Origin of the sequence: Bradyrhizobium manausense (assembly GCF_018131105.1) — a bacterium.
GTDB classification, from domain to species: domain Bacteria; phylum Pseudomonadota; class Alphaproteobacteria; order Rhizobiales; family Xanthobacteraceae; genus Bradyrhizobium; species Bradyrhizobium manausense_B.
On sequence record NZ_JAFCJI010000001.1, the window covers coordinates 2,880,323 to 2,937,269 of the forward strand.

General features: G+C 64.1%; 54 protein-coding genes and 1 tRNA gene (2 of these 55 cut by a window edge). 21 read left to right on the forward strand and 34 right to left on the reverse strand.

Features of this window, described 5'->3' with window-relative positions; all coding sequences use genetic code 11:
• From JQ631_RS13725 to JQ631_RS13735, 3 genes are all read right to left on the reverse strand, one after another.
• On the reverse strand, positions 1-1,097 hold the 5' portion of the coding sequence (locus tag JQ631_RS13725; RefSeq protein ID WP_212326877.1) for an epoxide hydrolase family protein. It extends 40 nt beyond the left edge of the window; the window shows 1,097 of its 1,137 coding nt (coding positions 1-1,097); the start codon lies at positions 1,095-1,097; its stop codon lies beyond the left edge, outside the window.
• Positions 1,098-1,255: 158 nt separating this feature from the next.
• Complete coding sequence (locus JQ631_RS13730; RefSeq protein WP_212326878.1) at positions 1,256-1,711, reverse strand: GatB/YqeY domain-containing protein; 456 nt, start codon at positions 1,709-1,711, stop codon at positions 1,256-1,258.
• A 32-nt stretch (positions 1,712-1,743) separates the two neighbouring features.
• Positions 1,744-2,472, reverse strand: a complete 729-nt coding sequence (locus JQ631_RS13735; RefSeq protein WP_212326879.1) for an alpha/beta fold hydrolase — start codon at positions 2,470-2,472, stop codon at positions 1,744-1,746.
• Between the two features lie 146 nt (positions 2,473-2,618).
• Between JQ631_RS13735 and carA the strand changes: the two genes are divergently transcribed.
• The gene (gene carA / locus JQ631_RS13740) at positions 2,619-3,809 is read left to right on the forward strand and encodes a glutamine-hydrolyzing carbamoyl-phosphate synthase small subunit (RefSeq protein WP_212326880.1); all 1,191 of its coding nucleotides are present in this window, start codon (positions 2,619-2,621) and stop codon (positions 3,807-3,809) included.
• Positions 3,810-3,933: 124 nt separating this feature from the next.
• Positions 3,934-4,455, forward strand: coding sequence for a cupin domain-containing protein (locus tag JQ631_RS13745; protein ID WP_212326881.1), 522 nt, complete (start codon positions 3,934-3,936; stop codon positions 4,453-4,455).
• Between the two features lie 65 nt (positions 4,456-4,520).
• On the opposite strand, the gene JQ631_RS13750 is transcribed toward JQ631_RS13745, so the two are convergent.
• Positions 4,521-5,045 carry a Dps family protein gene (locus JQ631_RS13750; RefSeq protein WP_212326882.1) on the reverse strand — a complete coding sequence of 175 codons (525 nt, stop codon included), beginning with the start codon at positions 5,043-5,045 and terminating at the stop codon, positions 4,521-4,523.
• A gap of 104 nt (positions 5,046-5,149) precedes the next feature.
• Between JQ631_RS13750 and JQ631_RS13755 the strand changes: the two genes are divergently transcribed.
• The gene (locus JQ631_RS13755; RefSeq protein ID WP_212326884.1) at positions 5,150-5,851 is read left to right on the forward strand and encodes a class I SAM-dependent methyltransferase; all 702 of its coding nucleotides are present in this window, start codon (positions 5,150-5,152) and stop codon (positions 5,849-5,851) included.
• Positions 5,852-6,015: 164 nt separating this feature from the next.
• On the opposite strand, the gene JQ631_RS13760 is transcribed toward JQ631_RS13755, so the two are convergent.
• Complete coding sequence (locus JQ631_RS13760; protein ID WP_212326886.1) at positions 6,016-6,387, reverse strand: ArsR/SmtB family transcription factor; 372 nt, start codon at positions 6,385-6,387, stop codon at positions 6,016-6,018.
• Between the two features lie 114 nt (positions 6,388-6,501).
• Between JQ631_RS13760 and JQ631_RS13765 the strand changes: the two genes are divergently transcribed.
• The 4 genes from JQ631_RS13765 (at position 6,502) to JQ631_RS13780 (ending at position 12,508) form a co-directional block, all read left to right on the forward strand.
• Complete coding sequence (locus JQ631_RS13765) at positions 6,502-7,671, forward strand: MFS transporter (RefSeq protein WP_212326888.1); 1,170 nt, start codon at positions 6,502-6,504, stop codon at positions 7,669-7,671.
• A gap of 142 nt (positions 7,672-7,813) precedes the next feature.
• On the forward strand, positions 7,814-11,278 hold the full coding sequence (gene carB, locus JQ631_RS13770) for a carbamoyl-phosphate synthase large subunit (RefSeq protein ID WP_212326890.1): 3,465 nt from the start codon (positions 7,814-7,816) through the stop codon (positions 11,276-11,278).
• 225 nt (positions 11,279-11,503) lie between these two features.
• Complete coding sequence (gene greA, locus JQ631_RS13775) at positions 11,504-11,977, forward strand: transcription elongation factor GreA (protein ID WP_212236205.1); 474 nt, start codon at positions 11,504-11,506, stop codon at positions 11,975-11,977.
• Positions 11,978-12,112: 135 nt separating this feature from the next.
• On the forward strand, positions 12,113-12,508 hold the full coding sequence (locus JQ631_RS13780) for a DoxX family protein (RefSeq protein WP_212326892.1): 396 nt from the start codon (positions 12,113-12,115) through the stop codon (positions 12,506-12,508).
• A gap of 10 nt (positions 12,509-12,518) precedes the next feature.
• On the opposite strand, the gene JQ631_RS13785 is transcribed toward JQ631_RS13780, so the two are convergent.
• Positions 12,519-12,998, reverse strand: coding sequence for an Lrp/AsnC family transcriptional regulator (locus JQ631_RS13785; RefSeq protein ID WP_027534298.1), 480 nt, complete (start codon positions 12,996-12,998; stop codon positions 12,519-12,521).
• 266 nt (positions 12,999-13,264) lie between these two features.
• Here JQ631_RS13785 and trxB point away from each other — a divergent pair, with 266 nt between their 5' ends.
• From trxB to JQ631_RS13810, 5 genes are all read left to right on the forward strand, one after another.
• Positions 13,265-14,230 carry a thioredoxin-disulfide reductase gene (gene trxB, locus JQ631_RS13790; RefSeq protein WP_212326895.1) on the forward strand — a complete coding sequence of 322 codons (966 nt, stop codon included), beginning with the start codon at positions 13,265-13,267 and terminating at the stop codon, positions 14,228-14,230.
• Positions 14,231-14,235: 5 nt separating this feature from the next.
• On the forward strand, positions 14,236-15,159 hold the full coding sequence (locus tag JQ631_RS13795; RefSeq protein ID WP_187436649.1) for a LysR family transcriptional regulator: 924 nt from the start codon (positions 14,236-14,238) through the stop codon (positions 15,157-15,159).
• Between the two features lie 446 nt (positions 15,160-15,605).
• Positions 15,606-16,514: a 4-hydroxy-tetrahydrodipicolinate synthase family protein gene (locus JQ631_RS13800; RefSeq protein WP_212326896.1), complete on the forward strand. Its 909-nt coding sequence runs from the start codon at positions 15,606-15,608 to the stop codon at positions 16,512-16,514.
• Between the two features lie 170 nt (positions 16,515-16,684).
• Positions 16,685-16,831 carry a hypothetical protein gene (locus JQ631_RS13805; protein ID WP_212326898.1) on the forward strand — a complete coding sequence of 49 codons (147 nt, stop codon included), beginning with the start codon at positions 16,685-16,687 and terminating at the stop codon, positions 16,829-16,831.
• Between the two features lie 132 nt (positions 16,832-16,963).
• A complete protein-coding gene (locus JQ631_RS13810; protein WP_212328665.1) occupies positions 16,964-17,131 on the forward strand; it encodes a hypothetical protein in 168 nt (55 codons plus the stop codon).
• 79 nt (positions 17,132-17,210) lie between these two features.
• Here JQ631_RS13810 and JQ631_RS13815 read toward each other — a convergent pair whose 3' ends face one another.
• Both JQ631_RS13815 and JQ631_RS13820 read right to left on the reverse strand, forming a co-directional pair.
• The gene (locus JQ631_RS13815; protein ID WP_038948136.1) at positions 17,211-17,888 is read right to left on the reverse strand and encodes a ParA family protein; all 678 of its coding nucleotides are present in this window, start codon (positions 17,886-17,888) and stop codon (positions 17,211-17,213) included.
• Between the two features lie 398 nt (positions 17,889-18,286).
• Entirely contained in the window at positions 18,287-18,643 is a 357-nt protein-coding gene (locus JQ631_RS13820; protein ID WP_212326900.1) for a hypothetical protein, read from the reverse strand.
• Positions 18,644-19,012: 369 nt separating this feature from the next.
• Here JQ631_RS13820 and JQ631_RS13825 point away from each other — a divergent pair, with 369 nt between their 5' ends.
• The 3 genes from JQ631_RS13825 to JQ631_RS13835 are packed head-to-tail and all read left to right on the forward strand — an operon-like array spanning position 19,013 to position 22,055.
• Positions 19,013-20,179: a CaiB/BaiF CoA transferase family protein gene (locus JQ631_RS13825; RefSeq protein WP_212326902.1), complete on the forward strand. Its 1,167-nt coding sequence runs from the start codon at positions 19,013-19,015 to the stop codon at positions 20,177-20,179.
• A 2-nt stretch (positions 20,180-20,181) separates the two neighbouring features.
• Positions 20,182-21,105: an HpcH/HpaI aldolase/citrate lyase family protein gene (locus JQ631_RS13830; protein ID WP_212326904.1), complete on the forward strand. Its 924-nt coding sequence runs from the start codon at positions 20,182-20,184 to the stop codon at positions 21,103-21,105.
• Positions 21,106-21,110: 5 nt separating this feature from the next.
• On the forward strand, positions 21,111-22,055 hold the full coding sequence (locus tag JQ631_RS13835; RefSeq protein ID WP_212326906.1) for an AEC family transporter: 945 nt from the start codon (positions 21,111-21,113) through the stop codon (positions 22,053-22,055).
• A 24-nt stretch (positions 22,056-22,079) separates the two neighbouring features.
• On the opposite strand, the gene tenA is transcribed toward JQ631_RS13835, so the two are convergent.
• The 5 genes from tenA to JQ631_RS13860 all read right to left on the reverse strand — a co-directional run bounded on the left by tenA (position 22,080) and on the right by JQ631_RS13860 (position 26,397).
• On the reverse strand, positions 22,080-22,754 hold the full coding sequence (gene tenA, locus JQ631_RS13840; protein ID WP_212326908.1) for a thiaminase II: 675 nt from the start codon (positions 22,752-22,754) through the stop codon (positions 22,080-22,082).
• Between the two features lie 209 nt (positions 22,755-22,963).
• Positions 22,964-23,995, reverse strand: a complete 1,032-nt coding sequence (locus JQ631_RS13845) for an ABC transporter substrate-binding protein (protein WP_212326910.1) — start codon at positions 23,993-23,995, stop codon at positions 22,964-22,966.
• Positions 23,996-24,792: 797 nt separating this feature from the next.
• The gene (locus tag JQ631_RS13850) at positions 24,793-25,263 is read right to left on the reverse strand and encodes a CC0125/CC1285 family lipoprotein (protein ID WP_212326912.1); all 471 of its coding nucleotides are present in this window, start codon (positions 25,261-25,263) and stop codon (positions 24,793-24,795) included.
• 308 nt (positions 25,264-25,571) lie between these two features.
• A tRNA-His gene (locus JQ631_RS13855) sits at positions 25,572-25,648 on the reverse strand.
• A 314-nt stretch (positions 25,649-25,962) separates the two neighbouring features.
• A complete protein-coding gene (locus JQ631_RS13860) occupies positions 25,963-26,397 on the reverse strand; it encodes a phasin (RefSeq protein ID WP_212326914.1) in 435 nt (144 codons plus the stop codon).
• Between the two features lie 534 nt (positions 26,398-26,931).
• Between JQ631_RS13860 and JQ631_RS13865 the strand changes: the two genes are divergently transcribed.
• Positions 26,932-30,372 carry a PAS domain-containing sensor histidine kinase gene (locus JQ631_RS13865; protein ID WP_212326916.1) on the forward strand — a complete coding sequence of 1,147 codons (3,441 nt, stop codon included), beginning with the start codon at positions 26,932-26,934 and terminating at the stop codon, positions 30,370-30,372.
• Between the two features lie 16 nt (positions 30,373-30,388).
• Here JQ631_RS13865 and JQ631_RS13870 read toward each other — a convergent pair whose 3' ends face one another.
• The 13 genes from JQ631_RS13870 to JQ631_RS13930 form a co-directional block, all read right to left on the reverse strand.
• Entirely contained in the window at positions 30,389-30,622 is a 234-nt protein-coding gene (locus JQ631_RS13870) for a DUF1127 domain-containing protein (RefSeq protein ID WP_212326918.1), read from the reverse strand.
• A 124-nt stretch (positions 30,623-30,746) separates the two neighbouring features.
• Positions 30,747-32,306: an FAD-dependent oxidoreductase gene (locus JQ631_RS13875; RefSeq protein ID WP_212326919.1), complete on the reverse strand. Its 1,560-nt coding sequence runs from the start codon at positions 32,304-32,306 to the stop codon at positions 30,747-30,749.
• 293 nt (positions 32,307-32,599) lie between these two features.
• Positions 32,600-33,772: a thiolase family protein gene (locus tag JQ631_RS13880; RefSeq protein WP_212326920.1), complete on the reverse strand. Its 1,173-nt coding sequence runs from the start codon at positions 33,770-33,772 to the stop codon at positions 32,600-32,602.
• Between the two features lie 297 nt (positions 33,773-34,069).
• Positions 34,070-35,659, reverse strand: a complete 1,590-nt coding sequence (gene serA / locus JQ631_RS13885) for a phosphoglycerate dehydrogenase (RefSeq protein WP_212326921.1) — start codon at positions 35,657-35,659, stop codon at positions 34,070-34,072.
• A gap of 117 nt (positions 35,660-35,776) precedes the next feature.
• The gene (locus JQ631_RS13890) at positions 35,777-36,949 is read right to left on the reverse strand and encodes a phosphoserine transaminase (protein ID WP_212326922.1); all 1,173 of its coding nucleotides are present in this window, start codon (positions 36,947-36,949) and stop codon (positions 35,777-35,779) included.
• Between the two features lie 79 nt (positions 36,950-37,028).
• A complete protein-coding gene (locus tag JQ631_RS13895) occupies positions 37,029-37,235 on the reverse strand; it encodes a hypothetical protein (protein WP_212326923.1) in 207 nt (68 codons plus the stop codon).
• A gap of 256 nt (positions 37,236-37,491) precedes the next feature.
• Complete coding sequence (locus JQ631_RS13900; RefSeq protein WP_212326924.1) at positions 37,492-37,956, reverse strand: GNAT family N-acetyltransferase; 465 nt, start codon at positions 37,954-37,956, stop codon at positions 37,492-37,494.
• 30 nt (positions 37,957-37,986) lie between these two features.
• Positions 37,987-38,577 carry a glutathione S-transferase family protein gene (locus tag JQ631_RS13905; protein WP_212326926.1) on the reverse strand — a complete coding sequence of 197 codons (591 nt, stop codon included), beginning with the start codon at positions 38,575-38,577 and terminating at the stop codon, positions 37,987-37,989.
• 74 nt (positions 38,578-38,651) lie between these two features.
• The gene (locus JQ631_RS13910; RefSeq protein ID WP_212326928.1) at positions 38,652-39,539 is read right to left on the reverse strand and encodes an outer membrane protein; all 888 of its coding nucleotides are present in this window, start codon (positions 39,537-39,539) and stop codon (positions 38,652-38,654) included.
• Positions 39,540-39,707: 168 nt separating this feature from the next.
• On the reverse strand, positions 39,708-40,544 hold the full coding sequence (locus tag JQ631_RS13915) for an outer membrane protein (RefSeq protein ID WP_212326930.1): 837 nt from the start codon (positions 40,542-40,544) through the stop codon (positions 39,708-39,710).
• Between the two features lie 227 nt (positions 40,545-40,771).
• Positions 40,772-42,022: an MFS transporter gene (locus JQ631_RS13920; protein WP_212326932.1), complete on the reverse strand. Its 1,251-nt coding sequence runs from the start codon at positions 42,020-42,022 to the stop codon at positions 40,772-40,774.
• Positions 42,023-42,284: 262 nt separating this feature from the next.
• Positions 42,285-43,628, reverse strand: coding sequence for a phosphoglucosamine mutase (glmM, locus tag JQ631_RS13925; RefSeq protein ID WP_212326934.1), 1,344 nt, complete (start codon positions 43,626-43,628; stop codon positions 42,285-42,287).
• Between the two features lie 219 nt (positions 43,629-43,847).
• Entirely contained in the window at positions 43,848-44,015 is a 168-nt protein-coding gene (locus JQ631_RS13930) for a hypothetical protein (RefSeq protein WP_212326936.1), read from the reverse strand.
• 99 nt (positions 44,016-44,114) lie between these two features.
• On the opposite strand from JQ631_RS13930, the gene JQ631_RS13935 reads away from it, so the two are divergent.
• Complete coding sequence (locus tag JQ631_RS13935; protein WP_212326938.1) at positions 44,115-45,257, forward strand: alpha-hydroxy acid oxidase; 1,143 nt, start codon at positions 44,115-44,117, stop codon at positions 45,255-45,257.
• 123 nt (positions 45,258-45,380) lie between these two features.
• Here JQ631_RS13935 and JQ631_RS13940 read toward each other — a convergent pair whose 3' ends face one another.
• The 8 genes from JQ631_RS13940 to JQ631_RS13975 form a co-directional block, all read right to left on the reverse strand.
• Entirely contained in the window at positions 45,381-45,986 is a 606-nt protein-coding gene (locus tag JQ631_RS13940) for a single stranded DNA-binding domain-containing protein (protein ID WP_212328602.1), read from the reverse strand.
• Between the two features lie 95 nt (positions 45,987-46,081).
• Positions 46,082-46,708, reverse strand: a complete 627-nt coding sequence (locus JQ631_RS13945) for a hypothetical protein (protein WP_212326940.1) — start codon at positions 46,706-46,708, stop codon at positions 46,082-46,084.
• 56 nt (positions 46,709-46,764) lie between these two features.
• Positions 46,765-47,598: a shikimate dehydrogenase gene (locus tag JQ631_RS13950; protein WP_212326942.1), complete on the reverse strand. Its 834-nt coding sequence runs from the start codon at positions 47,596-47,598 to the stop codon at positions 46,765-46,767.
• 69 nt (positions 47,599-47,667) lie between these two features.
• Complete coding sequence (locus JQ631_RS13955) at positions 47,668-49,425, reverse strand: SulP family inorganic anion transporter (protein WP_212326944.1); 1,758 nt, start codon at positions 49,423-49,425, stop codon at positions 47,668-47,670.
• Between the two features lie 94 nt (positions 49,426-49,519).
• Positions 49,520-49,792, reverse strand: coding sequence for a helix-turn-helix domain-containing protein (locus JQ631_RS13960; protein WP_026201995.1), 273 nt, complete (start codon positions 49,790-49,792; stop codon positions 49,520-49,522).
• A gap of 293 nt (positions 49,793-50,085) precedes the next feature.
• Entirely contained in the window at positions 50,086-52,134 is a 2,049-nt protein-coding gene (locus JQ631_RS13965; RefSeq protein WP_212326946.1) for an elongation factor G, read from the reverse strand.
• A 186-nt stretch (positions 52,135-52,320) separates the two neighbouring features.
• Complete coding sequence (locus JQ631_RS13970; protein WP_212326948.1) at positions 52,321-52,800, reverse strand: DUF992 domain-containing protein; 480 nt, start codon at positions 52,798-52,800, stop codon at positions 52,321-52,323.
• Positions 52,801-52,961: 161 nt separating this feature from the next.
• Entirely contained in the window at positions 52,962-54,164 is a 1,203-nt protein-coding gene (locus tag JQ631_RS13975; protein WP_212326950.1) for a pyridoxal phosphate-dependent aminotransferase, read from the reverse strand.
• 648 nt (positions 54,165-54,812) lie between these two features.
• Between JQ631_RS13975 and JQ631_RS13980 the strand changes: the two genes are divergently transcribed.
• From JQ631_RS13980 to JQ631_RS13995, 4 genes are all read left to right on the forward strand, one after another.
• The gene (locus JQ631_RS13980; RefSeq protein WP_212326951.1) at positions 54,813-55,463 is read left to right on the forward strand and encodes a glutathione S-transferase family protein; all 651 of its coding nucleotides are present in this window, start codon (positions 54,813-54,815) and stop codon (positions 55,461-55,463) included.
• A gap of 155 nt (positions 55,464-55,618) precedes the next feature.
• On the forward strand, positions 55,619-55,795 hold the full coding sequence (locus JQ631_RS13985) for a hypothetical protein (RefSeq protein ID WP_212326952.1): 177 nt from the start codon (positions 55,619-55,621) through the stop codon (positions 55,793-55,795).
• Between the two features lie 73 nt (positions 55,796-55,868).
• Positions 55,869-56,027, forward strand: coding sequence for a hypothetical protein (locus JQ631_RS13990; RefSeq protein WP_212326953.1), 159 nt, complete (start codon positions 55,869-55,871; stop codon positions 56,025-56,027).
• A gap of 127 nt (positions 56,028-56,154) precedes the next feature.
• A protein-coding gene (locus JQ631_RS13995) for a PAS-domain containing protein (protein ID WP_212326954.1) crosses the window boundary here: on the forward strand, positions 56,155-56,947 show its 5' portion. 20 nt of this gene lie beyond the right edge of the window; the window shows 793 of its 813 coding nt (coding positions 1-793); the start codon lies at positions 56,155-56,157; its stop codon lies off the right edge, out of view.

A 56,947-nucleotide genomic window follows, 5' to 3' on the forward strand; every position in this document is an offset into this window, starting at 1 on the left:
AACAGCTCGGGCTGCTCGAAGGCCGCAAAGTGCCCGCCCTTTTCCATCTCGCTCCAATGGGTCATGTTGGAAAAATTCGGCTCCATCCAGCGCCGCACCGGCGTGATGATCTCCTTGGGAAACGCGGCGACGCCAGTCGGCACCGTAACTTTGGGTGTCGTGCGGCGCTTGCCAAAACTCTCCCAATAGAGGCGCGCCGAGGAGGTCGCCGTCTCTGTCGTCCAGTAAAGCATGACGTTGTCGAGCAGCTCATCTCTGTCAAAGATGTTCTCGGGGTGGCCGTTGCAATCGGTCCAGGCCCAGAACTTTTCCAGGATCCAGGCGGCCTGCCCGCTCGGCGAGTCCGTCAGGCCGTAGCCGAGTGTCTGCGGCCGCGTCGATTGCTGCTTCGAGTAGCCGGAGTCGAGATCGACATAATGCTTGAGGCCGGCGAGCGCGCGCTTCTCTTCCGGCGTCGGGTCGCCTTCGACCTTTGGCGCGGCGTTGAATGCGAGCGTGATGTGGATGCCTGCGCAATGCTCCACATCCTGCGCGCCAAGCGAGGTCGTCACCGCCGAACCCCAGTCGCCACCCTGCGCGCCGTAGCGCGCGTAGCCCAGCCGATCCATCAGCCTGGCCCAGGTCGCGGCGATGCGGTCGACGCCCCAGCCGGTGGTCTTCGGTTTTGCGGAGAAGCCAAAGCCCGGCAGCGACGGGCAGATCACGTGGAAGGCATCAGCAGGATTGCCGCCATGGGCGGCGGGATCGACCAGCGGCGCGATCACTTTCTGGAATTCCACGATCGAGCCGGGCCAGCCATGAGTGACGATCAGCGGCAGCGCGTTGGGTTGTTTCGAGCGGACGTGCAGGAAATGGATATCGAGCCCGTCGATCTCGGTGGTGAACTGGTCGAAGCGGTTGAGCTTGGCCTCACGCGCGCGCCAGTCGTAGCCGTCGGCCCAATAGGCGCAGATCTCCTGGATCCATTTCAGCGGCGCGCCCTGGCTCCAGTCCTCGACAAGCTCCGCCTCCGGCCAGCGCGTGCGGGCGAGGCGCGATTTGAGGTCGGTGAGGACGTCATCGCTAATGGCGATGCGGAACGGTTTGATGTTGCTCATGGAAGAGGCCCTGCTCGTCGGAGGTTCTCGTCATGGCCGGGCTCGTGCCGGCCATCCACGTTCTTCTCACCACTTTGAAGAACGTGGATGCCCGGCACAAGGCCGGGCATGACGAGACGATAGACCGTTAATTCGCGACAGGCCTGCAGCGCGACTGCCTAACCCGACAGCGCGGCCTTCACGAGACCGGATGCCTTGCCGAAATCCATCTGTCCCGCATACTTCGCGCGCAACACCGCGATCACCTTGCCCATGTCCTTCATGCCGGCTGCACCGGTTTCGGCGATGGCGCCCGCGATCGCCTTCTTCACCTCGTCGTCCGACATCTGCTTCGGCAAGTACGCCGAGATCACCGCGATCTCCTCGCGCTCCTGCGCGGCGAGCTCGGCGCGGCCGCCCTTGTCATAAAGCTCGACCGACTCCTGCCGCTGCTTGATCATCTTCTGAAAGACACCGAGCAGGTCGGCGTCCGAGAGCGGCGGCTTGCCCTGGCCGCGGGCATCGATGTCGGCGTTCTTGATCGTCGCATTGACCATGCGCAGCGTGGAGAGCTTGCGCTCGTCCTTGGCCTTCATGGCCTCCTTGACCGCATTGTTGATGTCGTCGCGCAGCATGGCCTTATCCCTTCAAATATCCGACGCCTGATCTAGGCCGTTCGTGCCCCTGAGACAACCGGGCTCCCGATCCATTCGACCAGCGCTTGCGCGGTCGCCTGCGGCTGTTCCGGCTGCGGCAGGTGTCCACAGTTCTCCAGGACGACCAGCTTCGCGCCGGCAATCGCGTCCGCCATCTCCTTCGAGAAGGCATTGGGAATGGTGTTGTCCTGATCGCCCGTCAGCACCAGCGTCGGGCATGTGATCGTGGACAGCGTCGGCCGCGAGTCGACCCGCGCGATGATCGCGGTCTGCTGTCGCAGGTAACCTTCGACGCCGACGTCCTCGCCCTGCTCGTGCACGAGCTGGCGAATGGCATAATCGTCCCGGCGCGAGGGATGCACCAATTCCGGAAACATCTCCTCGCGGGCCGCACGCAGCTCGCCGCGCTTTGCCCGCTCCATCAGGCCGCGGCGGCGCGCGGTCGCCTCCGCCGTATCGGGCCGGGCCTGGGTGTTGATCAACGCGAGCTTCATCACGCGCTCGGGAGCCTGGCGCATGATCTCGAGCGCAATGTAACCGCCCATGGAATGACCGGCGAGCGCGAAGCGCGGCGGGGCCTCGCTCAGCACCCGGGCCGCAATCGCGGCCATGCTGTCGTCGCGAATATGGTTGGCAACCATCACGGGACCGAACCGCCAGAGCGCCGGGATGATTGGGGCATAGATCCGGGCCGACGAGGCAAGTCCCGGAACCAGCACAACAGGGGTCGTCCGGTCCATTATTGCCTCGCAAGCCCCTGGAATTGGCGGAAATTATTCAGCCAAGCTTAAGTGCCTGAGGCGACCTGTCAAATATGCAAAAACGCATGTGAATCCGCCGTTTCCTGCTTTGACGCGCGCGCGCGGGGGCCTTATGAAACGGGCTCATGACACAACATGAAAACGATAACGCCTGGCCGGACCATAAACCGACCGCGCTCCTCGTGCTTGCCGATGGCACGGTGCTCGAAGGCTTTGGTCTCGGCGCCGAGGGCCACGCCGTTGGTGAAGTCTGCTTCAACACCGCGATGACCGGCTATGAAGAGATCCTCACCGATCCCTCCTATGCCGGCCAGCTCATCACCTTCACCTTCCCGCATATCGGCAACGTCGGCACCAACGACGAAGATGTCGAGACGGTGAACATGGCCGCGACGCCTGGCGCGCGCGGCGTGATCCTGCGCACCGCGATCACCGATCCCTCGAACTACCGCGCGACCAAGCACCTCGACCAGTGGCTGAAGGCGCGCGGCATCATCGGCCTCTCCGGCATCGACACCCGCGCACTGACCGCGCTGATCCGCAGCAAGGGCATGCCCAACGCCGTGATCGCGCACGCCAAGGACGGCGAGTTCGACTTGCATGGCCTGAAGGAAGAAGCGCGGGAATGGCCCGGCCTCGAAGGCATGGACCTCGTGCCGATGGTCACTTCCGGCCAGCGCTTCAACTGGGACGAGACGCCCTGGCTGTGGGACAAGGGTTTTGGCCGGCAGGACAAGGCCGAGTTCAACGTCGTCGCGATCGACTACGGCATCAAGCGCAACATCCTGCGCCTGCTCGCCGGCGTCGGCTGCAAGGTGACGGTGGTGCCGGCAACGACGTCGTCTGAAGACATTCTGGCGATGAAGCCGGACGGCGTATTCCTGTCGAACGGTCCGGGCGACCCGGCCGCGACCGGCAAGTACGCGGTGCCTGTCATCCAGGACGTCATCAAGTCCGGCACGCCGACCTTCGGAATTTGTCTCGGCCACCAGATGCTCGGCCTCGCGGTCGGCGCGAAGACCAAGAAGATGCATCAGGGCCATCACGGCGCCAATCATCCCGTGAAGGACGAGACCACCGGCAAGGTCGAGATCACCTCGATGAACCACGGCTTTGCGGTCGACGAGACCACGCTGCCTGCTGGCGCGACGCAGACCCACATCTCGCTGTTCGACGGATCCAATTGCGGCATCCAGCTCGACGGCAAGCCGGTGTTCTCCGTGCAGTATCACCCCGAGGCGTCACCCGGCCCGCGCGACTCGCACTATCTCTTCCAGCGCTTCGCCGATCTGATGCGGCAGAAGAAGAGCGCGTAAGACGCGTTTTTGATATAACTGACTTGACGACATCAAGCCCGGGCCATGTCCCGGGCTTCTTGTTATGGGAACGTCGTCTCATGCCCCTCGTTAGTTCCTGTGACTCGCGCGCAGGAGCCCAGCCATGTCCGTCGTCCGCGACTTTGCCGAACCGCTCGCCATCGTCTTCGAGGATGACGGGCTCGTGCCGAACAACATCCTCCCCTTCCTGGTCTACCAGGGCGCGGTGACGCTCGATTCGAAGCAGCCGGAACAGACCATCGAAAACCTGTTCGAAACGAACAATTGGGGCGGCACGTGGCGCAACGGCGTCTACGACTATCTGCATTACCACGCGACCGTGCATGAGGTGCTCGGCGTCGCGCGCGGGAGTGCCCGCGTGCGCTTCGGCGGCGACCATGGCCAGGAGCTGGACATCAAGGCCGGTGACGTCGCGATCCTGCCCGCAGGCACGGGGCATCAGTGCATCAAGGCGAGCGATGATTTCTGCGTGATCGGCGCCTATCCGCCGGGATCGAAGATGGAGGTCACGCGGCCCACGGCGGAGAACCACGCCAAGGCGTTGCAGACGATCCCGAACGTCGCACGGCCACCGGCCGATCCGGTGACGGGAAAGCACGGCGCGCTGATGCGGCTGTGGCGGTAGCGACAAGAGCGGTGCCGTAGAGTGGGTTACGCCCTCGGCTGACCCACCCTACAAAAGCTTCCGCCCTACGCCTCGTTGCCGCCCTCTTGGCGCGTGGCTTCGAACAAGAACCACGTCCGGCGCTCGGTCTCGTCGATGAAGACTTCGAGGATGCTGGCGCTGGCGACGTCGCCGGCGTCGTCGCAGACCTCGTGCGCCTTGCGCATCGCCGCCGCGACGTGCTTGTTGTCCTGCATCAGCTCGCGCAGCATCTCGCGCGGCGGGACGTAGTCCTCGTTATTGTCCTTGATGGTCTGGAGCTTCGCGACCTGGCTGATCGACTTCAGCGTGGTACCGCCGATCTTGCGGACGCGTTCGGCGAGCTGGTCCGTGGTGGCGAAGATCTGGTCCGACTGCTCGTCGAGCAGGAGGTGATAGTCGCGGAAATGCCGGCCGCTGATGTGCCAATGGAAATTCTTGGTCTTGAGGTACAGCGCGAACGCGTCGGCCAGAAGCACGTTGAGCGCCTCCGAAACCTTGTTGACCGCCTGGGGGGACAGATCGGTGGGGGTGTCGAGGTCGGGGGAGACCTTGCTGGGGGCTTTGCTCACGGGAAACCTTCCTGTTAGGACGCAGACATTGACGGCGCGCCGTCGCACCCCTAACGCAAGGCGGGCAGCGCGGTTCCTAGATAGGAACCGCTGGGCGGGATACCATGGACGATTGGATCGACTATTACGACTCGACGCATACGATCTATGTCAGCAAGCTGCATCGGGATTTGCACTTCCAGATCATCGCGCGCGACATCATCGGCTACATCTCTTCGCCCGAGGCGATCGTGCTGGATTATGCCTGCGGAGAGGCGCTGTCGGCGAGCCAGGTGGCGGCCGCCTGCGGCCAGCTGATTCTGGCCGAACCCGCGCCGGGCGTGCGCGGCCGGCTGATCTCGCGATTTGCGCCCAACACCAGGATCCGCGTCCGTTCGCTCGACGACGTCCGCAAGATGCAGGACCAGTCCATCGACCTCGTCGTCATGAACTCGGTCGCGCAATACATGACGGCGGAGGAGCTCGATGCCGCACTCGTCAATGTCAGGCGCATCCTGAAGCCATCAGGCAAGCTGGTGCTCGGCGACATCCTCCAGCCGCATGTCGGCATGGTCAGGGATGTGACGGCGCTGCTCTCCTTCGGCCTGCGTCACGGCTTCCTGAAGGACGCGCTGGTCGGGCTCGTCAGCACGGCACTGTCGGATTACCGTGATCTGCGCTCGCGCGTCGGACTCCAGCGCTACAGCGAGGACGAGATCACGGCCAAGCTGAAGGCGGCGGGCTTCGCCAGCCAGCGCGCCGACATCAACATCGGCCACAACCGCTGGCGCATGACCTTCATCGCGCGGCCGCCTTTGGTGCGTTAAGCATAACGACCACCTGAGGTGGCTTGTCACACCTCGATGGGCAATGATCGCCGCGGCCCGGTGGCGGAATCGTCTACGCGGGAGCGGTGCATCGCTCTTCATCCTGGTTCAAATCCAGGCCGGGTCTCCACGCTTCTCCCCTGCGGGGCTACGCGTGGCGCAGATCACTCCGCCTCGACCACATCACACTCCGCGATCAGCTTTAGCCGCTCCGCATCCTTGGCCGCGGAACCAAGCACGGCATCGAGCAAGCCCGGAAAGCGCACGTCGAGATCCTCGCGGCGCAGCCGCATGAAGCGGTTCGTGCCTGCCACACGCGTCTGCATCAGCCCGCAATCGCGCAGCTTTGCGAAATGATAGGTGAGGTTCGACTTGCCCGCGAGCCCGCTGAAGTCGCCGCAGCAAAGCTCGCTGCTGACACGTTCCTGCTGGGCCAACTGATACACGATCGCCAACCGGATCGGATCGCTCAGACAATCCAGAACCAGGGGCAGCTCGATCTGCTCGCGGGTGGGGTGGGGTGGCGTGCGGCTCATGACGTTCGAATCATAGCGATGCCGCCGCGATGTTCAATAGTTCTTGAACCAATTGACTCCGGATTGGTCTTCTTCGATAGTTCAATAAACATTGAACATAGGGGATTTCGTACAATGAGCGTGTTCTGGCTGGCCCTGGGGGCCTTTGCGATCGGGACCGAAGGCTTTGTCATTGCTGGCCTTTTGCCGGCGATCGCCAGCGACCTGTCGATTTCGGTCTCGGCCGCCGGCCAATTGGTCACCGCCTACGCGCTCACCTATGCCGTGGGCTCTCCGATCCTGGCGGTGGCGCTGAACAACATCGACCGCCGTACCGTGCTGGCGCTCGCCCTTTTGACCTTCGTCGCCGGAAACCTCGCGGCAATGGTCGCCTCCAACTACGCCCTGCTGCTTGCTTCGCGGATGCTGATGGCGTTGGGTTCCGGACTGTGCATGCCGACGGCGCTGGCGGTGTCCGTGGCGGTCGCCTCACCGGAACGGCGCGGCCGCGCGGTGGCGCTGGTCACTTCGGGCCTCACGATTGCGACCGTTATCGGCGTGCCTCTCGGCAATCTCGTCGGCAGCTGGCTGGGCTGGCGCGCGACCTTCGCCATGGTGGCAATGATCGGTACCGTCGCGCTCGCCGGTCTCCTGCTCGGCCTGCCGAAGGGCTTGCCCCGCAATACGGCCTCACTCAGCGAACGGCTGGCGGTGGCGCGCCACGGCAACGTGGTGATCGCGCTTGTGATCACGATTTTATGGGCGCTCGGCGGCTTCACCGTCTTCACCTATTTCGCGGTCCCGCTGCGCGGCCTCGGCTTCGACGCCTCGCAAATCAGCCTCGCGCTGCTGGTGTTTGGCGGCGCGGCTGCGATCGGGAACATGCTCGGCGGCATCCTGGCGGACCGGCTCGGCACGCGCGCGACCGCGGCCTTCGGCCTCGCCGGCATGGCGAGCGCCCTGATCCTGCATTCGCTGGTCCTGAAACTGACGCCGGGACAGGCCCATTACGCGGTGCTCGGCGCGATCTTCCTTTGGGGCCTCTCGGGCTGGGCATTCTATCCGGCCCAGATCGCCAGCATTGTCCGCATCGAGCCGCAGGCCTCCATGATCGCACTCTCGCTCAATGCCTCCGCGATGTATCTCGGCTTCGCCATCGGCGGTGCCTTGGGGGGAGCGGTGCTGGCCACTCTCTCGGCAAACGACCTCGGCTGGATCGGCGGATCGAGCGTTGCGGCCTCGCTTCTGGTGCACCTCGCCCGCGGCTGGCAGGCGCGACCAAAACCCGTCAAAATTGCCGGTTGATGGGCGTTTTTCGGGGTTTCGCCGCCCCGAAAACTGGTCTAAGACCCACCCGCGCGCGAGGGAGACCACCGCGCTCTCGGCCAAAGGGACGCGCAGCAGCGCGCCCTTTTTTTGTGCCCAAATCCGACTTCGGCGAGAGTTGATGCCCAAACGTACAGACATCACCACCATCCTGATCATCGGCGCCGGTCCCATCGTGATCGGCCAGGCCTGCGAGTTCGACTATTCGGGCACGCAAGCGGTGAAGACGCTGAAGGAAGAGGGCTATCGCATCGTCCTCGTCAATTCCAATCCGGCGACGATCATGACCGATCCGGAATTGGCCGATGCGACCTATATCGAGCCGATCACGCCGGAGATCGTCGCGAAAATCATCGAGAAGGAACGCCACGTCGTTCCCGGCGGCTTCGCGCTGCTGCCGACCATGGGCGGACAGACCGCACTGAATTGCGCGCTGTCGCTGCGCCGGCAGGGCACGCTGGAAAAGTTCGACGTCGAGATGATCGGCGCCACCGCCGACGCCATCGACAAGGCCGAGGATCGCCAGCTGTTCCGCGAGGCCATGACCAAGATCGGGCTCGAGACGCCGAGGTCGCGTCTCGCCAATGCCTCCGAGCTGAAGAAGTCCTTCCGCGACAAGTACCACGCCGAACGCGAGAAGCTGTCGGGCGCAGCGCTCGAAGAGCTCGATCGGCAATGGACGCTCGGCGAGAGCGACCGCCGCAAGCGCTACCAGGAATACGCGTTCGGCCAGGCCATGATGGCGCTGTCCGAGATCGGCCTGCCCGCGATCATCCGTCCCTCCTTCACGATGGGCGGTACCGGCGGCGGCATCGCCTACAACAAGGAAGAGTTCCTCGACATCATCGAGCGCGGCCTCGACGCGTCCCCCACCAACGAAGTCCTGATCGAGGAATCCGTCCTCGGCTGGAAAGAGTTCGAGATGGAGGTGGTGCGCGACAAGAAGGACAATTGCATCATCGTCTGCTCGATCGAGAACTTCGATCCGATGGGCGTGCACACCGGCGACTCCATCACCGTCGCGCCGGCGCTGACGCTGACGGACAAGGAATACCAGATCATGCGCGACGCCTCGCTGGCGGTGCTGCGCGAGATCGGTGTCGAGACCGGCGGCTCCAACGTGCAGTTCGGCGTCAATCCCGAAGACGGCCGCATGGTCGTGATCGAGATGAATCCGCGCGTATCGCGTTCGTCTGCGCTTGCCTCCAAGGCCACCGGCTTCCCGATCGCCAAGGTCGCGGCCAAGCTCGCCATCGGCTACACGCTCGACGAAATCGCCAACGACATCACCGGTGGCGCAACGCCGGCCTCGTTCGAGCCGACGATCGATTACGTGGTCACCAAGATTCCGCGTTTCGCCTTCGAGAAATTCCCAGGCGCCTCCTCCACGCTGACGACTTCGATGAAGTCGGTCGGCGAAGTCATGGCGATCGGCCGCACCTTCCAGGAAAGCCTGCAGAAGGCGCTGCGCGGGCTCGAGACCGGCCTCACCGGGCTCGACGAGATCGAGATCGAGGGCCTGGGTCGCGACGACGACAAGAACGCGATCCGCGCCGCGCTCGGTACGCCGACGCCGAACCGCATTCTCCAGGTCGCGCAAGCCATGCGGCTCGGCTGGTCGAACGAAGACATCTTCAACTCCTGCAAGATCGATCCGTGGTTTCTTGGCGAGATGCGCGGCATCGTCGACATGGAGGAAAAGGTCAGGAAGCACGGCCTGCCGGGCAATGCTTTCGGCATGCGCACGCTCAAGGCCCTGGGTTTCTCGGACGCGCGGCTTGCGGTGCTGGCCGAGACGACGGAAGCCGAGGTGACGGCGAAGCGCCACGCGCTCGGCGTCCGTCCGGTCTACAAGCGCATCGACACTTGCGCGGCCGAGTTCGCTTCACCCACCGCCTACATGTACTCGACCTACGAATCCCCGTTTGCCGGCAGTGTTGCCGACGAGAGCACGCCGTCGGACAAGAAGAAGGTCATCATCCTCGGCGGCGGCCCGAACCGTATCGGCCAGGGCATCGAGTTCGACTATTGCTGCTGTCACGCCTGCTTCGCGCTGCATGACGCCGGCTACGAATCCATCATGGTCAACTGCAACCCGGAAACGGTGTCGACCGACTATGACACCGCCGACCGGCTCTATTTCGAGCCGCTCACGGCCGAGGACGTGTTGGAGATCATCGCCAAGGAGCGCACCAACGGCACCTTGCATGGCGTGATCGTGCAGTTCGGCGGCCAGACCCCGCTGAAACTCGCACGCGCACTGGAAGCCGCGGAAGTGCCGATCCTCGGCACTTCGCCCGATGCCATCGATCTCGCCGAAGACCGCGACCGTTTCAAGCGCGTGCTCGACAAGCTGCGGCTGAAGCAGCCGAAGAACGGCATCGCCTATTCAGTCGAGCAGGCCCGCCTGGTCGCGACCGATCTCGGCCTGCCACTGGTGGTGCGCCCGTCCTACGTGCTCGGCGGCCGCGCGATGCAGATCATCCGCGAGGAGAACCAGCTCAGCGACTACCTGCTGGGCACCTTGCCGGAGCTGGTGCCGGCCGACGTCAAGGCGCGCTACCCGAACGACAAGACCGGGCAGATCAACACCGTGCTCGGCAAGAATCCGCTGCTGTTCGACCGCTATCTGTCCGACGCCACCGAGATCGACGTCGACTGCCTCTGCGACGGCAAGGACACCTTCATCGTCGGCATCATGGAGCACATCGAGGAAGCCGGCATTCACTCCGGCGACTCCGCCTGCTCGCTGCCGCCGCACTCGCTCGACGCCAAGATGATCGAGGAGCTGGAGCGGCAGACGCGTGAGCTCGCGCTCGGCCTCGACGTCGTCGGCCTGATGAACGTGCAATACGCGATCAAGGACGGCGAGATCTATGTGCTCGAAGTCAATCCGCGCGCCTCGCGCACGGTGCCGTTCGTCGCCAAGGTGATCGGCACGCCAGTCGCAAAGATCGCCGCGCGCATCATGGCCGGCGAAAAGCTCGCCGACTTCAATTTGAAGAAGGCCGACTTCAAGCATGTCGGCGTGAAGGAATCGGTGTTTCCGTTCGCCCGCTTCCCCGGCGTCGACACGGTGCTCGGTCCGGAGATGCGCTCGACCGGCGAGGTCATGGGCATCGACCGCTCCTTCGCCGTCGCTTTCGCCAAGAGCCAGCTCGGCGGCGGCACACGGGTGCCGCGCAAGGGCACCGTGTTCGTATCGGTGCGCGAGAGCGACAAGACGCGCATTGCGGAGGCGGTTCGCGAATTGCATTCGCTCGGCTTCAAGGTGCTGGCGACCTCGGGCACGGCGCGCTTCCTGACCGACGAGGGCATCCCGACCGAGAAGGTGAACAAGGTGCTGGAAGGACGGCCGCATATCGTCGACGCCATCACCAATGGCGACGTCCAGCTGGTCTTCAACACCACCGAAGGCCCGCAGGCGCTTGCCGACAGCCGATCGCTGCGGCGCGCGGCCCTCTTGCATAAAGTGCCGTATTACACCACTCTTTCCGGGGCCGTGGCGGCCGCGCAGGGCATCCGCGCCTACCTTGGCGGAGACCTTGAGGTTCGTACCCTGCAGAGCTACTTTTCGGAAACCTGATCGCGCGCGAAAGGCAAGTCCCCGAGGGGTAAGCCTTGCGCTAAGTGATTGACAATCAAGCCACAATGGCCGGAGGAACTGTCCGGCCATGTGGTTGTTCTGTTCCGGCGCCAGCCTCACTAAACGTTCCGGTGGGCGTGTATTCGGCTCCCCGGAAATACTGACGAATCAAGGTTGCCGCACCCTCCGTTTTGGCGGGCGCGCAGCCGAAGGACGAGAGAAGAGATGGAAAAGGTTCCGATGACTGCGAGCGGCTTTGCCGCACTCGGGGAAGAATTGAAGAAGCGCCAGTCCGAGGACCGTCCGCGCATCATCGAGCACATCGCGGAGGCGCGTTCGCACGGCGATCTGTCGGAGAACGCGGAATACCATGCCGCGAAGGAAGAGCAGTCTCACAATGAAGGCCGCATCGCCGAGCTCGAGGACAAGCTCGCGCGCGCCGACATCATCGACATTTCCAAGCTCTCCGGCGACACCATCAAGTTCGGCGCCACCGTGACGCTGGTCGACGAGGACACCGAGAAGAAAGCGGTATGGCAGATCGTCGGCGAGGTCGAGGCCGACGCCAAGAAGGGCCGTATCTCCATCACCTCGCCGCTGGCGCGCGCTTTGATCGGCAAGAAAAAGGGCTCGACCGTCGAGGTCAACGCCCCCGGCGGCGCCAAGGCGTATGAGATCACCAAGGTGGAGTGGCGGTAGTCCACTCCGCAAAGACTGCCTGGAAAGCCGCGCTCTGCGCGGCTTTCTCTGTTTCGAGACTTGTCGAGCGCCCGATTGTGAACCGCGCCGTCCTCAGTCATGCTCGGCGCCGCCGTCCGCGCAAGGGAGGACTCGATGGACATCGATCGTATCGCCGCGCAGAGCCAGCCTTATCTGCTCAGCCTCTTCCGCTTCATCACCGGGCTACTGTTCTTCCACTATGGCGTAGCCAAGCTGTTCAAGTTTCCACCGGTGGAAATGTTTTCCGAGGTCACGCCGTTGTCGCTCTGGGGCGTTGCCGGCATGTTCGAACTCGTGCTCGGCGGCCTGCTGATGATCGGCCTCTTCACGCGACTGGCCGCTTTCATCCTTTCCGGTGAGATGGCCTTCGCCTATTTCATCGAGCACCTGCCGCACAGTTTTTTTCCCGTCGTCAACGACGGCGCACTGGCGATCGTGCTGTGCTTTGCGTGCCTGTTCCTCGCTGCCGCCGGCGGCGGCCCGATCAGCGTGGATGCGACGCGGCGGTGACGAGTCGTTTCTAGCGCCGTCCCTTGACGTCGAGCGGCACGGCCGCCTCATATTTCGAATTGTGCAGCACCAGCGATGTGCGCACGTTGCGCACATGGGGCGCGGCGGTCAGGTGTGTCACAAAATCCTGGAAGGTCGCCATGTCAGGCGCGACGCATTTCAGGATGAAGTCGACCTCGCCGGACAGCATCCAGCATTCCCGCACCAGGGGCTCGGCGCGGACGAACTCCTCGAACGCGCGCAAATCCGCTTCCGCCTGGCTGGAGAGGTGCACGGCGGCAAACACCGTGACGTCGAAACCGAGCTTTCGCGCATCCAGGAGCCCGCGGTAGCCGTGAATGTAGCCCTCCTCCTCCAGCGCCCGGACCCGGCGCAGGCAGGGCGGAGGCGAGATACCGACGCGTTTGGCGAGTTCAACATTGGTGATTCGACCGTCGGCCTGGATCTCGGCGAGAATTTTGAGGTCGATCTCGTCTAGGTTCCGCGACACGTGATTGGAACTCCTGGCCTTCATGGCGGTATCGGGTGGATTCGTCGCAATCCTCATACCCAGTCTATGCCAAATGAGCAATTTTATTGCGCGTGCACCGCAATCGACTTTTGTTCCTTGTTGGAAAAATCCGCCGAGAGGGAATGCAATTCTTGCATAGCTCACCAGAAGGCTTAGATTAGCTCTGATATTTCAGCGCCTCCGCGAGGCCTCCCGGCACGTTCCGCGCCCGCGCTGCAAATCCCCCGTGAAAGGCGTCCGCAAATATGTCCGCTCCTGTTCATGCAAAGGTCGTCATTATTGGCTCCGGCCCGGCCGGCTACACCGCCGCGATCTATGCCGCGCGCGCGATGCTCGAGCCGATCCTGATCCAGGGCATGCAGGCCGGCGGTCAGCTCACCATCACCACCGACGTCGAGAACTATCCGGGCTTCGCCGACGTGATCCAGGGCCCCTGGCTGATGGAACAGATGGAGAAGCAGGCAGTCCATGTCGGGACCAAGATCGTCACCGACCTGGTGATCAAGCTCGACACCTCGCAGCGGCCGTTTCGCCTCACCTGCGACTCGGGTGACGTCTATCTCGCCGAAGCCGTGATCCTCGCCACCGGCGCGCAGGCGCGCTGGCTCGGCCTGCCCTCTGAGGCGAAATTTCAGGGCGGCGGTGTGTCGGCCTGCGCCACCTGCGACGGCTTCTTCTACCGCAACAAGGAAGTCGTGGTGGTCGGCGGCGGCAACACCGCGGTCGAGGAAGCCCTGTACCTGACCAATCATGCCTCGCAGGTCACCATCGTGCATCGGCGCGACCACTTCCGCGCCGAGCGCATCCTGCAAGAACGCCTGTTCAAGCACCCGAAGATCAAGGTGGTCTGGGACTCCGCGGTCGACGAGATCTGCGGCACCGAGAACCCGAACAAGGTCACGCATGTGCGGCTGAAGAACGTCAAGACCGGCGCGCTGACGGACGTGAAGACCGACGGCGTCTTCGTCGCCATCGGCCATGCGCCGGCGACTGAGCTCGTGAAAGACCAGATCAAGCTGAAACCGTCGGGCTATGTCGAGGTCGCAGCGAATTCGACCGCGACCTCCGTGCCCGGCCTGTTCGCCGCCGGCGACGTTGCTGACGAAACCTACCGCCAGGCCGTGACGGCCGCAGGCCTCGGCTGCATGGCAGCGCTCGAGGCCGAACGTTTCTTGGCCCTGCGCGCCAGCGAGCGCGCGGCAGCGGAATAACGATCATGCCTCGAACACGCGACGGATTTACGGATATGGATTGGGACAAGCTGAAGGTGTTTCACGCGGCGGCGGAAGCGGGAAGCTTCACGCATGCGGGAGAGCAGCTCGGCCTGTCGCAATCGGCGGTGTCACGCCAGGTCTCGGCGCTGGAGCAGGAGCTCTCGGTCTCACTGTTCCACCGCCATGCCCGCGGCCTGATCCTCACCGAGCAGGGCGACCTGTTGTTCCGCACCGCGCATGACGTGTTCATGCAGCTCCAGGCGGCGCGCGCGAAACTGACCGACAGTCGCGAGCGGCCGAGCGGCGATCTCAAGATCACCACCACGCCCGGCGTCGGCATCAACTGGCTGATCCCGCGGCTCGGCGAATTCACCGCGCTCTATCCGGAGATCCGGATCTCGCTGATCGTCACCGACGAGGAGCTGGATCTGTCGATGCGCGAGGCGGATGTTGCGATCCGGACCCGCAAGCCGACGCAGCCGGATCTCATCCAGCGCAAGCTTTTCGCGATGGGCTTCCACGCCTATTGCTCGCCTGACTACATCAAGCGCTTCGGCACGCCGCGGACGCTGGAAGAACTCGACTCCCATCGCATCATCACGCTGTCCGACGGCAACTTCGCGCCACACTTGCAGAACCGCAACTGGTTGATCGAAGCCGGCCGCAACGGCTCGGGTCCGCGCGAAGCCTATTTCAAGGTCAACAACATTCTCGGCCTGGTACGCGCCTGTCAGCAGGGCCTCGGCATCGCGGCATTGCCGGATTATCTGATCGAAGAACAGAGCCGCCTCGTACAACTGTTCGGCGAATCGGATTCGATCCAGCTCGATACGTATTTCGTCTATCCGGAAGAGCTGAAAACGGTCGCGCGCGTGCAGGTGTTCCGTGACTTCGTGGTGAGCAAGGCGCAGCGCTGGCCGTCCTGATTTCCGCATGTCTGACATGCGACCTCGGCTGTTGCTGCATGCCGCTCGCCAAGCCCATACTGCTTGCACGCTGAGCCTTCGCGTTGCGCATTTGTCCCCCTCCTCCAGTGGCGCGGGAGTTCAGTAATCCCTCTTGGAAGGTGATTGTGTCGGCCTCACGTGGCCAATACCTAAGCCGGGCCTTCGGGTCCGGCTTTTTTTCTGCCCAATCAGGCTTTCGCTTTCCGCGTGTATTGACAGTTTTGGGCATACCTCGCATCATTTGCCAATGATCACGAAGTCGTGCGCAATCGTCTCGAAAAAAGGCCCCCATCCGGGGACCTCGGATTTTTGCGCGCGCTAGGCTGACTTCGTCATCGCTGCCAAATCCCGAAAACCCCGCCACCTGGACGGGGTTTTTTCATGTGCCCTCCGTCTCAGGTTTCATCTTGAAAAGGAGACAGGACATGACTGATTTGCGAACTCAAATGCACGGACTGTGGTTGCCGCTGGTGACGCCGTTTCGCGACGGCCGCCTCGACGAGATCTCGCTGCGGCGGCTGACGCGGCACTACTGCACGCAAGCCATCGACGGCTTCATCCTGGGGGCGACCTCGGGTGAAGGCATGACGCTGCGCGATGCCGAGCTCGAACGTCTCGTCGCCATCGTCCGCGACGAGATGGCGGCGGGTCGCCGCAACGTTCCGATCGGGCTCGGACTGTCAGGCGCGGATACGTCGCGGATGAAGGAGCGACTGGACGAGACCGCGGACTGGCCGATCGACTTCTATCTGATCGCGAGCCCCTATTACGTGCGGCCGTCGCAGCGCGGGATCCTTGCGCATTTCGAGGCGCTGGCCGATCACGCCGCCTGGCCGCTCGCGCTCTACAACATTCCCTATCGCTGCGCCGTCGGCATCACCAACCAGACCATGCTGCGGCTCGCCGAGCACCCCGACATCATCGGCCTGAAGGATTGCGGCGCAAGCCGCGAGCAGTCGATCGCTTTGCTGCGCGACCGGCCGAAGGATTTTGCCGTGCTGACCGGCGAGGACGCGAACTATTTCGAGGCGCTCAGCGACGGCGCCGACGGTGGCATCTTGCTGTCCGCCCATCTCGAAACCGCGACCTTCGCCACCGTCTATAGCGAGCTGAGGCGCGGCAACCACGATGCGGCCAAGGCGCGCTGGCAGGAGGTCGCGGAGCTGACGCGGCTGTTGTTCACCGAGCCGAGCCCGGCGCCGGCGAAGTACTGGCTGTGGCGAACAGGGCTGATCGACAGCCCCGAAGTGCGCCTGCCGATGGTGGAGGTCAGTAGCGAGCTCGCCGCCACGCTCGATCGCGAGATCGAGCGGCGGGTCATGGTCGCGGCGTAATACTTCCCCTTGCCTCTCTCCCCGTGACAACGGGGAGAGAGGCAAGAGAGAGCGCCTTTGGTTAACCGGGCGCGAACGCTGTTCGCTATCGCCGCATGACGCATCCACGTCTCGTTTACGCAATGGGGCCTATCGTTCCCTCGCAAAGTTTTCAAAGAGGGGGAATGACAATGGGGCAACGCGTTCGCCCGACCGCGGCGGAAATGTTCGCGCCTGCCGATCTTTTGCAGGGGATTCTGATGGTGTCGTCGTTCGGCTTCTGGGCGGTGATGCTCGGCCTGATGCCGGTGCTACTGTTTCGGGTCTGGCTCGCCTGACCACGAAGCCTGCTTGCATGGTTAACCCGTGGATCGCGATTGCGCTTAAATGCTGTTGTCGCCGCAAGCCGGAATCTTAAAACATCCCGCGTATCGTTCGTCCCCATAAGCGAAGAAATCGCGGGGGCGATCTTGAACAATCAGAACGATTTGGCGCCGTATTACGGCGCCGCGCAGGGCTTTGACGACACCGAGCAGCAGGGCTTTTCCACGGCGGACATCATCTGGGCCGTCGGCATCTGGTCGGTGATCCTGACGCTGTCGCCGGTCATCGTGTTCTACATGCTGATGGTGGCCTGACGCATTTCCACCGGATCCCGGAAACGCAAAACGCGCGGGACACCGCGCGTTTGTCGTCCGGGGAAATGATTGATGAAAATTATGCCGCCTGCTTGTGCATTGCGCCGGATGCCGACGCCGTGCCGCGAATAGCCTTCACTGAACGCTCGATCGCCGCCCACAGCCTTGCAATTTCCTGAGCAGCACGGCTCTCGGCCTGATACTCACGCGCGCCTTCGCCGTGGCTGAGTGCCATCAACAAATCGGAACGATTGGTAATCTGACCGCCCCACACCGGAGCGCGGAACTTGGCCAGCGCCTCGCGGGCGATGGTGACGATCGGGCTTTCGGCTTCGTCGCGCTTGGCCGGTGCACCGTTGAGCACGACCGCGTAGGGCTTGCGCGCCGCGCGGCACATCTGAATGGTTTCCTGCACGGCGTTGACGTCGAACACGCCGGGACGTGCGGGAATGACCACCATGGTGGCATTCTTGATGGCGTCGTCGACGACGGCCGACAGGTTCGGCGGCGTGTCGATCAGCACCCACTCGTAACCGTCGCGCCTGGCAGCGGAGACGATGCCGCTGACCGAGTTCACCGCCGCCTTGATCGGCGGCTCGTTGGTGCCACGCAGCTTGTGCCACAGCGTGAGCGAGCCTTGCGGATCCGCATCCACAAGCATCACTTGCTTGCTCGCCTTGATCTGCGCAGCAAGATGTGCGGCCAGGGTACTCTTGCCCGAGCCGCCTTTACGCGATGCAAAAACAATAACGTTCATACCTCTGGCCTCCAGATTGACCCCAGGCCGCGAAAATGAATCACCACGCTGATTCGTGAAAGAAAAATTTATCAACGGTTGCGCCGTCGCCACGAAATAACAGGGCGGACTGGCTTTTGAGTCACACTGCCTTGCGCAATGACAGACATGAACCGTCATGAACGGCTGTCTACGCGGGCTTTTTCAATCAATCCTTCGGAAAAAGCGGGAGGACAACCTCGCCGCGCAAATCCTCGCGGCGGCCCGGTCACCAGGCACGAGCGCAATTGCTGCAAGCCGGCGCCAGGGTGGCGCGAACAAAACGAGTCCGGCGGCTGTCGCGAGGCTGGTGCCCCCTGAGTCATTTTGACGCGAGGGCTCGACAAGGTTTCAAGACGGGAACGTGGGATGCGGGCAGCCTAGCCGTCCTCGGCCTTTTTCTTCTTGGTCGCCTTCGCCTTGCTGGTCTTCTTCGTCGCCTTCGGCGCGATGTTGGTCGGCTTGCCGGCGCGCCGCGCGGCCGCCTCGCCGGGCTCCGGCCCGCGGCGGAAGAACGCGGCGCATTGCGGCGACAGCTGCGACTTCTTCTGGATCATGCAGGCGGTGATGGCATCGACATTCGGGACGAAGTCGCCGCACAGCCGCATCGCATCCGGCGTGCAGGCCTGCTGCTGCTCGGGCGTGTAGGCAAGGCCGGTGCCGGGCTGGACCAGAACGGCGAGCGCGAGCGAAAGGCCTGCAGCAGCCAAGGATGTGGTGACGCGAGATACCGGCATCGATCCCCCCAAGTGTCTATTCGGGCGAGAGTGTGGGTGAACCGGCGTTCGTTGGCAACGAGGGCCAAGGCGAAACCCGACGGCTGTGCGGTCTCGGCAACAGGGAGGGCGGCCGCCATGACGGCGGGGCGGGACGGCATCCCCGACCCAAAAACACGAAAACAACCCCATGCACAGTAGCGAACTCATGGCCAGGCCGCAGCCAGGTCGCGGCAGTCGCCCGCGCGATCCGAATATTAGGATTTAGCGAAATCAGATTTGACTCGTCGGGCAAAACAGGGGCATCATGTCAGCATCAAGGACGCGTGGGGTGGTCGGCTGGTCTGCTGCGCCGGGTCGGGAAGCGTCGGCGCAAGTGGAGGCGATCGCATGGAGGAGAACGGAGCGGAGCTGCCGCTGTCGGGAGTGACGGTGGTCTCGCTCGAGCAGGCGATCGCGGCGCCTCTCGCCAGCCGGCATCTTGCCGACTGGGGCGCCCGGGTCATCAAGATCGAGCGGCCGGGCCCCGGCGATTTCTGCCGGGACTACGACCACGTGATGAACGGCATGTCGAGCCAGTTCGTCTGGACCAACCGGTCGAAGGAGAGCCTCGCCATCGACATCAAGAGCGAGGCGGGCCGCAAGGCGCTCGACGCACTGCTGCCGCGGGCCGACGTGTTCATCCAGAACCTGGCGCCCGGCGCGGCGGAGCGGCTCGGTCTCGATGCCGCCGCCCTGCTGCGCAAATACCCCAAAATCATCGCCTGCGACGTCTCGGGCTATGGCAGCGGCGGCCCCTACAGCGACAAGAAGGCCTACGATCTGCTGGTGCAATGCGAGGCCGGCGTCCTCGCCGTGAACGGCACCGAGGCGGAGCCCGCCAAGGTCGGGCTGTCCGTGGTCGACATCGCCACCGGCATGTACATTCTCAATGGCGTGCTGATGGCGCTCTATCGCCGCGAGCGCACCGGCAAGGGTACCGCATTCCAGGCATCGCTGTTCGATTCCATCACCGACTGGATGAGCTATCCCGCCTTCTACACGCGCAGCACCGGACGGCTGCTGCCGCGAACCGGCGCAAGGCACGCCACGATTGCGCCTTATGGTCCGTTCCGCGTCGGTGACGGCAGCACGATCTTCTTCGGCATCCAGAACGACCGGGAATGGCGCGCGCTGTGCGGGACCGTGCTCGGCGATGACGCCCTCGCCGACCATCCGAGCTTCCGCACCAACCCGCTGCGCATGCAGAACCGCGACGAACTCCAGATCCTCATCGAGCAGCGCTTTGCCGCCCTGACCGGCGACGAGGTGCTGCGGCTGCTCGATACGGCGTCGATCGCCAACGCGCATCTGAATTCGGTCGAGGCGTTCCTCGCGCACGAACAGCTCCACGCGCGTTCCCGCGTGCAGACCGTCGGCTCGCCCAGCGGGCCGCTGATGAGCTTCCTGCCCGCCCTCACCATTCCCGGCCTCACCCCGAGGATGGATCCCGTTCCCGATGTCGGGCAGCACAACGACGCCATCCTCGCCGAACTCGGCCTGACGAAGGAGAGCTAGCCATGGTCCGTGGCCGACCGACGCGGGCTTATCTGGCCGTTCCCGCGCATCGCTCCCGGCTGGTCGAGAAGGCGGCCGTCTCGATGGCGGACGCGGTGTTCATGGATCTCGAGGACGCCGTGCCGCCCTCCGAGAAGCTTGCCGCGCTGGAAGAAGCGGTGCGATCGCTGTCCACGCTCGATTGGGGCACGAAGATCGTTGCCGTCAGGCTCAATGCCATCGACAGCCCCTTCATCGATCGGGAAATCCGTGCGCTCGCGCCGCTTGCGAGACTCGATGCGGTGATCGTGCCGAAGGCGGAGCGCGCGAGCGATATCGCAGCGATTGCCGATCGGCTGCTTGCCGCCGGCCCCGATCGCCCGGCGCCGGTCGCGCTGGAATTGCTGATCGAGACGGCGCTGGGGCTCGTCAATGTCGACGCGCTGGCCGCATCGCATGACAGCGTCAGCGCGCTTCATCTCGGTGTCGGCGATTTCGCGGCCTCGATCGGGGCGCGCTGCTCCGATATCGGCATCTCGCCGGAGGGCTACCGTCAGACGGAAACGGCGCAGAGCGGCTACGCCTCCGCGCCGCTCGACCTGTTCGCCTATCCGATGATGCGCGTGCTGGTGGCGGCGCGCGCTTTCGGCCTGCGCGCCGTCGATGGTCCCTGCGGCGCGTTCCGCGATGCCAGATTGACCGAAAGCACCGCGCAGAAGGCCGCCGCGATGGGCTTCGACGGCAAGCAGGTCATTCATCCCGACCAGATCGAACCGACGCTGCGTGCGTTCATTCCATCCGGCGACGAGCTGGCCCAGGCGCGGCGCATCCTGGAGGCGATGGAGCAGGCCGAAGCGCAGGGACAGGGGGCGGTGACGCTGGACGGCAAGATGATCGATTATGCCAATGTGCGCATGGCGCGCCGGATCATCGAGCTGGGGTCTTAGCGCGCATGACGACCATCCTGATCGTCGCGCCGGTGTTTGCGTTGATCGCGGCCGGCTATGCCTCGGTGCTGTTTCGCTTCGTCTCCGAGGCCGCGCACAAGGGCATCTCCGAATTCGCCTTCAGCATCGCGATCCCCGCACTGCTGTTTCGCACCATCGTCGTGTCGGAATTCCCCGACGTCAGCCCCTACCGGATGTGGGGCGCCTATTACGGCGCGCTGGCGCTGACCTGGATCGCGGCGCTGGCGATCTCGAAATTGCTGCGCGAACGGCGCGAGGACCGCGAGGACGGAGTCGTGTTCGCGATCGGCTCAGTCTACGGCAACATCGTGATGCTCGGCATTCCCCTGGTGCTCTCGGCGCTGGGCAACGAGGCCGCGGGACCGATGTCGCTGATCCTGTCGGTGAACACGCCGCTGCTGTGGCTCTGCGGCATCCTGCAGATGGAGCTCGTCAGCCGCAAGCGAACGGGCTCGGTGCTGTCGGTCATCCGCCCGGTGCTCGCGGATCTCGTGCGCAATCCGCTGATGCTGGGAATCGGCTTCGGCGTCATCTGGCGCTTCACCGGTCTCGGCCTCAACCCCGTCGTCGACAAGACCGTCGAGCTGCTCGCGCAGGCGGGATCACCGGCCGCGCTGATCGCGCTCGGCATCAATTTGTTTCGTTTCGAGGTGAAGGGCGAGATGCCGAGCGTCGTCGTGATGAGCGCGCTCAAGCTGCTGGCCATGCCGGCCATCGCGTATCTGCTCGCAAGACTGCTGGGCCTGCCGCCGGTCGCCGCCGGCGTCATCGTGCTCTTCGCGGCGATGCCGACCGGCGCCAATGCCTACATCTTCGCTGCGCAGTATCAGCGGCTGGTGAACCCGGTGTCGGGCGCAGTGGCGCTGGGGACGCTGCTCGCAGCGGTGACGTTGCCGGTGGTGGTGATGGTGGTGGCGGGGGCGAGGTAGGGCGGCTGACGATTGCCGAAGCCGCTATTCGACACGCCGGCCGACGCGCCAGCCCATCTCCCAGAAATCTGCCTCGAGCCGGGTGGCTTCCCTGAAGATCGCAATCAGCTCGGCCTCGCGAGCCGGCGTGGCGTAGAGATCGGCGAGATGGTCCAGGTGCGCCTGCGCTTTGGCAGCGACCTCCTGATACGGCGCGCCGGCGTACTCGGCGATCCAGACGCGATAGGCATTCGTCGCAGCGTCGGCACCGGGCCGCGAGGCAAGCCGCGTTGCGATCTCCGCGTAGCCGATCACGCAAGGCGCAAGCGCCACCTTGAGCGCCAGCAGATCGCCGCGCATCCCTGTGTCGAGCACGTAGCGTGTATAGGCCAGCATCTCGGCCGCCGGAGGGGCTTGCTCAAGATCGGCCGGGGATAGACCCCAACCGGCGCAGAGTTTTACATGCAGGTCCATCTCGACATAGAGGATGGCCGACAGGCCGGCCGCCGCCTCACGCATGTCGGCAAGCCTGGGCGACTTGTAGACCGCGAGCGCGTAGGCGCGCGCAAACTCGATGAGGAACAGGTAATCCTGAACCAGGTAGTGACGAAACGCCGCTTCGGGGAGCGAGCCGTCTGCCAATCCGTTCGTGAAGGGATGTTCGGTGTAGGCCCGCCACTCAGCGGATGCTGCTGTCTTGAGACGCGCGAAGAAACTCACGATCTGTTCCGCCTGGCTTGCTGGTCCATGAACGCCTTTGGTTCGGTACCGATAGCGTATTGCGAACCGGGGAGCTACGGTGACGGGGCATAAATTGCGGACAGAGTCCTCACCGTGTCGAGAGTCTGGTGCACTGCGACCGCAATTCGCTTCATCGAACTGGAGGCACAGGCGGGATCGCCGGCTTCCGACCGGCAGCGTGCATCGGCTCATTCAATCACTTCGTTCGCGCGAACCATGATGGATTGAGGAACGTTGATGCCGAGCACCTTCGCCGTCTTCAGGTTGATCGCCAGCTCGAACTTGGTCGGCTCCCTCAAAGGCAAATCTGCAGGCTTAGCACCGCGCAATAGCTTGTCGATATACTCCGCTGTATCTCCGACGATACTACCTACATCCAGGCCGTAAGTAAGAAGAACACCTGCTCTCGCAAAGTCCGTATTGTCTGAAATTGTCGGTACGCGGTATTGCCTCGCGACGTCCGCAATCCGCTCCCGGTTCTTGAAGGTATAAGGCGTTGAAAAGATATAGGCCGCATCGAAGCCATCAGTGGCAAGCCGCGCAAATATCCTGTCAAGGTCCTGCACATCCGCAGGATCGGGATAAAATACTTGCGACGCAAAGCCGATCTTTTGTCCGGCGGTGGCTATGTCGCTTTCGATCAGCACCGGGTCATTCGAGCCGATCCCTTTGTACAAGATGATTGCCACGCGCGAAAACCGGGGCAGAATATCCTTCAAAAGCTCCATGCGCTTGGCCGTGAGATCAAAGATCATCGGCTCCACGCCCGTGATGTTGGCATTAGGGTGCGCAAGATCATTGACGATATGGTTGCGCAACGCATTTGCACCAGCGGTGACGATGGGGATCGTCGCTGTCGCTTCCTTGAGTGCGCGGACAGTCGGGGTACTTGCTCCTAACAGCACATCGGGCCGTCGCGCGACGAGCTCACCTGCCAGCGCGGACGCCCGTTCAAGGTGCCCTCCAGCGCTGACGCAATCCACCACGAGATTTTGCCCCTCCACCCAGCCGCGATCAGCCAGTCCATGAAGCATCGCTCCCCAGTAAGCTGGTGCATCCTTGGTAGGGCAGATCACTCCCGCCAAAATACCGAGGCGTTTGGGGAGCGCGGAATTTTCCCCTGATGCGGCGCCCGCGAATAGAGCCAGAACGAGGGCAGCGAACGACACCACCCGTCTCACGGCGGTGAAGACATCGTTCTTCGATTTTGGAATGTTCATGCCCCATCCCTCTCGGCTGAGACAGTATCTCTTTTCGATGCTGTATTCGACTTGGCCTTTGGTCTTCTCGCAGTTGCGTTGACAGCCGCTCAGACGCTCTTTTCAGAGTCGTTGCTTTGTGGTTTAACGCTGGCGCTATTACAACCATGTCAAAAGAATGCATTTCAAGGGACACCGATGAGAACTTTCCTTTCGGCCGCCACTCTTGCTGTTACAGTTGTTCTTGCTACTCCGATTTATGCCCAAAACTGTCACCACGATCCGGTCTGCCAAGCCAAGCGCGACGGCGTGAGCGTCGCTGAATCCAAGCGGCGCGATCGTTGTATGGGAGGCCTGCCCGCGGACCAGCATCCCGACAGAGCAGCAAAGTGCGGTATCCAGATTCGAAGGTAGGCAGATCAGTGGAACGTCTCGTGAAGATCAACCTAGCCGGAGCATGGGTTCTGTTACTTTTCGTGACATTCAACTCTGCATTCGCCGCGCAACGTAGCTCGGGCAAACCGAGCGCCTGCACGCTTTCGCAGTGCCTCCTGGTACAGACCAAGTATCGCGGCTACTCGATCGAACAGGCGCGCAAATGGTGTCCCGCCAATCTGAATACGAATGGTTGCGTCAAATAGAAAACGCCCCCCTGCACAATCAGTGGCTCGTGCTATTAGTGCGAGCTGCTCGCGCCAGCGACGGCCAACAGCCAATTGGAGTTACAGGGACAGCGCACTAGATTAGCCTTAACCAGCGTTGGCGCGCGCCCCAGCAAAATCGGAAGCTTCGTACACCTTGGCCGCAATCCTCACAGATCACTTCGGCCGCTCCACACGAGAGCCGACGAATTGCATGATCTCTGCTGCTGAATAGACGCCCTGGGGCGCGGGGCCGGGCGGCAATTTCAGGACCTTTATGTAGACATCCTGGCCCGGCTTGATCACGGTATCGACGCTGCCCGGTGTGGTGGTCGTGAGAGCTTGATTGCCGACGAACGTCGTCGAGCTCGTGCCGGGCGTCACAATGGTGGACGACCGGCTCGCATCGGCTGCGCTGATGATCTGAAAGTGCGACCCGCCTGCGGCCTGCGTCGTTTCCGCGGCCTTGAGCAGCACATAGTCCTGCACCGTGGAAGAATTTGTATAGGAATTGCCCCGCGCTTGAATGCGCCAGGTGTCGGCCGTCACCTGTTGCGCAGCAACTCCCCCAGTAAATCCCATCTCCTGATATTTTGTGCCACAGCCCACTACTGCGAGGCACACCCCGACGATCGCAATCCAACGCATCCGAATCTTCCCCCAATCAAATGACCCAAGCGCAACCAGGGGAAGGGATCAATCCGACGTTCGCCGAATTCGGCGGGACAATACGATCACGCGCCCGATGTCGCACGCATGGCGCGCTGCGCGAAGCGCGGATCAACACGCGGCGTCAAGCTCGACGAATATGTCGATAGCCAAGCAACCTAGCCGTTGCATTCGAGCACCATCTGGAGATCGGGAGCGCGCTGCTCATCGTCAAGCCAACATGAGCAGCGATGCCCAGATGCAGAGAATCACGCTCATTGCGATATCGTTCGGACTATCGGAAGCGCTGGTACAGTTGGGTGGGCTCGAACCACCGACCTCCTGTTCCACAGACAGGCGCTCTAACCAACTGAGCTACAACTGCATCCTTGCGAGCCGCCTTGGGGGCGCCTTGAGAGGGCCTGATACCGAGGGGGCTGGACGGGGCGGAAACTAGGTGCAACGGGCGTTTTTGGCAAGGCCGCAAAACCCGTTATTTGCCTCTCTTCAGCGCGATAAATCTGCGGATTTGGTTGGGGTGTTCGGGATTTACCTTGTGGACCTGATCCCCTCACCCGGATCGGTCCGACGATGCTTCGCATCGCCGGGGCGATCCGGACCTCTCCCTGTGGGAGAGGTGAAAAAAACCCGGGCCGCGAGGGCCCGGGTTTCCTGATTTCGTCGATCCGCCGTTTTGAATCAGGCCGCGGGCTTGGCGAACTTGGCGGCGGAGGCCTTGATCGGCTCGGCGGTCTCGGCGGCGACGCGCTGCGTCAGCTCGACGAGCTCCTTGGCCTGGGCCTGGAAGGTCTCGAGCTGGGTGCGGGCGTGGCCGGTCCAGAGCTGGAAGGCGTCGGTCGGCGACTTGGTGCCGAGCAGCTCCTGGGCGAAGTCCAGGTGAGCCGTGGTGTTGGCCTTGGCGAATTCCATCAGCTTGGCGGTGTACTCGCTCGCGCCCTTGGAGGCGGAGGCGAACACGGCCTCGACGGTGCCGTTGTGGCTTTCGGCGGCGTCCTTGAACTTGGCGTAGTTCTCGCGGGCCTGCGAAACGCCCTTCTCGGCGAACGCACGCATCTGCTCGGGAACCTCGAACGGGATGATCGAGGCAGAAAACGGATCAGTCGCACCTGTCATGGTTGGTCCCTCTCGATAATGAAAAAATGGAGTGAGCCTTCTGGCGCGCCCGCCGGCCAACCGGGGCCGTTTCTTGTTACGAATGGCGGGTACGAAAGACTGGAAACGCAAAGCACGAGATGGCTCGTCCAGCGTCCAGTAGTATCGCTGCCTAACATGTCAACATTGTGCAACGCAAACGTGATTTGGGGTGCGTTGCGATAATTTAATCCTGAGGGTGAGGCTCCCCGGTGGGGGGAACCGGGGGTTGAGGTGCGTGCGTCATTTCCTGGGGGGGGGGGCGATGGAGAGCTGCGAAATGCACCGCTCTATCCGGCTGACTTCCCCCGTCTCCGGCCCCGAGCGAATCCTGCGGATGCCGCGACCGCGCTGCTTGCGGGGGCGGCTGGATTAAGGTTATCGCGGCTTTAGGACGTCCCCCGTAGACCGGGACGTGGACCTGCCCGCGGCCACGGGCGATACTAACCCTTTCTTAAGGCTGTCATTCCGGCAGCCCCTGAAATGACGCGTGAGCGCGAGAACCAAGCCGGTCGGATGACGAATTCGGATTTCCAGTTGCGAGGCGTCGGCGATCCGCGGCTGTCCGTGCATGCGACCTCACCCCTGCCGGCCTGGCTCTGGTCGCTCGACGGCACGCGCGTGCTGTGGGCCAACGCGGTCGGCGCGAAATTCTTCGGCGCGGCCAATGCGGCAGCGCTCGGGGACAAGAGTTTCGGACCGTCCGACACCCATCGCCGCCAGATCGTCCGGCTCGCCCGCCAGTTGCCGGCAAGCGGCGCGGTGAGGCTCGAGCGGCTGCGCGGCTTCGGCGCCGGGCTCGGCACGCTGATGACCTGCGCCTGCGCGCGGCTGGACTTTGCCGACGGCAGCTCCGGCGTGCTCGTCACCGCGATGAATGCGGGCGCGCCGAACATGCCGCTGGTCGAGCGGCTGCATCGTCTCGTCGACGGCGCGGCCATGCCGATGGCGGCGTTCGCGCCTGACGGCATGTTCGCCGGCGCGAGCGAAGCCGCACGCGCCCTGCTCGGCTTTCGCGATCTCGGCGACGCCGGCCTCGAACAGGCACGCAGCGATGCGCTGGCGAACGGTCGCGTCGAGATGCCGATCGGCATCGGCAAGATGGTGCTGCAGCGGGTCGGCACCGGGGCCGATGTCGGTCTCGTCGCGCTGATCGAGCCTGCGGTGGCGGATGCGGAGCCGGTGGCTGAGAGCGCGGCGGAGGCTGCGGCTGACGTGGTGCATGATGTGGTGCAGCCCCCTGCCCCCGAAACACCCAATGAACCCCCGCAACATGTGGTCGAGACGCCGCCGGCGAATGAGCCCGACGCCGGTATCGTGATGTTCGATCCATTCGCTGAACCGGACGAGACGCCTGCGTCGGCCGATGCGATCGCCGACACGACGGATGCGGCACCGGAAACAGTTGAAAACCCGGCCGCAGCCATTGTGCCGCCGCAAGCCGCGCCGATCACGGCCGACATGGTCGAGCCGTCTGGACACGCGGGATCGCGGTCCGCACACGCGGAGTCGCGGTCCGCACACGTTGAGACACCGCGCCAGCATCCGCTGCGTTTCCTGTGGCAGATGGATGCGGAGGGACGCTTCGTGCTGGCGTCCAGCGAGTTCACCCGCCTGATGGGCACGCACACCGCGGCCGGTTTCGGCCGGCCCTGGCATGAGATCGCCGACGAATTCGCGCTCGACCCCGAAGGACGCGTCGCGCAGGCGCTGGCGAGCCACGACACCTGGGCCGGCATCACCGTGAACTGGCCGGCCGATGGCGGCGAGCATCTGCCGGTCGAGCTCGCCGGCCTGCCGGTCTACGACCGCGAGCGCAACTTCGCCGGCTTCAAGGGTTTTGGCGTGTGCCGCGATCTCGACGGGCTCAACCGGCTCGATGCGCTCCGCCGCTATGAAGCGTTCAGCGAGCCGCGCGCAGCACAGCGCCTGTCGGCCGATGTGGTCGAGCCTGATCCCGAACCGGAGGCCAAGCCTAAGGGAGAGGCAGAGGCTCCGCCTCCGCCGATCGAGCCGCCGCCTGAGCCTGAACCGCCCGCTGCCATCGAACCCGAACCGCCCGCAATCTTCATCGAAGCGAATTCACACCCAACCGATCCGGAAACGCCAGTGGAAACGCCTCCGAATGTCGTGCCGTTCCGCGCACCCGGTGATCCCAGATCGCCTGGCGATCAGAGAGCCCCGACGCTGACGCCGGTCGAGAACAGCGCGTTCAACGAGCTCGCGCGGCAACTCTCCGAGCGGCTCGAACGCGAGCGCGAACAGATCGCATCGGATGCGGTTGAACCGCCGGCGGACGAGATCGCGCCTGAAGCGGAGATGCCGCCCGAGCCCTCGCTATCAGAGCCAATGACATCGGAGCCCGAGGCACAGCCCACCGCGGCCGAATGGCTGACCGAGCCGGCACCGCCGCCGCGCGGCGATGCCCTGCGCGACCGCACGCTGCTCGATCTGGTGCCATCAGGCATCCTGATCTACCGGCTCGACCGGTTGCTCTACGCCAATTCGGCGTTCCTCACCCGCATGGGCTACGCCAACCTCGCCGCGCTGGAAGAAGCCGGCGGGCTGGACGCGCTCTATGTCGAGCCCGGCGTGTCCGCCGCCAGCAGCACGTCGCAATCAGGCACGCCGGTGACGATCAGCGCGACGGTTGCGAACGGCGTGCAGCCGCTCGCGACCACCGAAGCGCATCTGCACACGATCGACTGGAACGGCGAGAGCGCGCATGCGCTGATCTGCGCGCTGCCGCAAGCGGCACCTGTGATCGTCGCGCCGGCCATCGCCGTGCCGCAGCCGGTGGTGGTGTTCCCCGATCTGCCGGAGCCCGAAGCCGAGCTCGAGGCCGGCGATGCCGACGCCGAAGATCTCGCCGCGATCCTCGACACCACGGCCGAGGGCATCGTGATGTTCGACGCCGAAGGCAACATCCACGCCTGCAACCGCAGCGCGGAAGCGCTGTTCGGCTATGACGGCGAGACGCTGATGCAGCAGACCCTGCTGACGCTGTTCGCGCCCGAGAGCCAGCAGATCGTCGTCGACTATCACGAAAGCATCAAGAGCGGGGATATCGCGAGCCTGCTCGATCACGGCCGCGAGGTGCTGGGCCGCGAGAAGAACGGCGGCGTGCTGCCGCTCGCCATGATCATGGGCCGCACACGGCCCGACGGTCCGAACTTCTTCGCCGTGTTCCGCGATCTCTCGCACGCGAAGAAAGGCGAGAGCGAGCTGACGCAGGCGCGACGCCTGGTCGACGGCGCCGCCAACGCCAAGGCCGACATGCTGGCGCGGATCAGCCACGAGATCCGCACGCCGCTCAACGCCATCATCGGCTTTGCCGAGGTGATGATCTCCGAGCGTTTCGGCACGCTCGGCAACGAGCGCTACGGCGAATACATGAAGGACATCCGCGCCTCCGGCGAGCGCGTGATCACCATCATCGACGATCTCCTTGAGCTGTCGCGGATCGAGACCGGCAAGCTCGATCTGAATTTCGCCAACCTCAACCTCAACGACCTCGTCGAGGCCTGCGTCACCGTGATGCAGCCGCAGGCCAACCGCGAGCGCATCATCATCCGCACCTCGCTGGCGCATGCGCTGCCACAGGTGACGGCCGATGCGCGCGCGCTGCGGCAGGTGACGATGAATTTGATCTCGAACTCGATCCGGCTGGCCAGCGCCGGCGGCCAGGTCATCGTCTCGACCGCACTGTCCGACCGCGGCGAGATATGCCTGCGCATCCGCGACACCGGCCAGGGCCTCAGCGAACAGGAAGTCGCCGCCGCCATGGAGCCGTTCCGCACGCCGCCGCCCGGCGACGCTTCGGACAGCTCCGCGCTGAGCCTGTCGCTGACCAGGGCGCTGGTCGAAGCCAACCGCGCCCAGTTCAACATCAAGAGCGCCGGCAGCTCGGGCACGCTGATCGAAGTGACCTTCGCGCCCGTCGTGGCGCGGGCGTGAAGACTGCCCGCGTCACCTAGCGGATTGGACGCGGGTCGAGGCCCGGATGCGCGGCGATATAGTCGATCTCGCCGCGCGTGGTGCCGATATCCATCAGCTCCCTGTCACTGAGATTGCTCAGGTCGGCGCGCAGCCTCCCGCGGCGGCGCCATTGCTGGAACGCGCGCCAATACTGCCTGAAGCCATGGGAGACGTACCGCCTTCTCGTAGCGGTCCATCGCAGTCCGGTTGCACCATAGGTTATGCTCATCACAGCATCTCCCGCGGGTGTTTCTTTTCATCGGCTGAATGTGTCAGGCCGCGCGAGAAATGCTCGACATCCGGTTGACCTGCGCATCGTAACGCGGCCGCGGCGTCGCCCTGTGTGAACGGCTTCACATGCCCTGCGTGGTTTTTCCGTGGCCGGGTTCGCCGAACCATCGCGCGGCGGCGCGAGCGAGCTCATCGATCTCGAGGACGCCATCGCTGGCCCACGCGACAAAACCGTCGGGGCGAACGAGCACGGCGCTCAGGCCCAGCCGATCCCTCGGCTCGCTGGGGACATAGACGATCCGATCACTCCAACGGCCTGCGAGCACCCGAAGCGACGCGCGCGCGTCGAAATCCAGCAAGATGCCTTTCCCCGACCTCAAGCGTTCGCCGATCGTCGCGCCGTCAGAGAGCTCGAATTCGGGAACAGAGCGGCCGACCAGCGGATGGCTGCCGCCGAGATCGTAGCGGAGCGAGGTGCCGCGAACACGCTCGGCGAAATAGGTCGCGCCATCGCGGGTCGCGATGAGATCGCGGATGATGGCCTGGAGCGCGCGGCTGCCCGGCTCCGGTCGCATGATTGCGATTTGCGCGCGCGACCAGTCGAGGATTTGTGCGCCGACGGGACGCCGCTCGTGCGAATAGCTGTCGAGCAGATCTGCGGGCGCGTCGCCGCGGATTGTCGCGGCGAGCTTCCAGCCGAGGTTCATGGCATCGCCGAGACCGAGATTGAGGCCCTGCCCGCCCAGCGGCGAATGGGTGTGCGCGGCATCGCCTGCGAGCAGCACGCGTCCGTTGCGATAGGCCGTCACCTGGCGGGCGCGGTCCGTCCAGGTGGCGGCAAGCCGAAGCGTCGTGACGGTGACGTCTGTGCAAGAGACATGACGCAACACTTTCTGCACATGCTCACGCGTGATCGGCGTGGAGCGGTGGAATACGCCACCGTCGAAATCGACCATCGCGACCGTGCCCGGCTGCGCATAAGTGTACATGCCCGTCGGCGTGTAGTTGCGGCCGGGGCTGAGCTTGTCCGGATCGGCCAGCTCGACCTCGATGGAATAGCCGGTGAACTCGGGGTCAGTGCCGACGAAGTCGAAGCCGCAGCTCTTGCGCACCGTGCTGCGGCCGCCGTCGCAACCGACAAGCCAGCGTCCGCGAAAGGTTTCGCCCGCGGCTTGCACCGCTACATCGTCGCTCGAGGGAGCTATGTCAGTGACGCCAAAGCCGTGCCTGATGTCGACGCCCAGGCTGTTTGCGCGCGCAGCCAACACGGCTTCGAGCGTCTCCATGTCGACCGCGACATTGGCCTTCGCCGGCGTCGGCAAGCGCCACGGCCATTGCGTGGCATCGACGTCGTCCTGATAGAACTGGATGCCGGCGAAATGACCTGCGGGCCGTCGCGCCTGCTGCATCCAATGCGCGGCAGTCTTGATCGCGCCCGAGCGTGCGCGCTGTGCGGCCAAGATATCTTCCAGGAGGCCGCGCCGGTGAAAGGCCTCAGTTGTCGGAATCGACAGGCCGCGCAGGCCGAATGGCAGCTGCTTCAGCGCCGCATGCGGGCTTTGCGCTTGCTCCAGCACCAGCACCGAGAGACCGGCGCGCCGCAGCTCGCAGGCGAGAAACAGGCCGACGGGGCCCGCGCCGGCAATGACAACGTCGTAGATATCAGTGGATTGGGTTTGCATGAGACGCTCCTGTGGTCGATGTTCGACCGGAGCGTTCCCTGAAGCCTCGAGAATCACACGGACGAACGATTGAGCGCCTGCGTGGCGCCCGATGTTCGTCGCGGGGATCTCGTGCACAAGGCCAAAGACCAGAGCTTCCGTTACCAGAAGGACTTGGGCTTACCAGACCAAGTCTGCCTTTTCCGACGGGGCCTCTATAGTTTCGTCGTGACGGATGCGCAACAAAAAAGGCACGGCGCTTGCGGCGCCGTGCCTTTCACATTCAACTGGTCTTGGATCCAAATAGTCCTGGATCAGCTGTAGATCTCGAACAGGCCCGCGCCGCCCTGGCCGCCGCCGATGCACATGGTCACGACACCCCACTTGGCCTTGCGGCGGGCGCCTTCCTGCAGCAAATGGCCAGTGAGACGGGCGCCGGTCATGCCGAAGGGATGGCCGATCGCGATCGAGCCGCCATTGACGTTATACTTGGCGGGATCGATGCCGAGCTTGTCGCGCGAGTAGAGGCACTGGCTGGCGAAGGCCTCGTTGAGCTCCCAGAGATCGATGTCGTCGATCTTCAGGCCGTGGCGCTTCAAGAGCTTCGGCACGGCGAAGATCGGGCCGATGCCCATCTCGTCCGGCTCGCAGCCCGCGGCTGCCCAGGCGACGAAGCGGCCGAGCGGCTTGAGGCCGCGCTTCTCGGCATCCTTGGCTTCCATCAGCACCACGGCGGCAGCACCGTCGGAGAGCTGGCTGGCATTGCCGGCGGTGACGAACTTGCCGGGACCCTTGACCGGCTCGAGTTTTGCCAATCCTTCCATCGTCGTCTCGGGGCGATTGCACTCGTCCCGGTCGACGACGTAGTCGACGATCGACTCCGCCTTGGTCGCCTTGTCGACAACCTTCATCCTGGTCTTCATCGGGACGATTTCGTCCTTGAACTTGTTGGCCTGCTGGGCGGCCGCCATGCGGCGCTGCGACTCCAGCGAATATTCGTCCTGGTATTCGCGGCTGAGCTTGTAGCGCTCCGCAACGATGTCGGCGGTGTCGATCATCGCCATGAAGATGTCGGGCGCGGTCTTGAGCAGCTCGGGATCAACAGTCTCCTTCGGCGTGCCGCCACCCGGCATCGAGATGCTCTCGACGCCGCCGGCGACGATGCAGTCGGCGCCATCCGAGCGGATCGAGTTCGCGGCCATCGCGATGGTCTGCAGGCCCGAGGAGCAGAAGCGGTTCACCGAGACGCCGCCGGTCGACTTCGGCAGGCCTGCGAGCAGCGCGGCCTGGCGGCCGATGTTCGGCGCGCCATGGGCGCAATTGCCCAGATAGCAATCCTCGACATAGTCCTTGTCGAAGCCGGCGCGGTCGACCGCGTGATGGATGGCGTGCGCGGCAAGCGACATCGGCGGCGTGATGTTGAACCCGCCGCGGCCGGACTTGGCCAGGCCCGTGCGCGCGTAGGAAACGATGACGGCTTCACGCATTTGTTTTCTCCCTTTTAGCTTTGGTACGGAGGCGTCCTGGACGCCATTGGTACACAAAGTTTGGGGATCGCGGGAGACATAAAGCGCGTCGCTGCATCAACAAAAACGCCGCCCCTCGCGAGAAGGGCGGCGTTGTTCCGCATGTCGGAATATATGATGGCCGTCATTCCGCGGCGCGCACGCCGCTCTGTCTACTCGTCATGCCTGGGCTTGACCCGGGCATCCACGTCTTGACGCAAGGAAGTTCGTGGATGGCCGGGACAAGCCCGGCCATGACGGCACGTAGCGAGCGCGCGATCAGAACGTCAGCGCCTTGACCTGCTTGACCTGCGGCAGGGCCTGCACCTTGGCGAGCAGGTCGGCCGGCACCGCGCCGTCGACCTCGATCAGCGCGATGGCATCGGAGCCCGGCGCGACGCGGCCGAGATGGAAGGTCGCGATGTTGATCTTGGCGTCGCCGAGCAGGCTCGCGAACTTGCCGATGAAGCCGGGCTTATCCTCGTTGGTCACGTAGATCATCGACTTGCCGAACTCGGCATCGACGCGGATGCCCTTGATGTCGACGAGGCGCGGCTTGCCATCGGCATAGACGGTACCCGAGACCGATCGCTCCTGCCGCTCGGTGGTCACAGTGACGGTGATCAGGCTCTCATAGTCGCTCTGCGCGGCGCGGACGATCTCGTCCACCACCATACCACGCTCCTTGGCGACGACGGGCGCCGACACCACGTTGACCTCGCCCAGCATCGGCCGCAGCAGGCCCGACAGCACCGCCGAGGTGATCGCCTTGATCTTCATCTCGGCGACATGGCCCTCATAGGTGATCTCGACCTTGAGAATGCCGGACTCAGTGAGTTGGCCGGCGAACGAGCCGAGCTTCTCGGCAAGCGCGATGAAGGGCTTCAGCTTCGGCGCTTCTTCCGCGGTGATCGAGGGGAAGTTGACGGCGTTCGAGATCGCGCCGGTCAACAGATAGTCCGACATCTGCTCGGCGACCTGGAGCGCGACGTTCTCCTGCGCTTCCGTGGTGGAGGCGCCGAGATGCGGCGTGCAGATCACGTTGGGATGGCCGAACAGCACGTTGGCACTCGCGGGCTCCTCGACGAACACGTCGAAGGCGGCGCCCGCAATGTGCTTGGAATTGAGCGCATCGACCACGGCCTGCTCGTCGACGAGACCGCCGCGGGCGCAGTTGATCAGGCGCACACCCTTCTTCATCTTGGCGATCGCTGATGCGTCGATGATGTTCCTGGTCTTCTCGGTCAGCGGCGTGTGCAGCGTGATGAAGTCGGCGCGCTTGAGCAGGTCATCCAGATCGACCTTCTCGACGCCGATGTCCTTGGCGCGCTCCGGCGACAGGAACGGGTCGAACGCAACCACCTTCATGCGCAGGCCGAGCGCGCGGTCGGCGACGATCGAGCCGATGTTGCCGCAGCCGACCACGCCGAGCACCTTGCCGGTGATCTCGACGCCCATGAAGCGGTTCTTCTCCCACTTGCCGGCCTGGGTCGAGGCGTCCGCCTGCGGGATCTCGCGGGCCAGCGCCAGCATGAGCGTAATCGCATGCTCGGCGGTCGTGATCGAATTGCCGAACGGCGTGTTCATCACGATGATGCCCTTGGCGGTTGCCGCGGGGATCTCGACGTTGTCGACGCCGATGCCGGCGCGGCCGATCACCTTGAGGTTGGTGGCCTTCTCCAGGATCTTGGCGGTCGCCTTCGTGGCGGAGCGGATCGCGAGGCCGTCGTAATTGCCGATGATCTCGGCGAGCTTGTCCTTGTCCTTGCCGAGGTTGGGCTGGAAGTCGACCTCGACGCCGCGATCCCTGAAGATCTGCACGGCAGCGGGCGAGAGCGCGTCGGAAATGAGAACTTTGGGCTTGGTCATGGGAATGATCCTCTACCTTCCCTGATGGAAGGGATGATGTTCGACCGGAATAGGGTGATGCCTGGAAGCGACTTCTGCCTCTCCCCGTCAGAGCGGGGAGAGGCGAAGAACGAGAACTTACGCTGCTTTCGCCAGAGCGGCCTTGGTCTCGGCGAAGGCCCAGTCGATCCACTGCGTCAGCAGCTCGACGTCCCTGGCCTCGACGGTGGCGCCGCACCAGATGCGCAGGCCAGCCGGCGCATCGCGATAGTACGCGAAGTCATAGCCGGCGCCTTCCTTCTCGACGAGGGCGACCAGCTTCTTGGAGAAGTCGGCCTGTGCGTCGTCGGAGAGCGAAGTGATCGCGGGATCGGTGAACTTCAGGCACACCGAGGTGTTGGAGCGGATCGCGGCATCCTTGGCCAGGAAGTCGATCCAGGGCGTCTTCGCCTTCCAGTCGGCGAGCACCTTGGTGTTGGCGTCGGCGCGGCCGATCAGCGCCTTGAGGCCGCCGATCGATTTGGCCCAGTTCAGCGCATCGAGATAGTCCTCGACGCACAGCATCGACGGCGTGTTGATGGTCTCACCGACGAAGATGCCTTCGTTGATCTTGCCGCCCTTGGTCATGCGGAAGATCTTCGGCAGCGGCCACGCCGGCTTGTAGGTCTCGAGCCGCTCCACCGCGCGGGGCGACAGGATCAGCATGCCGTGTGCGGCTTCGCCGCCGAGCGCCTTCTGCCAGGAGAAGGTGACGACATCGAGCTTGGCCCAGTCGAGGTCTTGCGCGAACGCGGCCGAGGTGGCGTCGCAAATGGTCAGGCCTTCGCGGGTCGCGCTGATCCAGTCAGCGTTCGGCACGCGGACACCCGACGTGGTGCCATTCCAGGTGAAGACGACGTCGCTCTTGGGATCGACCTTGGAGAGGTCGGGAATCTCACCGTATCCAGCATTGAGCTTGGTGACGTCCTTGAGCTTCAGTTCCTTGACGATGTCGCTGACCCAGCCCTCGCCGAAGGACTCCCAGGCGATCGTGGTGACGGGCCGCGCACCGAGCAGCGACCACAGCGCCATCTCGACCGCGCCGGTATCGGACGCGGGCACGATGCCGATGCGATAATCGGGCGGTACTTCAAGCACTTCGCGCGTCAGATCGATCGCGAGCTTGAGCTTGGTCTTGCCGACCTTCGCGCGATGCGAACGGCCGAGCGCTGCGTCCTTGAGATTTTGGGCGTTCCAGCCGGGGCGCTTGGCGCAGGGGCCGGAAGAGAAATGCGGCACGTTCGGCCGCGAAGCGGGCTTCGCTACAGTCATGATCTACCCTTCCAGATAGTAAGCCTCCCGTTGGGGGGAGGTGTCCCGCCGCGGCTGATACGGGAATCGGGAAGGGCAGTCAAGGAAGTTCAGGCGTCTCACGCTGGAGTGATGGTTCTTCCGGCGCGATACCGGGGGATACAACAGGCGCGAGCGCATTCAGCAAGTCCGTGGCCTCGCTGATCAATTGCGCGGCACGACGGCGGCTACCGACTTTCAAAATGCACTTGTCATTGGCCTGCACGACGTAATCGTTGCCGACCTTGATCATCGAATAGCTTGTCATTGAAATCCCCGAACCGACCGAGCCCGGTGTGAGATGCTCCCGTAGCACCGATCGTTCCGCGATCAACGTGAACGACGAGCGGGTAGTTTATCAGCTGTTAAGATGAACGAACGTGCGATCCGATTTCGCAGCATGCGCAACGGCTGCCGCCAGAGCCCCATTCCGATACAATCGGAACGGCGCTCCAGACTTTCGTAATGACGCGTTTTCTGTGCGCGAACCGGTATCCACTTCGCTCGAAAACGCTCCTGCTGCATCAAAAGCGCACGGTCATGCCGGCGTGGCTCAACGAAAATCCGAGACGCTTGTAGAAGCGCTGCGCGTCGACACGGCTCGAATGTGTCAGCAATTCGACCAGATTGCAGCCGCGCGCTTTCGCTTCCGTCATCGCCCATTGCACCAATTGCTCGCCGATGCCGCGGCTGCGGCAATCGGAAGCAACGCGGACATCTTCGAGCAGACCACGAATGCCGCCTTGCGAACTGATGCCTGCGAGCACCGCGAGTTGCAGGCAGCCGACCACCCTGCCCTCGCTTTCGGCGACGACAAGCGCGAGATTGGAATCGCGCTCGACGCGCTCGAACGCCTGGTAATAGACGGCCGGAAGCGGATCCTCGACGCGCTCGCGAGCGCGGCCGAGATGATCGTCGGCCAGCATCGCCACGATCGCGGGCACATCCTCGCGGCGCGCGCGACGGATGGAGACGGACTTATCGTTCATAGGGAAGCTCCAGAATTCGGCGCGAAGGACTCAGCGCGCCGGCGGCAGGCCGAGACAGGCCTCGGCTTCAGTGATCCAGCGGCGGATGGCGGCATGGCGGCCGAGATCGAAGCCGCCTTCATGTGCGAGACGCGTATAGGCGAGCAGCGAGACGTCGGCGAGCGAGACCGCATCACCCGCGAAGAAACGGCTCGCCGCCAGATGCTGCTCCATGCGGTCAAGCGCCGCACGGCCGCGCCTGACTTTATCAGGATCGAGCTCGGAGGCATTCTTGCCGAGATAGACCATCTGGAAACGGCACACCGCGACGTAGGGCTCGTGGCTGTACTGCTCCCAGAACAGCCATTCGTCCATCTTGGCGGCGGCGAAGGCGTCGCGCGGAATGAGGGCGCTGTCGCGGGCGAGATAACGGATGATGGCGTTGGATTGCGCGAGCGTGCGGCCGTCGTCGAAAGCAACGGTCGGCACCTGGCCGGCCCCGTTCATTTTCAGGAATTGCGGTGTGCGCGTCTCGCCCTTGCGCGTGTCGATCTCGATCCAGCGATAGGGCAATGCGAGATGATCGCAGACCCATTTCACCTTCAAACAATTGCCCGAATTGCTGTCGCCGTAGATCTGCATCGCTGCCGCCCCGTGTCGGGCGACACAGCATCAGGACGTCGCCGGCCTGTCAACCGCAGCACAGTGAAGCGGCGTCAGAACTTGTAGCCGACCCCGACGCGCGCATTATTCAGCGTCACCGAGGTGTTCATAACCGGGGAGAACTTCACGTATTCGTATTCCACGCGCGCGAACAGACCGTCCCAGATGCAGTATTCGAGGCCGAGACCGGCGGTCCAGCCCACCGCGAAGGTGTTGGTCCGGTGCTGGCCTTGCGTCCCGGACTGCGCCGGAACGGGTCCGTACGTTCCGATCGTGGTCGTGGTGTTGCCGAAGATATCCGTTGTCGTCACATCGGTGCGCAGCTGCACGTTGCTCGTTACCGTGCGGGTGACGTCCATCCGCCCGACGGCAGCGCCGAAGAACGCGTACGGCATGAAGGGACCGCCGTCCCAACCGACGCGACCACGCAACGTGGCCATGTCCTTGATCTGGGCCGTCGCGGTGCCGGTGAGCGACACGGCATAATTGTTGGTGATGCCGGCAGCCCGCGTCTCGCCTGGCGGGTTGACGATCACGAGCGAGTTGGAGCCGGTCGACCCCGACTTGAGGTTGTTGAAGTAGCTGTAGGTGCCTTCGAGACTGAGAATGGCATCGTACCATTGCCAATTGCGGCCGACGAACCCGCCGAAATTGGTGCTCTGCGTGTTGGCCTTTTGCAGCAGCGACCACGTCGCCGTCGGTCCCTGGAGCACGCTGTCGCGGAAGATGTAGTTGGTCAGGCCGACGACGCTCTGGCCAAAGTCGGTCGCGTCAGCCGTGTAGCCCGCGGTGCCGCCGAAATAGGTGCCATCCCAATTGTGGGCTGTCGTGGACAGGCCGTCGGTGAAGCTGCCGCGCAGGACGGGCAGATCCGGCATGTCGGCCGCGTGTGCGGCGGACACAGAGCCGAGCATCGCCGCCACCAACCAAAGCCTACGCATTGCAACGCTCCATCGAACTCTAACTGTCGAGCGTGATCATGGCTCGTTAACCTTAACCAATGGTTGCGTCTGGCGTTTTCGTCGCCGCTCGCCATGAAAAAAATGCAAAGCAAAACGGCGCGGGATGATCCCGCGCCGTTAAGAAACATTAAGCGATGAGGCTTGCGATCAGCCCTTGGTGACGAGCGGCGGCGGCACGTAGACCGGCGGGCTGTTGAGCTCCCAGCGAAGGCCGAGCTTCACGTCGTTCGACGTGATGTTCCTGACCTTGATGGTCGAGGGGCCGGAGATGCTGCCATCGAATGCGCGGAAGTTGCCGGGCGCAGCGTCGCCGAGATTCATGTAGCTGTAGGCGAGTTCGACGGTGAACCCGGGATTGACCTTGTAGGCGAGACCGGCATGGGCGGCCCATGCGAAGTTCCACTTACCGTTGGTGTCGAAATAGGTGACGCTGTTGGACAGCGCGCCGGCGGTGTAGCGAACGCCGTTGTCCTGGAAGCCCGAGAGCTGGTTGTAGGAACCACCGAGGCCGGCGCCGATGAACGGCGTGATGCACCACCAGGTGCCGAGATCGACATAGGCATTGGCCATCACGACCCACTCGGACTTGCTGCCGGTGTAGGTGTTGGCTTCAACATCGCCCGCACCGAGAGCCACGCTCTGCGAACCGTGCAAATTGGCCTTGCCGCGGTACTGGCCGATCACGTCGGCGCGGAACCAGTTGTTGAAGCGATAGCCGACGCCGACGTCGAACAGCGGCGAAGAGTCGAAGCCGAGGCCAGCAGTCGTGGTCGGGAACGCCGCCGACGTCGCGCTGTCGATGCTCTTTGCGGTCTGATTGGTCATGCCGATGTCGCCACGCAGATACCAGCCACCGAAGTCGGCGGGCGGGGCGGGCGGCGCGTACATGGGGGGCGGAGCCGCGATCGGCATATCGGCGGCAAACGCCATCGACGAGATCAGTGATGCCGCACCCGCGGCAAGGAGAGACTTAACGCTACGCATTGGCTTCGTCCTTATGGCCGGTGAGACAAAATGCAGATGCCTCACGTTCTGGAAACTCACAGGCGGACGATGGCAGCAAATGCTTAAGCGCCACTTAACCCTAATTTTTAAGGTTGATTTTTTCTCTACCCACACGCGGATGCGGCGCAAGCGTTGCAGAAATGCGGCAGGTGCACGCCGCAATTGCTAACGATGTATGAAGCTGCAACGCAGCGTAAGACGATTTGTTAACGCGCGTGCCGCGGCAGCCTGGGCAGGAACACCGCAAGCAGGCCGATCGCCGGCAGATAGGCACAGACCTGATAGACGAACTCGATCGAGGTGTGGTCGGCGAGCTTGCCGAGCACGGCCGCGCCCAGACCGCCGATGCCGAAAGCGACGCCGAAGAACACGCCGGAAATCATGCCGAAGCGATGCGGCACCAGCTCCTGCGCGAACACGATGATCGACGACGTCGTCGACGAGATGATGAGGCCGATGATCACCGACAGTACCGCGCTCGCATAGAGTCCGGCAAAGGGCAGCGCCAGCGTGAACGGCAGCGCGCCGAGAATCGAGATCCAGATCACGATCTTGCGGCCGAAGCGATCGCCCAGGGGACCGCCGAAGAACGCGCCGACCGCGTTCGCGGCAAGGAAGATGAAGAGGTAGATCTGCGCTGTCTGCGTCGACACGCCGAAACGATCGATCAGATAGAAGATGTAATAGCTCGACAGGCTCGAGACGTAGAGCTGTTTCGAGAACAGCAGCGCCACGAGAACAAGGAGCGCAACCACGACACGGCGCGAGCTCGGCGCGTCGGGATGAGCCTGGGCCGCGACCGTCTTCTTCGCCTTGATCTGCGGCGCGTACCAGCGGCCGATGCGCCAGAGGATCAGAATCGCGAGGAACGCGATCGAGGAGAACCAGGCGATGCTGCCCTGCCCGAACGGCACGACGATGAGCGCGGCGAGCACCGGCCCCATTGAAGTACCGAAGCTGCCGCCAAGCTGAAACACCGATTGGGCAAAACCGTAACGGCCACCGGAGGCGAGCCGCGCGATGCGCGCCGACTCCGGATGAAACACCGCGGAGCCGAGGCCGACGAAGGCCGCCGCAACCAGGATGATGAGATATTGGTGCGCGACGCTGAGCAGTAGCAGGCCGAAGAAGGTCGAGGCCATGCCGATCGACAGCGAATAAGGCTGCGCCTTCTTGTCGGTGTAATGCCCGACCACCGGCTGCAGCAGCGAGGCCGTGAACTGGAAGGCCAGCGTGATCATGCCGATCTGCGCGAAGTCGAGCGCGTAGGTATCCTTCAGGATCGGATAGACCGAGGCGATCAGCGACTGCATGGTGTCGTTGAGGAAGTGCGAGAAGCTGATGCCGGCGAGCACGACATAGGCCGGCCCTGCGGCCGCGTTGCCGGCGGATGCGACGTCGCTGACGACAACGGGCTCGGTCAGCGTTTCCTCGGAGACAACGACTGGCTTGTTCACTGGAGCATCCTGCCGCGGCAGCTCGCCGCGACCTCACAGGTACGATGCAACGCGTGGTGGAACCACCGCCAATCGCCCATGGCTGGGATGCGCGGCTGCTCTCTTACCCTCTCCCCTTGTGGGAGAGGGTGGATCGCTGCGCAGCGGCGAGACGGGTGAGGGGCTTCTCTCCGCGAGTCGCTTTGCGGGTCGTGCGCGCGGAAGTAACCCCTCATCCGGCGCTTCGCGCCACCTTCTCCAACAAGGGGAGAAGGAAGAGACCTCAGGCCGCGGCCTGGCCCAGCGCGGAGACGATGGTGTCGACGACGTCCTCGACCAGGACGCGGTCCTCGCCCTCGCCCATGACGCGGATCACGGGCTCGGTGCCGGAGGAGCGGATCAGCAAGCGGCCATGGCCGTTGAGGCGCTTCTCGCCGTCGGAGATCGCCGACTTGACGTCGGAATCGTCGAGCGGCTTGCCGCCCTTGTGACGAACGTTCTTGAGGATCTGCGGCAGCGGATCGAAGCGGTGGCAGACTTCCGACACCGGACGACGCGACTTCTGCACCACGGCCAGCACCTGCAGCGCCGCCACAAATCCGTCGCCGGTGGTGGCGTAGTCGGACAGGATGATGTGGCCGGACTGCTCGCCACCGAGATTGTAGCCGCCGCTCAGCATCTGCTCGAGCACGTAGCGATCGCCGACCGGTGTGCGCACCAGGTCGAGCCCCTGCCCTTTCAGGAAGCGCTCGAGGCCGAGATTGGACATCACGGTGGCGACGATGCCCGGACGCGAGAGGCGACCGTCTTCCTTCCAGCTCTGCGCGATCACCGCCAGCAGCTGGTCGCCGTCGACGACATGGCCGCGCTCGTCGACCAGGATGACGCGGTCGGCGTCACCGTCCAGCGCAATGCCGATGTCGGCGCGCATCTCGCGCACCTTCCGCGACAGCGCTTCCGGCGAAGTCGAGCCGCAATCCTTGTTGATGTTGAAGCCATCGGGCTCGACGCCGATCGGCACCACGTCGGCGCCCAATTCCCACAGCGCTTCCGGCACCACCTTGTAGGCGGCGCCATTGGCGCAATCGACCACGACGCGCAGGCCGTCGAGCGAGAGATCGCGCGGCAGCGTGCGCTTGGCGAATTCGATGTAGCGGTCATGCACGCCGTCGATACGGCGGGCCCGGCCGAGGCTCGCGCTCTGCGCCAGCCGCTTCTCGATCGGCTCGTCGAGCAGCTGCTCGATCTGCTTCTCGACGTCGTCGGACAGCTTGAATCCCTGCGGGCCGAACAGCTTGATGCCGTTGTCCTCGAACAGATTGTGCGAGGCCGAAATCATGACGCCGAGATCGGCGCGCATCGACTTGGTGAGCATCGCCACCGCCGGCGTCGGCATCGGGCCGACCAGCAGCACGTCCATGCCGACCGAGGTGAAGCCCGCGACCATCGCGTATTCGATCATGTAGCCGGACAGGCGGGTGTCCTTGCCGATCACGACCCGGTGGCGGTGGTCACCGCGCTGAAACGCAAGGCCGGCGGCCTGGCCGACCTTGAGCGCGAGCTCCGGCGTGATCAGTCCGTTGGCGCGGCCCCGGATCCCGTCCGTCCCGAAATATTTGCGGCTCATATCGTCCCCCACGCAACAACCAGGGATCCCCATTGCAACCTCCGGGTGCCCTGGCGGGACCCGCATCCCTGATTTGCTGGGCGTCTTATAATGCCTGGACGGCTAACTTGGCTTCAAAAAATATGATGAATCATTACGGAACCGGAACCTCGCCCCCCGGGTAAGCTCTTGTTAATCTTATATTTCCGGTTTCAGCGCCGGAATGACGCGGAACTCACCTCAGGGCTTTCGCTTCACGTGGCCGTCCTCGCGGCTCGGTGCCGGCTGGGTGACGTTGACGGGATCGGAGCCCGGAAAGGTCTCTTCCAACCCCTCCTCCAGCGCGTCGTCGAGGTCCTGCTTTTCCTTGATCTGTTCCGGCGAAGGTCCTGTGTGCGGCTTGGTCATGGCGCTCTTCTCGCAAACGATTTGGCTGTGCATCCAACCATGCTAGATGACCCCTAAACCTTGCGACGCAAGACTTGAGAGACGGGCCGGGGAACGTTCATGAAGCACATCACCTGTATCGACGATCTTCGCGCGCTGCATAAGCGCCGCGTGCCGAAGGCATTCTTCGACTATTGCGACCGCGGCTCCTATGCCGAGGAAACGCTGCGCGCCAACCGCGAGGACATGCAGCAGATCAAGTTCCGCCAGCGCATCCTTGTCGACGTCTCCAAGCGCGACACCTCGACCACGATCCTCGGCGAACCCTCGACCATGCCGCTGATCCTGGCGCCGGTCGGCCTGCTCGGCATGCAGCACGGCGACGGCGAGATCCACGCCTGCCGCGCGGCGCAGGCCGCCGGCATCCCGTTCACGCAGTCGACCATGTCGATCTGCTCGATCGAGGATATTGCGGCCGCCGTCGACAAGCCGTTCTGGTTCCAGCTCTACGTGATGAAGGACCGCGGCTTCATCAAGGATCTGGTCCAGCGCGCGATCGCAGCGAAATGCAGCGCGCTGGTGCTCACCGTCGACCTGCAGGTGATCGGCCAGCGGCACGCCGATATCAAGAACGGCATGACGATTCCGCCGGAATGGTCGCTGTCGAAGTTCATCGATTTCGCCACCAAGCCGGCCTGGGTCTCCGGCGTGCTGCAAGGCAAGCGCCGCACCTTCGGCAACATCGCCGGCCACGTGAAGAACACCGAGGACCTCAACCGCCTCGCCGAATGGACCGCCTCGCAGTTCGACACCTCCTTGAACTGGAAGGATGTCGAATGGATCCGCAGCATCTGGCCGGGCAAGCTCATCATCAAGGGCATTCTGGACGTCGAGGACGCCGAGGAAGCGGCCAAGACCGGCGCACAGGCGCTGGTGGTGTCGAACCATGGCGGCCGTCAGCTCGACGGCGCGCCGTCCTCGATCGAGGTGCTGCCCGAGATCGCCGACGCGGTCGGTGATAACATGGAGATCATGTTCGACGGCGGCATCCGCTCCGGCCAGGACGTGATGCGCGCGCTCGCGCTCGGCGCCAAGTCCTGCATGATCGGCCGCGCTTACGCCTACGGCCTGGGGGCCGGCGGCCAGGCCGGCGTCGCCAAGGCGATCGACATCATCCAGAAAGAGCTGCTGACCACGATGGGCCTTTGCGGCGTCAACCGGATCGACGAGATCGACGATCATGTCATCGCTGAGGCGCCGTAGCAGCGGTGCGGGGTGGGCAAAGCGAAAGCGTGCCGTTGCCGACCCGACGAGTTATCAGTTTGATGGAAGCCATCGCCACAATCTGCGCCGTCGTCCTGGCGAAAGCCAGGACGACATGAGCGCTCACATCGGCGGCGTCACGCCGTCGCGACCGACATTGACGCGGTTCGCTTCCAGCGTACCGTCGTCCTTCTTTGCCGCACCGAAGATGATCAGCTTGGCGCCGGGCTTCACTTCCGACCTGTCGCTGGCGACGAAGGTGACGATCGGGGTGTCCGGCGGCACCACGACTTTCTTCTCGCCATCCTTGTACTTCACCGTGATGTTCTGGCCGTCGGTGCCCTTGATCGTCTGCGCGACGGTGGCGTTGGTCATGGTCGAGTTGGCGCGGGCATCCCAGGGACGGAAACCTTCGGCGGCGCCGCGCTGGTTCTCCGGAAAGATGTGCACGGCGATGGCCTTCTGCGTGCCGTCCGGCTCGGGCATGGCGGTGACGCCGATATAGGAGCCCTCCTTGATCTCGGAGAGCTCAGTCTTCACCACGGCGAAGACCGCAACGTTGTCGGTCATGCGCACCTTCACGTCGCTGCCTTCGCGCGTCTTGATGCCCAGCGTGTTGCCGTCGACGCTCTCGATGGCGCCGCGGATGCGGACTGTCGGCGCCTGCTGCGCCGAGACCGATGACGTCACGATGCAGGCGACGAAGGCAGCCGCGGCGGCGCGCGGCATCCAGTTGTTCAGGCTTGGCATGATGGTCCCCTCCAAGGAGTTGCGGCGATCAACGGCAAACCCCGTCCGACCGCCGCTATTCCCTGAATTGCTGATCACATCGGAGGTGTCAGGCCATCGCGGCCGACGCTGACGCGATTGGTCTCGAACGAGCCATCGGGCAATTGCTTCATGGAGGCGATGACCTTGGCGCCGGCCTTCAGCTCCGACTTATCGCCGGGAACGAAGGTCACGACCGGTGTCATATCCGAGACGAACACCTTCTTCTCGCCGTCCTTGTACTTCACCAGCAGGGTGTGGCCGTCATTGCCGACCACGCTCTCGGACACCGTGGCGTTGGTCATGCTGGAATTCGGCTTGAGATCATAGGGCCGCGAACCTTCGCCGGTGCCGCGCATGCTCTCCGGAAACACGTGCACCTCGACCGCGTTGTTGCCGCCATCAGGTCCCGGCACGGTGGTGGCGCCGACGAAGGAGCCGACCTTGATGTCGGCGAGCGCGATCTTGGTGACGCCGGCGACGCGCACGTCTGATGCGATGCGGAGCTTGAAGTCCTCGCCGCTATGCGACTTGACCTGCATGGTGTCACCATTGACGCTCTCGATCGTGCCGCGCACGCGAGTCGGTACCGGCGCCTTTTGCGCGACGGCAGCAAGGGTGGAAGCGGCCACCATCGCAACGGCGATGAGCGGACGCGTGAAATTGGCACGTTGGATCGTCATTGATGTCTCCGATTGTCCCCACGGGGATAGAACGCCGGAGACGGCGCACTATTCTCTCAAGTCTTTGTGAGATCGGCCTCGACCAGTGCGCGCAGCTCCGCGGTCACTTCGGGCCGCTGGCCGAACCAAAGTTCGAAGCCGCGCACCGCCTGGTGCAGGAGCATGCCGAGCCCGTCGGCGGTCTTGAGCCCGCGCGCCCTGGCGGCGGCGAGCAGCGGCGTCACGAGGGGAACGTAGACGAGATCGGTGACGACGGCCTCTGGCGGGAGTCGCGTCACGTCGACTTCGAGCGCGGGCTGGCCGTGCATGCCGAGCGAGGTCGTGTTCACGAGAAGTTTTGCTCGAGGCAGGATCTCGTTGATCCCGTCCCAGGCGAGCGGTTGCACGTTCGGCCCGAATTGCGCCGCGAGCGCCTCGGCCCGCGCCAGGGTGCGATTGGCAAGATGAATGCGCCTGAAGCCGCGTTCGAGCAGGCCGAACACGACAGCGCGCGAGGAGCCGCCGGCGCCCAACACCAGCGCCTCCTCCGCCCTGTCCCAAAGCAGTGCACTGGCGTCGAGATTGCCGAGAAAGCCCTCGACGTCGGTGTTGGTCGAGCGAAGCTCGCCGCCTTCAAACCACAGCGTGTTGGCGGCGCCCACGGCCTTGGCGCGCGCGTCGGGGGTCGACAGCTCCAGCACGCCGACCTTGTGCGGAATGGTGACGTTGGCGCCGACGAAACCGCGCAGCGACAGCCGCAGCACGAAATCCCTGAGATCATCGGGCGGAACGGCCTCGATGACATAGCCGCCTGCGATGCCGAGGGTGCGCAGCCAATAATGATGGATCAGCGGCGAGCGCGAATGCGCGGCCGGCCATCCGATCAAACAGGCTGCGGGCGGTTTGGGCACGGTCGTCACCTTGCAGGATCCCTCCGGGAGATTGTCGCAGGCGATCCATTTCGTGTCCCGCCGGTCCTGTCAAGCAGGCGACGGGTGGTCCGCGACCTCGAGCGCCCCGGGGCTGCTCTTGATGTCGGCGACCGCGCGCTCGATGGTCTCACGATAATGCGCGTGCGGCTCGGTGACGCCATGGGTCAACAGCGCCTGGCGGACGGAGGGCGAGGCACCGGTGATGAGCAGCTGCATGCCCTGGCGATGTGACTTGGCGGCGACGCGGCCGAGCACGTTTGCGGCCGTCGAATCCAGGAATGGCACCGCAGCGAAATCCACCACGAAACCTTTACGCGTGCCGGCAACCTCGTCGAGCACGTTGCCGATCGCGGACGCCGCACCGAAGAAGAACGCACCGGTGATGCGGTAGACCAGCACGTCGCGATCGACCGAGAGCGCGGGATCGTAGGGCACGCGCTCGCCATTGTCAGCGTCGGGACGATCGGCGGCCACCAGCGGCGGGCGCTCTTCGATGCCTGTCATCTCCGCCATGCGATGGATGAACAGCACGGCCCCGAGCGCAAAGCCCACCAGGATTCCTTCGGTGAGATCGCGGAAGATCGTGAGCAGGAAGGTTGCGAGCAGCACGACGGCATCGCCCCATGACGAGCGCAAGAGCGTCGCGAATTCGTGCTTCTCCGCCATGGTCCAGGACACCACGACCAGCACGGCGGCGAGCGCAGCAAGCGGGATGTAGCTCGCGAGCGGCGCTGCGACCAGCATGAACAGCAGCAGGAACACCGAGTGCAACATCCCCGCAAGCGGACCGCGTGCGCCGGCGCGGATATTGGTCGCGGTGCGCGCGATCAGCCCGGTGACGCAGATGCCGCCGAACAGCGCCGCACCGATATTGGCGGCGCCTTGCGCCACCAGTTCGCAATTGGAGCGATGACGGCGTCCGGTCATGCCGTCGGCGACGACCGCCGACAAGAGGGATTCGATCGCGGCCAGCAGCGCGAACGAGATCGCATCCGGCAGCACCGCTTTTGCCTTGGCAAGCGAGAACGCCGGCAGCGCGGGCGACGGCAATTCGCGCGGAATGCCGCCGAAGCGGGATCCGATGGTCTCGATCGGCAGCGACAGCACAGCGGCCGCGATCGCCGCGAGCACGACCGCGATCAGGATGCCGGGCCAGGATGGTCGCCAGCGCCGCAGGCCGGCGATGATGGCGATGCAGACGAGAGCAAGGCCAAGCGCGGACGGATTGACGGTGTGCAGACCGCTCGCGAGCGCGACGAGTTTCGGCACGAACTCACTCGGCTCCTTCCCCGCGAGCGTGATGCCTGAGAGATCGCGGAGCTGGCTGGCAAAAATGATCACGGCGATGCCGGCGGTGAAGCCGACCGTGACCGGATAGGGAATGAACTTGATGTAGGTGCCGATGCGCAGGAGACCGGCGGCGATCAGGACCATGCCCGCCATCATGGTGGCGAGGATCACGCCATCGACGCCGTGCCGCTCCGCGGTGACCGCGACCAGCACGATGAAGGCGCCTGCGGGACCGCCGACCTGGAAACGGCTGCCACCGAGCAGCGACACGATGAAGCCGCCGACGACGGCAGTGTAGAGCCCCCGATCCGGCGTCACGCCCGAGGCGATCGCGATCGCCATCGACAGCGGCAGTGCCACGATCGCGACGGTGAGGCCGGCGAACACGTCGGCGCGGAAATCCGCGAAGCCATAACCCTCGCGCCAGACCGTGACGATCTTTGGCAAATACAGTTCGGCAAAGGTCGGCTGACGCAACGGACGCAGCCCGCGCACGTGATCGCTGGTGATGCTCATGCGGCCCCCACAATGCTTCCCTGCATCGTGCGGCCGCGATCCCGGACGCGACGGTGCGGTTAGCTCCTCTGTTGTCCAGACACGATCATCGCGATCATGCCCCGACGCGGCGCGGCGGCCCCGGCTCCTTCAGGCGAACGCCCCGTCCGCCGCTGTCGCTGCGCACCTGCTCGCCGATCAGCTCGACGCCGGCCCGGTCGAACGCCTCGACCACCTTGATCAAGGTCTCGACCACGCCACGCACATTGCCGGTGGAGGCCTCCATCCGCTGGATGGTCGGCAACGACACGCCGGCAAGCTCGGCCAGGGTTTTCTGGTCGATGCCGAGCAGCGCGCGGGCTGCCCGCATCTGGAATGACGTGATCACCTTGGCCTCACGTGTGAGCTAGTATAAGTGATACTTTTTGTATGTACAATGATGTAAAATACATCAATCAAGGACGAACGCAAGCGTCTCCTCCGTCATTGCGAGGAGCGTAGCGACGAAGCAATCCAGCATCCCCGCGGAAAGACTCTGGATTGCTTCGCTTCGCTCACAATGACGCGTGGAGAGAGCGCGGGGCCACATGAAATGTCTCACGCATCGAGACAGTCCCTCACCCCGTCCTCTCCTCGCAAGAGCGAGGAGAGGAGACGAGAGAGCGGAGCCTCCCTAGCCGATTACGCCGCGTGCTGATGCGCGGCGATGATCTGGTCGGCAGCGCGTCCGGTGACTTCGGCCATGTGGTCGAACTGACGCGTGAAGCTGCCGGCGCCGGCCGTGGCCGAACGCAGTTCGACGATGAGTTCGCCGATCTCCGCTTCCGGCATCATGGCGCGGACGCAATCCCAGCCGCTCCAGCCGTCGCGGGTGTCGAAGCCCAGGATCTGGCCGCGCCGCGCCGACAGGATCGCGTTGATCTTGGCGGTGGCGTCGGTCGGGCAAACGATCTCGACCACGTGGATCGGCTCCAGCAACACCGACTGACACTCCGGCAGGCCCTCGTTGAGTCCGATGCGCGCGGCCGTGCGGAAGGCGAGGTCGGAGGAGTCGACGCTGTGATAGGAGCCGTCGGTCAGCGTCACCTGAAGATCGGTGACGGGGAAACCGAGCGGGCCGCGGGCGAGCCCGTCGACGACGCCTTCTTCCACCGCGCCGATATAGTTGCGCGGCACCGCGCCGCCGACGACCTTCTCGGCGAACTTGAAGCCCTCGCCGCGCGGCAGCGGCTTGATGTCGAGCACGACATCGCCGAACTGGCCGTGACCGCCGGATTGCTTCTTGTGGCGGCCACGCTGGACGACCGGCTTGCGGATGGTTTCCTGGTAGCCGATCGCGGGCGGATGCGAGGAGATCTTGACGCCAAAGCGGTCGCGCAGCCGTTCGCTGGCGACGCGCAGATGCATCTCGCCCTGCCCCCACAGCACGGTGTCGTGGGTCTGGGCGTTCTGCACGACGACGAGTGACGGATCCTCCTCGTGCAGCCGCATCAACGCCTGGCCGAGCTTGACGTCGTCCTTGCGGTCGGTGGACGCAACCGACATTGCGAGCACCGGCGGCGTCGGCTCCGAGGCCGTGAGCGCGGCAGGCACGGCCTTGCCGCTCGATACTGTGTCGCCGGTCTTGACCGGATCGAGCTTGGCAAGCGCCACGGTGTCACCGGCTTCGGCCGATGCACGCTTGCTCTCGTAAGCGCCGCTGACGGCGAGGATGCCGGAGATGCGGCCGGTTCCGCCGGACGAGGATTGCAGCGTGGCGCCGTCGTCGAGATGGCCGGCGAGCAGCCGCGTCAGCGACAGCTTTCCACCGTGCTGCGAATGCAGCGTCTTGAAGACGAAGCCGAGCGCATCCTTGCTCTCGGGCGCGCCGAGACGTTTTGCGGTCTCTGCGATCCCGGGCGCTTCGTGGCGCAGCGCTTTCATCAAACGCAGCACGCCGTTTTCGCGCGCGGCAGCGCCAAGAAGAACGGGGCAGATCAGTCCTTCGCGCAGTTCGCGGGCGAGATCGTCGAACACGGCATCGCGCGGCGGCTGGATGTCCTCCAGCAACTGCTCCATCAGCGCGTCGTCGTGATCGGCGAGCTTCTCCAGCATCGAGAAGCGCGCCTCCTTCTCCCGATCGAGATTGCCGCCGTCGAGCGCGACCACTTCGGAGGCCTTGTGCTCGCGATAGATGAACGCGCGCTCCAGCGCGAGATCGACGAAGCCTTCGATGAGCTCGTCCTTCCAGATCGGGATCTGGCGCAGCACCAGCGGCACGCGCGAGGCGGGCTGCAGCATTTCGAGCGTCTCGCGGATGCGCTTGTTGGCGCGGTCGATCTTGTTGAGGAACAGGAAACGCGGGATCTTCAGCTCCTCAAGCTCGCGCAGGATGATCTGAAGCTGTGGCAGCTTCTTTTCATCGGCCTCGCAGACCACGATCGCGGCGTCCACCGCGGGAAGCGCGGCGCGCATGTCGTGGGCGAACTCGACGGAACCGGGACAATCCAGGAAGGTATAGCTGTCGCCCATGAAACTCGTGGTGGCGGCAGTAAGCCCGACAGTCATCTTGTGGTGACGGGCCTCAGGCGTGGCGTCGCCGACGGATGTGCCGGCATCGACGCTGCCGGCGCGCGGGATTGCGCCCGTGCGCGCCAGGATCGCTTCGAGAAGTGTGGTTTTACCTGATTGGAAAGGGCCCACCAGTGCAATGCACCGTGGACCTCGGGGACTTCTGACGTCTTGTCCCATTCGCCGCCTCCTTGGTGTGGAGCTCGGCCCATGATTGGGTCGGCAAGCGCAGATGCTCTGCCCGTCCCCGAGATTTGGCAAGCATCAAACGTCGCTGCGGTGCGTCGTCCGTGAGATCAAGTCTTGACGGGCGTGTGTTCCACCTCTCCTCGGGGGAGAGGCGAAGCAACATCCCTGCTGACGCTCTTAACGGCCCGGACGAAGTTCCAGGCTTTCGAGTCCGGCCGCAACGTTGAGACCGACCTGGCCCTGCACGCTGAGCGGCTGGAGCGCGATCGAATTGTTGGAGCCGCCGACCAGCACGTTGCCGCCGAGGCCGACGCCGATCGACGCGCTGCCTTGCGCGCCCGCGTAGTCGCCGGAGAGATCGCCGGGGCCGAGCCGGTTCACGGGCGCGAACACGCCCCAAGCCAGCGCCGTCTCCTGGGTGATGCCGAGGTCGATGCCGACCTTGCGGATCGTCGCGACGTAACGGTCTTCGGGCAGGCCGTCGGCGCGCAGCACGCAGCCGAGATTGGTCACCGATCCCACCACGAAGCCGATGCTGGCGCCGCCGCGGCATTCGAGCACGCCGACCTTGACCAGCCGCGACTGCGCGCTGGCCCCCACGATGGAGGCGACGAGGCTGGCGGCCGTGAGCCCGGCGAGGAGGAGTGAGCGGCGCATGAATGTCTCCGGCTATGAATATGATGCAAGCAAAAAGACGCGGCAGCAAACCGCAAGGCGTTCTATGCCACAACTGGCGGAAGCGTGCCAAATCGCGCGGACGTGAAAGCAAAAGGGCCCGCATCGCGCGGGCCCTTTCGTAGCGGATCGTATTTGCAGGCTTAGCGGAGATTGCCGCAGAAGCGCTGGATGCGCTTGCAGGCGTCTTCGAGGTCCGAAGTCTTGGTCGCGTAGGAGATGCGGAATGCCGGACCGAGGCCGAAGGCCGACCCCTGCACCACGGCAACACCTTCGGTCTCCAGCAGCTCGGTGACGAACTGCTCATCGTTTCCGATCACATTGCCGGACGGCGCCTTCTTGCCGATCGTGCCGGCGCAGGACGGATAGACGTAGAACGCACCTTCGGGACGCGGGCACTCGATGCCATTGGCCTGGTTGAGCATGGAGACGACGAGGTCGCGACGCTCCTTGAACACCTTGTTGTTGGCGGCGATGAAGTCCTGCGGACCGTTCAGCGCCTCGACCGATGCCCACTGCGAGATCGAGGACGGGTTCGAGGTCGACTGCGACTGGATGGTCGACATCGCTTTGATCAGCTGCGCGGGACCGCCGGCATAGCCGATGCGCCAGCCGGTCATGCAATACGCTTTCGACACGCCGTTCACGGTCAACGTGCGGTCGTAGAGGCTGGGCTCGACCTGCGCGACGGTGGTGAACTGGAAGTCGTCATAGACGAGGTGCTCGTACATGTCGTCGGTCATCACCCAGACATGCGGATGCTTGACCAGCACGTCGGTGAGCGCCTTGAGCTCGGCCCGGGTGTAGGCCGCGCCGGTCGGGTTCGACGGCGAACACAGGATCACCCATTTGGTCTTCGGCGTGATCGCGCGATCGAGCGCCTCGGCCTGGAGCTTGAAGCCGCTCGCAGCGTTGCAAACCACCGGCACCGGCTCGCCGCCGGCAAGCGCCACCATCTCCGGATAGCTGACCCAATAGGGCGCCGGGATGATCACCTCGTCGCCCGGATTGATCGTCGCCATCAGCGCGTTGTAGAGCACCTGCTTGCCGCCGGTGCCGACGATGATCTGGTTCGGCTTGTAGGCGACGCCGTTCTCGCGCTGAAACTTCGCGATGATCGCGTCCTTCAGCTCGGGGATGCCGTCGACCGCGGTGTACTTGGTCTTGCCGGACTCGATGGCATGGATCGCCGCCAGCTTGATGTTGGCGGGCGTATCGAAGTCGGGTTCACCCGCGCCGAGGCCAATGACGTTGCGGCCCGCCGCTTTCAGCGCGCGTGCTTTATCCGTGACCGCGATGGTCGCGGACGGCTTCACACGGTCGAGCGCAGCGGCAAGGAAGGGCATCGTCATCTCCTGACAAGCGTCGTGAACCCTTTGGCCTCACGACTCTGATTGTGGGAATGGAGCCACCCTAAAACGTGTGCCGCTGCACCGCAAGAAACTTCGGCCCGATCTCGAAAAAGTTTACGGTTTTCGTGCGGCTGGAGCCTCGATTTCCCGCAATTTTCCGCAACTTTGCCACGCAAACCCCTCATATCCGGCAAGGCTTGTCCTCGGAGCAATTTTGCGTGTTGCGCGTCGCCGTAAATCGGAACGGCGTCATGCCCGGGCATAGCCGTCCGAAGGACCGCGTCGCTTCCGCTCGCCGATGTCCCCCGGACATCCACGCTCTTCGTCCGGCAGGTAAGACGTGGATGGCTTGGTCAAGCCCGGCCATGACGATGTGGAAGCCTTAACGGCCTCATCCATTCACCCTCTGCGCACACAATGCACGGCGCGTTGAGTCGTGCATGTTGACGCAAGCGTGATCTGATTTGCAGCGTCGCGCGAACATGATCTTCCATGGCGTTGCAGTGCGGTAGAGTTTTCGAGTTTTTCTATTGGCCAGCCCTTGCGGCGGATTCTCATCGGCATCATTGTTTAGCCGCGGTCCGGGGCAACATGCACCGCACCTTTCCGTCCTTTGCCCGTCCTTGGAATCGAACTCCCAGAATGTACAAGCTCTATTCGATGCAACGCTCGGGCAACAGCTACAAGGTCCGCCTTGCGCTGGCGCTGTTGAACCAGCCTTACGAAGCGGTCGAGGTGGACATTCTGCGCGGCGAAAGCCGCACGCCTGATTTCCTGACCAAGAACCCGTCCGGCCAGGTGCCGCTGCTCGAGGTCGGCAACGATCGTTACCTCGCCGAGTCCAATGCCATCCTCTGGTATGTCGCCGTCGGCACGCCGCTGGCGCCGGAGAACAGGATCGATCGCGCCGAGGCGCTGCAATGGATGTTCTTCGAGCAGCACGCACTCGAGCCCAACATCGGCGCCGCCTATTTCTGGCTGTCGCTGGTCAAGGGCGGCCGCGACCTCCAGACCCACGCGCTGGAGGACTGGATGGAGCGCGGCTATGGCGCGCTCCAGGTGATGGAGAACCACCTCAAGACCAACGCCTATTTCGCGGCACGCCAGCTCACGGTCGCCGACATCGCATTGTACGGCTACACCCACCTCGCCGACCGCTGCGACTTCGACCTGGAGCCGTTCCCGGCGATCCGGGACTGGCTGAAGCGCGTCGAGGCGGCGCCCGGCTTCGTGGCGATGGACTGGCGCCCGGCCGACATCGACGACCCCGCCAGTATCGCCGCCGGAGTCTGAAACCGGTGCGACGTTAAGAAATAACGGGCATAGCGTTAACCTTTGCCCCAATCCCGCCACCTTCGGCGCGATCGCCGCCCCAATATTGCCGGTTGAAATTGTGAAGTTGTTCGATGTCGCGGGTGATTCGCTCGCACGTTGAAGGATTTAGACCCATGATGCGGGCGTCCGGCACGGTCGGCTTTCAGGGCCAACCCGATACCGTCTCGTCTTCCCGGCTAACCAACGCGGTCGCGGCTTCGCTCGCCGTCGCCGCGCTCTCGCTGTGCCTGATCGTCACCCTGACGGTGCTCTCGACCAAGGCGACCATGGCGATGGGCCTGCCGGTCTGATCCCCGCTTCATCCTGGACGGCCTTCAAGGTGCCGCGCGGGCCCGCGCCAAGCGGCATCGCGACGGGACACCGATGAAATCGCCTGTGGTCATCGTTGCAATCACCCTGACTGCGGCCATCCTGGTCGCGGCATCGCTTTTGATCGTCGTCGGCACCCGCAAGGGCCCGCGGACATCGAAATGGAATCCGCCCGCTGCGCAGCATCGCACCATGCACGCGCATTTGGTCTAAAATCATCCGAAAGCTTTGCGGGCGCGGGCAAGCACCCCTTAAGCGCAACAAGCGAATCCGGATTGCGCTGGCGCAACCATGGGTCAGTCTGACCGCCTTATCTCGTTCAGGAGGAACGAGCCAGGCCATGCGGTTCGGATGGCGCGCCATATCCGGTCCCGTGCTGACCGCAGCGATCGCGCTGCTGGCGATCGTGCTCGATCGTCATATGCCCGCTCTGTCACTTGCTCCCGTGTTCGTCTGCATCGTGGCGTTGGCCGGCTCGCTCTCGGGCCTTGCGTCCGCACTTGGCAGCGCCGCCATCGCCGTGATTGGCGCGACGCTACTTTCTCTCAGCCGTCGCACGGCTCCCGGCTTTGACGTGACCGATCTCGCGTGGCTCGGCCTGTTCGCGCTCACGAGCGTCGGCACCGCAGGCATCGTCGGCCTGATGCGCGAGCGCCTGCTCGACACTCTTGCGGCCGAACGCCAGAGCCACGTCATTGCCGCGCGGCTCTCCGCCGCGCTCGACCAGGTCGATATCGGCATCGTGCTGCTCGATGCCGAGACCCGCGCCGAATTCATCAACCGCGCCTTCCGCGACTATTTCGCGCTGCCGGACGAAAAAGCCGACGAGAAGCCGCCTTTCATTGCGCTGATGTATCACAGCCGCGACACCGGCGCGTTCGAGCTGCCGGAGGATGAGCTCGGCGTCTTCATCGCGCAGCGCATGGAGATGGTGCGGATCGGCGACGCCACGCCGATTGATATCGCCTTGCGCAACGGCGAGGTGCTGCGTTTCGTCTGCACCGCGCTGCCCGACGGCGGCCGCATGCTGAGCTACACGCCGGTGACCGACCTCGTGCGCCACACCGATGCGCCCGCGCGCGCCGACTACTACCGCGCGCTGCGCGATCCCACGGGGCGGAAGCTGATCCGGT

Bases quoted from the DNA above. Each gene is read 5' to 3' on its own strand.
- JQ631_RS13835 (WP_212326906.1), top strand. From the start codon at position 21,111: ATGACGACCATCCTGATCGTCGCGCCGGTGTTTGCGTTGATCGCGGCC.
- JQ631_RS13955 (WP_212326944.1), bottom strand. From the start codon at position 49,425: ATGAGCATCACCAGCGATCACGTGCGCGGGCTGCGTCCGTTGCGTCAG.
- JQ631_RS13910 (WP_212326928.1), bottom strand. From the start codon at position 39,539: ATGCGTAGGCTTTGGTTGGTGGCGGCGATGCTCGGCTCTGTGTCCGCC.
- JQ631_RS13900 (WP_212326924.1), bottom strand. From the start codon at position 37,956: ATGAACGATAAGTCCGTCTCCATCCGTCGCGCGCGCCGCGAGGATGTG.
- JQ631_RS13875 (WP_212326919.1), bottom strand. From the start codon at position 32,306: ATGCAAACCCAATCCACTGATATCTACGACGTTGTCATTGCCGGCGCG.
- serA (WP_212326921.1), bottom strand. From the start codon at position 35,659: ATGACCAAGCCCAAAGTTCTCATTTCCGACGCGCTCTCGCCCGCTGCC.
- JQ631_RS13760 (WP_212326886.1), bottom strand. From the start codon at position 6,387: ATGAGCCGCACGCCACCCCACCCCACCCGCGAGCAGATCGAGCTGCCC.
- JQ631_RS13935 (WP_212326938.1), top strand. From the start codon at position 44,115: ATGAAGCACATCACCTGTATCGACGATCTTCGCGCGCTGCATAAGCGC.
- JQ631_RS13735 (WP_212326879.1), bottom strand. From the start codon at position 2,472: ATGGACCGGACGACCCCTGTTGTGCTGGTTCCGGGACTTGCCTCGTCG.
- JQ631_RS13975 (WP_212326950.1), bottom strand. From the start codon at position 54,164: ATGCCCTTCCTTGCCGCTGCGCTCGACCGTGTGAAGCCGTCCGCGACC.
- JQ631_RS13815 (WP_038948136.1), bottom strand. From the start codon at position 17,888: ATGAACGTTATTGTTTTTGCATCGCGTAAAGGCGGCTCGGGCAAGAGT.
- JQ631_RS13765 (WP_212326888.1), top strand. From the start codon at position 6,502: ATGAGCGTGTTCTGGCTGGCCCTGGGGGCCTTTGCGATCGGGACCGAA.
- JQ631_RS13915 (WP_212326930.1), bottom strand. From the start codon at position 40,544: ATGCGTAGCGTTAAGTCTCTCCTTGCCGCGGGTGCGGCATCACTGATC.
- JQ631_RS13755 (WP_212326884.1), top strand. From the start codon at position 5,150: ATGGACGATTGGATCGACTATTACGACTCGACGCATACGATCTATGTC.
- carA (WP_212326880.1), top strand. From the start codon at position 2,619: ATGACACAACATGAAAACGATAACGCCTGGCCGGACCATAAACCGACC.
- trxB (WP_212326895.1), top strand. From the start codon at position 13,265: ATGTCCGCTCCTGTTCATGCAAAGGTCGTCATTATTGGCTCCGGCCCG.
- JQ631_RS13745 (WP_212326881.1), top strand. From the start codon at position 3,934: ATGTCCGTCGTCCGCGACTTTGCCGAACCGCTCGCCATCGTCTTCGAG.
- JQ631_RS13825 (WP_212326902.1), top strand. From the start codon at position 19,013: ATGGAGGAGAACGGAGCGGAGCTGCCGCTGTCGGGAGTGACGGTGGTC.
- JQ631_RS13845 (WP_212326910.1), bottom strand. From the start codon at position 23,995: ATGAACATTCCAAAATCGAAGAACGATGTCTTCACCGCCGTGAGACGG.
- carB (WP_212326890.1), top strand. From the start codon at position 7,814: ATGCCCAAACGTACAGACATCACCACCATCCTGATCATCGGCGCCGGT.
- JQ631_RS13980 (WP_212326951.1), top strand. From the start codon at position 54,813: ATGTACAAGCTCTATTCGATGCAACGCTCGGGCAACAGCTACAAGGTC.
- JQ631_RS13985 (WP_212326952.1), top strand. From the start codon at position 55,619: ATGATGCGGGCGTCCGGCACGGTCGGCTTTCAGGGCCAACCCGATACC.
- JQ631_RS13795 (WP_187436649.1), top strand. From the start codon at position 14,236: ATGCCTCGAACACGCGACGGATTTACGGATATGGATTGGGACAAGCTG.
- greA (WP_212236205.1), top strand. From the start codon at position 11,504: ATGGAAAAGGTTCCGATGACTGCGAGCGGCTTTGCCGCACTCGGGGAA.
- JQ631_RS13895 (WP_212326923.1), bottom strand. From the start codon at position 37,235: ATGACAAGCTATTCGATGATCAAGGTCGGCAACGATTACGTCGTGCAG.
- JQ631_RS13800 (WP_212326896.1), top strand. From the start codon at position 15,606: ATGACTGATTTGCGAACTCAAATGCACGGACTGTGGTTGCCGCTGGTG.
- JQ631_RS13965 (WP_212326946.1), bottom strand. From the start codon at position 52,134: ATGGGACAAGACGTCAGAAGTCCCCGAGGTCCACGGTGCATTGCACTG.
- JQ631_RS13820 (WP_212326900.1), bottom strand. From the start codon at position 18,643: ATGCCGGTATCTCGCGTCACCACATCCTTGGCTGCTGCAGGCCTTTCG.
- JQ631_RS13990 (WP_212326953.1), top strand. From the start codon at position 55,869: ATGAAATCGCCTGTGGTCATCGTTGCAATCACCCTGACTGCGGCCATC.
- JQ631_RS13930 (WP_212326936.1), bottom strand. From the start codon at position 44,015: ATGACCAAGCCGCACACAGGACCTTCGCCGGAACAGATCAAGGAAAAG.
- JQ631_RS13860 (WP_212326914.1), bottom strand. From the start codon at position 26,397: ATGACAGGTGCGACTGATCCGTTTTCTGCCTCGATCATCCCGTTCGAG.
- JQ631_RS13880 (WP_212326920.1), bottom strand. From the start codon at position 33,772: ATGCGTGAAGCCGTCATCGTTTCCTACGCGCGCACGGGCCTGGCCAAG.
- JQ631_RS13870 (WP_212326918.1), bottom strand. From the start codon at position 30,622: ATGAGCATAACCTATGGTGCAACCGGACTGCGATGGACCGCTACGAGA.
- JQ631_RS13850 (WP_212326912.1), bottom strand. From the start codon at position 25,263: ATGCGTTGGATTGCGATCGTCGGGGTGTGCCTCGCAGTAGTGGGCTGT.
- JQ631_RS13970 (WP_212326948.1), bottom strand. From the start codon at position 52,800: ATGCGCCGCTCACTCCTCCTCGCCGGGCTCACGGCCGCCAGCCTCGTC.
- JQ631_RS13865 (WP_212326916.1), top strand. From the start codon at position 26,932: ATGACGAATTCGGATTTCCAGTTGCGAGGCGTCGGCGATCCGCGGCTG.
- JQ631_RS13945 (WP_212326940.1), bottom strand. From the start codon at position 46,708: ATGACGATCCAACGTGCCAATTTCACGCGTCCGCTCATCGCCGTTGCG.
- JQ631_RS13905 (WP_212326926.1), bottom strand. From the start codon at position 38,577: ATGCAGATCTACGGCGACAGCAATTCGGGCAATTGTTTGAAGGTGAAA.
- JQ631_RS13830 (WP_212326904.1), top strand. From the start codon at position 20,182: ATGGTCCGTGGCCGACCGACGCGGGCTTATCTGGCCGTTCCCGCGCAT.
- JQ631_RS13805 (WP_212326898.1), top strand. From the start codon at position 16,685: ATGGGGCAACGCGTTCGCCCGACCGCGGCGGAAATGTTCGCGCCTGCC.
- JQ631_RS13780 (WP_212326892.1), top strand. From the start codon at position 12,113: ATGGACATCGATCGTATCGCCGCGCAGAGCCAGCCTTATCTGCTCAGC.
- JQ631_RS13730 (WP_212326878.1), bottom strand. From the start codon at position 1,711: ATGCTGCGCGACGACATCAACAATGCGGTCAAGGAGGCCATGAAGGCC.
- JQ631_RS13940 (WP_212328602.1), bottom strand. From the start codon at position 45,986: ATGCCGCGCGCCGCCGCGGCTGCCTTCGTCGCCTGCATCGTGACGTCA.
- glmM (WP_212326934.1), bottom strand. From the start codon at position 43,628: ATGAGCCGCAAATATTTCGGGACGGACGGGATCCGGGGCCGCGCCAAC.
- JQ631_RS13890 (WP_212326922.1), bottom strand. From the start codon at position 36,949: ATGACTGTAGCGAAGCCCGCTTCGCGGCCGAACGTGCCGCATTTCTCT.